This window comes from Acinetobacter sp. ANC 5414, assembly GCF_013004295.1.
In the GTDB taxonomy this organism is placed as follows: domain Bacteria; phylum Pseudomonadota; class Gammaproteobacteria; order Pseudomonadales; family Moraxellaceae; genus Acinetobacter.
In genome coordinates this window covers 1-57671 of record NZ_JABERM010000003.1, presented here as the reverse complement: position 1 = coordinate 57671, position 57671 = coordinate 1, and the positions used below count along the sequence as shown (strand labels likewise).

Here is a 57671-nt window from a genome sequence, read left to right as displayed (position 1 = left end):
CATGATTGGTGGTTTTGGTACAGCGGGACAACCGGCTGAACTGATTGATGGTTTAATCGAGCTTGGTGTAAAAGACCTGGTCATTGTCAACAACAATGCCGGCAATGGCGATTATGGTTTGGCCAAGTTGCTTAAAACCGGTGCAGTGCGCAAGATTATCTGTTCTTTCCCGCGCCAGTCTGATTCTTATGTATTTGATGAGATTTACCGTGCCGGAAAAATTGAACTGGAACTGGTGCCACAAGGCAATCTGGCCTGCCGTATTCAGGCCGCCGGGATGGGCTTAGGTCCAATCTACACCCCTACCGGTTTTGGGACTTTGCTGGCTGAAGGCAAGCCAACCCTGAACTATGAAGGCAAAGATTTTGTGCTGGAAAATCCGATCAAGGCCGATTTTGCCTTGATTAAAGCCCATCAGGGCGACCGTTGGGGCAACCTAGTCTACAACAAGTCGGCACGCAATTTTGGCCCGATTATGGCGATGGCCGCCGATGTGACCATTGCGCAAGTTGCAGAAGTGGTAGAACTGGGTGTACTCGATCCTGAACACATTATTACCCCGGGTATTTTTGTACAGCACGTCGTTGCTGTTGGCACTAAACCTCTTGAGCAATCTGCTTAATTACGTGAGGATTAAAAAATGAGCTATACCAAACTATCCCGCGATCAAATTGCAGAGCGTGTGGCACAAGACATTCCAGACGGTGCTTATGTCAACCTGGGCATTGGTTTGCCGACCAAGATTTCCAATTACCTTCCTTCAGACAAAGATGTGTTTCTACACTCTGAAAATGGCCTGCTGGCGTTTGGTCCACCACCGGCGAAAGGTGAAGAAGATCCTGAGTTAATTAACGCAGGTAAAGAGTTTGTGACTTTATTACAGGGTGGCGCATATTTCCATCATGGCGACTCATTCGCGATGATGCGTGGCGGTCATCTGGATATCGCTGTACTGGGTGCCTTCCAGATTGCCGAAAATGGTGATCTGGCCAACTGGCATACCGGTGCACCGAATGCGATTCCTGCTGTCGGCGGTGCAATGGACCTGGCGGTGGGGGCGAAAAAAGTCTTTATCACCACCGATCATGTGACCAAAAAAGGCGAACCGAAAATTGTCGCGGAACTCAGCTACCCAGCAACGGGCCTGAAATGTGTAGACCGCATTTATACCGACCTGTGCGTGATTGACGTGACTGATGAAGGTATGAAAGTGATTGAGAAAGTCGAAGGTCTGTCATTTGAAGAATTGCAGTCCTTGACTGGTGCCAAACTAATTGATGCCACGACTGATGCGGATCAGGCTTAAGGAAGAATCCAGATGAAAAATGCATATATTATCGATGCCATTCGTACCCCATTCGGTCGTTATGCCGGTGGTCTGGCACCCGTTCGTGCAGATGACCTCGGTGCACTTCCAATCAAAGCCCTGATGCAGCGTAATCCATCGGTTGACTTTGAAAAAGTGGATGATGTGATTTATGGCTGTGCCAACCAGGCCGGTGAAGACAACCGTAATGTCGGCCGTATGTCGGCACTGCTTGCCGGTGTGCCGTATCAGGTCCCTGCAACGACCGTGAACCGTTTATGTGGTTCATCGCTGGATGCTGTGGCGATGGCGGCCCGTGCCATTAAAGCCGGTGAAGCAGACCTGATTATTGCTGGTGGGGTGGAATCCATGAGTCGTGCGCCTCTGGTGATGGGTAAATCCGAAGGCGCTTTTGGCCGCAGCCAGAAACTTGAAGACACCACCATGGGCTGGCGCTTCATCAACCCAAAGCTGAAAGAAATGTATGGTGTGGAAACCATGCCGCAAACCGCGGAAAATGTGGCGGAACAGTTCAACATCAACCGTGCCGATCAAGACCAGTTTGCTCTGGAAAGCCAAAAACGTACCGCAGCAGCACAAGCACGTGGTTTCTTCGACCAAGAAATTATTCCGGTCAGAATTCCACAGCGTAAAGGTGAGCCAGTCGTGGTCGCGACTGATGAACATCCTCGTGCCTCGACCACCCTTGAAGCCCTTACCAAGCTAAAACCGGTGGTGAAAGCCGACGGTACGGTGACTGCGGGGAATGCTTCAGGGATTAACGATGGTGCAGCAGCCCTGCTGATTGCTTCGGATGAGGCGGTAGCACAGTATGGCTTAAAACCACGAGCCAAGGTTATTGGCGCAACCGTAGTTGGTGTTGAACCACGCATCATGGGCTTTGGTCCTGCGCCTGCAATTAAAAAGCTGCTCAAGAAAACTGGTTTAACGCTTGAGCAGATGGATGTGATTGAACTGAATGAAGCCTTTGCCGCACAAGCCTTGGCAGTCACTCGTGACCTCGGCATTGAAGATGGTTCAGAGAAAGTCAATCCGAATGGTGGTGCGATTGCAATTGGTCATCCCCTCGGTGCATCAGGTGCGCGTTTAGTGATGACTGCGCTGAATCAGCTGGAACAAACCGGCGGTCATTACGCGCTGTGTTCAATGTGTATTGGTGTCGGTCAAGGGATTGCACTGATTATTCAGCGAGTTTAAAGCAGATTTAAGGATAGGGATCATGAGCCAGTTATATGCCAGCTTATTTTACCAAAATGAGGTAACTGAAATTTTCAGTGATCGCGCTTTGGTGTCTTACATGATTGAGGCTGAAGTTGCTTTGGCACAAGCACAGGCTCAGGTCGGTGTCATTCCAGAATCTGCAGCAATCGCAATTTCCCAAGTTGCGCAGACTGCGATTGATCAGATTGATTTTGATGTTTTAGCCGTTGCAACAAGTTTAGCGGGCAATATCGCGATTCCTTTTGTTAAGCAATTGACTGCAATTGTGAAACAACGCGATGAAGAGGCTGCGCGTTATGTGCATTGGGGTGCAACCAGTCAGGATATTTTAGATACTGCATGTATTTTGCAATGTCGAGCTGCGCTGCAACAGATTGAGTCTTTAATTCATCAATGTTACCGCACTGCATTGATCAAAGCTGAGCAATATCGCTCACAAGTGATGATTGGACGAACGTGGTTGCAGCAAGGCTTACCAATTACTTTGGGGCATAAATTAGCACGCTGGGCTTCGGCATTTCATCGGGATTTAGAACGCATTGAAGCCATGAAAGAACGTGTTTTTACTGCGCAATTAGGCGGTGCGGTCGGTTCACTGGCTTCCTTACAAATTCAAGGTACTGCTGTGGTTCAGGCATATGCGGCCCAGTTGCAGCTTTCAATACCGACATGCACTTGGCATGGTGAGCGAGACCGTATCGTAGAGATCGCAAGTGCTTTAGCGATTGTGACAGGTGGTTTGGGAAAAATGGCGCGTGACTGGTCTCTGATGATGCAAACTGAAATTGCAGAAGTGTTTGAACCTACAGCTAAAGGTCGTGGTGGTTCATCGACTATGCCGCATAAACGTAATCCTGTAGCTGCGGCGTCCGTTTTGGCAGCGGCCAATCGTGTGCCCGTGTTGATGTCGAGCTTGTACCAAAGCATGGTGCAAGAGCATGAGCGTAGTCTAGGGGCTTGGCATGCAGAGTGGTTGGCATTGCCTGAAATTTTCCAACTCTGTGCAGGTGCCTTGGAGCGGACTTTAGACGTTTTACAAGGGATGCAAGTCAATGCTGAAAATATGCAACGCAATTTAGATTGTACGCAGGGTTTGATCATGGCAGAAGCGGTCATGATGGCTTTGGCGTCGCATATGGGGCGCTTACAGGCACATCATGTGGTGGAAGCAGCATGCAAAACAGCCGTTGAAAAAGGTGTTCACTTAAAAGAGGTCATTACTGAGCTTGATCAGGTCAAAGCCTATTTTAGTGCAGCTCAGATTTCAGAAATTTTTAAACCAGCGTCATATCTCGGCAATATTCAAGACCAGATTGATGCGGTTTTGCAGGAAGCAAAAGGAGAGGCAAAGTGAATATCACGATGACCAATCGTCAAGGCAAGACTTTATCCGTTGCAATCAATGGGCAAGACAATGCACCTGTGATTGTATTTTCAAACTCATTGGGTACAGATAAAGGCATGTGGCAGCCACAAGTTGCTGCCTTCGAACAACAGTTCAAAGTGGTGACTTACGACACGCGTGGTCATGGGCAAAGTGATGTGATTGAGCAGACCACTGTACAAAATCTTGCCGAAGATGTGATTGATATTCTGAACGGTTTAAACATTGAAAAAGCGCATTTCTGCGGGATTTCAATGGGTGGTATGACTGCTTTATGGCTCGGTATTCACCATGCAGATCGTTTTCATAGCATAACTGTGGCGAACTCAGCAGCCAAAATTTGGACTGCTGAAGGTTGGAATGCACGTGCCGATGCCGTGACGGCCAATGGCTTAGCGGATTTGGTTGCGACTACGCATACACGTTGGTTTAGTGAGCAGTTTGATTATCAATACGATGCTTTGGCGCAGTGCACTATTCAGTCTTTAGCCACTACGCCAGTACTAGGTTATGCAGAATCTTGTCGAGCCTTGGCTAAGGCAGATTTGAGCGCAGATATTCAGAAGATTAAGATTCCAACGTTAGTGATTGCAGGCGCATTTGACCCAGTTACGACTTTGGCAGATGGCGTCTTTATGCAACAACAGATTCAAACGAGTGAACTGGTGGTGATTGATGCATCACATCTTTCCAATATTGAGCAACCTGAGCTGTTTAACCAAACTCTCAATCAGTTTATTGGATCGATTCAATAGTTTAAAGATTTTTAAAAGGACTTTCAGCCCAAGGAGGCAGGTATGGCGTCTCAGGAATACGCTACTCAAAAAACGAGTATAGACGCACAAGCACTGATTAATGATGCACCGATTAGCAAATATCAGTGGTTGATTGCGATTGTATGTTTTCTCATTGTTTTTGTTGATGGTATTGATACTGCGGCAATGGGTTTTATTGCTCCAGCCTTGGCACAAGACTGGGGCATAGACCGTTCGCAACTGGGTCCAGTCATGAGTGCAGCCTTAGGCGGCATGATTATTGGTGCACTGGTCTCTGGTCCGACGGCTGATCGTTTTGGACGCAAGATTGTTTTAAGTGTATCGATGCTGATTTTTGGCGGTTTTACTCTTGCATCCGCCTATGCAACTGACCTGAATACCCTGGTGGTCTTGCGCTTCTTAACCGGGATTGGTTTGGGTGCAGCGATGCCAAATGCGACTACGCTATTTTCTGAATATTGCCCACAGCGCTCTCGCTCTTTGCTCGTCACTTGCATGTTCTGTGGTTACAACTTGGGTATGGCAACAGGTGGTTTCATCAGTAGTTGGTTAATTCCGACATTTGGTTGGCACAGCCTATTTTTACTAGGCGGTTGGTCGCCATTGATCTTGATGTTAGTAGTGATTTTCTTCCTACCAGAATCCTATCGTTTCTTAATTGTGAAGGGTCGTGATAAGGCAAAAGTACATCAAATTTTGTCACGTATTGCACCGACTCAAGTAAAGGGTGCAACCGAGTTTCATGTGCCTGAAGAAGAAACTAACGGTGCCGAGAAGAAAGGCGTGTTTGGTATGTTGTTCTCTCAGAAATATGTCAAAGGTACAGTTTTACTGTGGCTGACTTATTTCATGGGTTTGGTCATGATTTATCTGCTTACCAGTTGGTTACCAACCTTAATGCGTGAAACTGGCGCAACCATGGAACGTGCTGCATTTATCGGTGGTTTATTCCAGTTTGGCGGTGTACTCAGTGCATTATTTATTGGTTGGGCAATGGATCGTTTCAATCCAAACCGCATTATTGCAGGCTTTTACTTTGTCGCTGGGATCTTTGCATTTGCTGTAGGGCAAAGCTTAGCCAGCCCGACATTACTTGCCATTTTAGTGCTTTGTGCAGGTGCTGCAATTAATGGTGCGCAGTCGGCTATGCCAGCACTAAGTGCTCGTTTTTACCCAACGCAATGCCGTGCAACAGGTGTGGCGTGGATGTCTGGAATTGGTCGTTTCGGTGCTGTATTTGGTGCATGGATCGGCGCAGTTTTACTTGGTAATGACTGGTCGTTTACTGCCATTTTAAGTCTGCTCTTAATTCCTGCAACGGCAGCAGCAGTCGCTATTTTTGTTAAATCACTGGTTGCACATACGGATGCGACTTAATTGAGGTTTCTGCCATGAATGATGAACAACGTTATGAACAAGGAATCGCCGTACGCACCGAAGTGCTGGGTGAAAAGCATGTGGGTCGTTCACTTGAGAACTTGAATGATTTCAATGCCGATTTTCAAAACTTTATTAGTCGTTTTGCGTGGGGCGAAGTCTGGTCTAGACCAGGCATGCCGCGCCACACCCGTAGCTTAGTCACCATTGCCGTTTTATTGGCATTGGGCCGTGAAGACGAACTGCGTATGCATTTACGTGCTTGTTTTAACAATGGCGTGACCAAGGACGACTTAAAAGAGTTGATTTTGCACTGTTCACTGTATGCAGGTTTACCCGCAGCAAATGCGGCCATGCATATGGCAGAAGAGGTTTTTGCAGATTTGGGCATTGCGCCGCAAAAAATGAGTGAATAGCAGTTAAGCCAAGAATAAACAAACCAAGAGTAATTGAACAAGATTAAGAGGGACGTCAGATGTCGCAACTTATTTTAGGTGCTTATGCACAACGCAATACCAATGATCATCCGCCAGCATACGCACCCGGCTATAAAACCAGTGTGTTACGCTCGCCAAAAAATGCTTTGATTTCAATTGCAGAAACTTTAACTGAAGTGACCTCACCACAGTTCAGTGCGGAGCAGTTTGGGCCTAAAGATAATGATTTGATTTTGAACTATGCCAAAGAAGGTTTACCGATCGGCGAGCGCATTATTGTGCATGGCTATGTCCGTGATCAGTTTGGGCGTCCTGTAAAAAATGCTTTGCTTGAAGTGTGGCAAGCCAATGCTTCAGGTCGTTATCGCCATCCAAATGATCAGTTTATTGGTGCTATGGATCCGAACTTTGGGGGCTGTGGCCGCATGATGACCGATGCTAATGGCTATTTTGTATTCCGTACCATTAAGCCAGGCCCGTACCCTTGGCGTAACCGTATCAATGAATGGCGTCCAGCGCATATCCATTTCTCTTTACTTGCGGATGGTTGGGCGCAGCGCCTCATTTCGCAGTTCTATTTTGAAGGCGATACGCTGATTGATTCATGTCCGATTATTAAAACAATTCCTTCGGAAGAACAACGTCGCGCGCTGATTGCCCTTGAAGACAAGAGCAATTTTATTGAAGCAGACAGTCGTTGTTATCGTTTTGACATCACTTTACGTGGTCGTCGTGCGACTTATTTCGAAAATGATTTGACTTAATTCAGGGAGAACAACATGAACCATTGGAATTTTCAGGAATTGCATGAAACCCCATCTCAAACAGGTGGGCCATACGTACACATTGGTTTGTTGCCACAACAAGCCAACATCGAAGTGTTTGAAAACAACTTCAACAATCAATTAGTTCAAGAAAAAACTTTAGGCGAACGTATTCGCTTGGAAGGTCAAGTGTTTGACGGTTTAGGTTTGCCGTTACGCGATGTACTGATTGAAATCTGGCAGGCCGATGCCAACGGTGTGTATCCAAGTGCGGCCGATATTCAAGGCAAAGCAGTCGATCCAAATTTCCTCGGCTGGGGACGTACAGGGGCTGACTTTGAAACTGGTTTTTGGAGTTTCAATACCATTAAACCTGGTGCTGTTCCGGGACGTAAAGGTACAACTCAAGCCCCACATATTGCACTGATCATCTTTGCTCGCGGGATTAACATTGGCTTGAATACGCGTGTGTATTTTGAAGATGAAGCTGAAGCCAATGCACAAGATCCTGTACTGAAAGGCATTGAGTGGGCACCTCGTCGTCAAACGCTTATTGCAAAACGTGAAGAGCATGATGGTGAAGTGGTGTACCGCTTTGATATTCGTGTACAAGGCGAAGACGAAACGGTCTTCTTAGATATCTAATTGTCGGAATTGGTAAGAGTAGCTATTTCATTACTGCTCTTGTTGAAATGATTAAAGTTTATGCGTGGTGATGGCATGACCCATTTCATCCATCCTACGTATATTTGCTGCTGACGATTGAAGTCAGGCAATAAGTTTGTAAATACAAGGAAATGTAATGATTAAGATTAAAAAAATTGCGATGCAACTTTGCTTAAGCAGTGCTGTTTTAGCGGTAATGCCAGCATTTGCAGCAGAAGCGGTTCAATCAAGTGTGCGACATTATGTGGTGAAAAACCTCAATATTGGTGACTTACCTGTCAAAACCATTGTACCAATTACCGCAAAAACAGCAGAGCAGGCGATTGCTCAAGCACAGGTGATTGCCAGTAATCCAAATGCAGATGTGGCTGAGTTTCGCATCGACTTACTGGAATTTTCTGCCGACACCAAAAAAGTGATTGCATTGGGTCAACAGCTGAATCAAATTTTAAAAGAGAAACCGTTGATCGCGACCATTCGTACCCATAATGAAGGTGGAAAAATGACGGTGTCTGACCAAGACTATGAAAAAATTTATCGTGAATATTTGAAAAAACCATTTATGCAATTGCTGGATATCGAAATGTTCCGCAATGCTGGAAGTGTAGCGAAATTAACCAAGTTGGCGCATGACAAGAAAGTGTTGGTAATCATGTCGAATCATGATTTTGCCAAAACACCTGAGCAACAAGACATTGAAAACCGACTGCTGAAACAAGATCAGATGGGTGCCGACATTCTTAAAATTGCGGTGATGCCAAAGTCAAAACAAGATGTCTTTACCCTCATGAATGCCACGCTGGCTGTGAGTCAAAAAAGTCAAAAACCACTGCTGACCATGTCGATGGGGCAGTTGGGTACGATTTCACGTGTCGCTACTGCCAATATGGGCGGCAGTTTAAGTTTCGGCATGATTGGTGAAGCATCTGCGCCGGGTCAAATTGATGTGACCCAACTCAAACAGTTGTTAAAAACAGTACAACCGACCCCTTAATTGCACTACGTTCTTCATGTTCAAGGATAGAAAAGGATTTTAAATATGAAATCATCAACCTTACGTCTCACCACATTGGTTTTGAGTTTAGCGGCTTCAGGTTTAGCCAGTGCAGAAACTTATATTGTGGATCGCTATCAGGACGATACTGCAAAAGGTTCACTACGTTGGGCGATTGAACAATCTAATACCAATGCGATGCAAGAAAATGAGATTCAAATCCAAGCTGTAGGTAAAGCACCCTATGCGATTAAGCTGAATCAGCCTCTACCGCCGATTAAGTCTTCAGTGAAGATCATTGGGGCGCAATGGGACAAAACGGGCGAGTTTATTGCGATTGATGGTTCAAACTATATTAAAGGCGAGGGGGCTAAAGCATGTCCGGGGGCAAACCCTGAACAGTATGGCACCAATGTCCGTACCACGACTTTACCTGGTCTGGTTCTGCAAGATGTGAATGGTGTGACTTTAAAAGGGCTCGATATTCGTCGTTTCTGTATTGGCGTTTTGGTGAACCGCTCAAGCAATAACTTGATTCAACATAACCGTATCAGTAATAACTACGGTGGTTCGGGCGTGATGCTGACCGGTGATGATGGCAAGGGCAATCCGACCTCAACCACCACCAATAATAATAAAGTTCTGAACAACCTGTTTGTGGATAACGGTGATGGTCTTGAACTTACCCGTGGTGCAGCATTTAACCTTGTGGCCAATAATCTGTTTACTTCAACCAAAGCCAATCCAGAGCCATCTCAGGGTATCGAAATCCTGTGGGGCAATGACAATGCCGTGGTGGGTAACAAATTTGAAAACTACTCTGATGGTTTACAAATCAACTGGGGCAAGCGCAATTATATCGCCTATAACGAACTGACGAACAACTCGATTGGCTTTAACCTTACGGGTGATGGCAACATTTTTGACAGCAACAAAGTTCACGGTAACCGTCTTGGGATTGCCATCCGTTCAGAAAAAGATGCCAATGCACGCACAACTTTGACCAAAAATTTAATTTGGAATAACGCTAAAGATATTAAACGCTGTGAAGCGGGTGGTTCATGTGTACCCAATCAGCGTTTAGGTGCCATTGTTTTTGCTGTGCCAGCTTTAGAACATGCAGGTTTTGTTGGTTCTCGTGGTGGCGGTGTAGTAATTGAAGCGGCGAAACTGCAAAAAACGTGTACACAGCCGAATGAACAAGGCTGTAACGCTATGCCAAACCAGAACATTCAGGTACCGCGTTTGAGTTATAGCAAAGGTCAAGTCATGGCTGAAGTTCAGGCGCAACCGAATCAACGCTACCATGTTGAGTTCTTTGCCAATCGTCAGGCGAATAGCCAAGAAGCAGAGCAGTATTTAGGTACTCAAGTTGTAACGACCAATGCACAAGGTAAAGGTCAAGCAACGTGGAAAGTAGCAAGTGGTGTGGCCAATGTGACAGCCAATGTCACAGACCATTTGGGTGCGACTTCTGAACTGAGCCCAGCTGTTCGAGTGAAATAAAAAAAACTGCATGTAAAGCTCACGTTTTGTGAGCTTTCCTCACAAAAAAGGATGTTTGGTTATGCAACAACAATTATTAAAACCATCGATTGTAAAAACACATATTGTAAAAATTGGCACACTGTCTTTGGCGCTACTCGGTTGCCAATTTGCTTCAGCCAATGAATTTTATTCGGCAGATCGTCAATGGTTATTCGGTGATTGGAATGGTGAACGAAAGCAGCTGGAAGATCAAGGTTATAAATTTACAGCATCGGTTATGAGCCAGGCAGCTACCAATTTGGCTGGTGGTTATAACGATGACAGAAGTTTTGACAATGCCGCACAGTTGACCTTAGGTGCTAATTTTGATTTAAACAAAATTGCAGGTTGGGAAAATACCACCGCAGCAATCATGGTGACCAAGCGAGATGGTAACGCCTTAACGCTTGAACGCATTAAAGATCCACGTGCCAGCACCTTGGGTAACAGCCAGGAAATTTACGGCCGCGGAAAAATCTGGCGTTTAACCCAAGCATGGATCAAAACAGGATTTGACGACAACCGTGTCCAATTTAAGATTGGTCGGATGGGCATGTCCGATGACTTTAACAGCTCACAATGTGAATTTCAGAACTTACTTTTGTGTGGTGGGCAACTTGGAAAATCGATCGGTTCGATTTGGTATAACTGGCCTGTCAGCTTATGGGGAACAAACCTCAAATATCAATTTGCACCGGATTGGTCGCTTGGTGTTGGTGTCTATGAAGTCAACCCAGACAATGTCAAAACAGACTCAGACAGTGATGGCTTTAACCTCGATATGGACAATGTCGAAGGGGCCACGATTCCGGTTGAACTGGCATGGAAGCCTAAACTTGCCACATTTAACGCTTTACCGGGCGAATATAAAGTAGGTGTGCTGTATTCAACGGCCGAAGCCAAAGATTTGCAAAGCGGTGAAATGCAGAATGGCAAATATAGTTTCTGGTTGAATGCTCAACAACAACTGACTCAACACGGAGCTGATTCTAAACGTGGTTTATATATTAGTTTTAATGGGGTCATCAATGACCGAGACACGACCGCTGTAGAAAGCACACAACAGCTGGCACTTTGGTATAAAGGCCCTTTTGACAGTCGCCCCAATGATTCGATTGGCTTGGGTTTAGCTAACTATGTGGTGAATGACCGTGTGACGGATAAGCAAATAGCCACCAACGAAGGCCGTGGTTATTACAGTTATGACGCGCTAGCCAGCGATTATGTCCCAATTCAACATGACGAACTCAATCTTGAGTTGAACTATACCTATCAATGGTCACCTGCGGTGATGCTCAGACCTAACCTGCAATATATCTACCAACCTTCTGGCGTGAAGGAGGTTGATGATGCTTGGGTGGCGGGACTTAGCGTCAAGGTGAATTTTTAATTTAATCGTATGTAAAGTGAAAAGGGTGTTTAAAATTTAGGCAATATGGTTGCCAGATTTAAACACTCTTTTTCGTTGCTGAAGCAATTCAATTGCGAAAGCTCAAAAGTTTAGATGTGATGTGAATGATCCTCAGAATAAAGCAGAAGTGATCATTTAAAACACAGCATTTGGAGTAAAAAGTATGTCCGAAGCGCAATCTCAACCCATATTTAAAATATGGTGTTTTATATTAGGTTTGGCTTTATTGCTAACCGGCCTATTTTATTTAATTGGTGGCGTAAAACTCATCAGTTTAGGCGGCTCTTGGTACTTCTTTATTGCAGGCTTAGTGATCATCGTTTCATCGATTTTCATTTTTAGAAAAAAAGCCCTTGGGGTTGGATTATTCAGTTTAGTCTTTGTAGGCACCGTCATTTGGGCATTGATTGATACTGGCTTGGAATTTTGGCCACTGCATTCACGTTTAATGTTCCCAGCAGGTTTATTTGCTGCCGTGTTATTCACCTTGCCATCTATTCGTAAATATCAGCAACAAATTGCAATGTCTGCACCTGCTTATGTTGTAGGTGGACTGACTGTCCTAGGCATGTTGGGTGGTATGTACGGTATGTTTATTCCACATCCAACAGTGGAGGCTTCTGGTCAGGAATTACCGCTTGTACCAGTGGCGCCAAATAAACAACAGTTCAATTGGGATCACTATGGTGGTAATGCGGGTGGTAGCCGTTTTGCCGCACTTGATCAAATTAACCGTAATAACGTATTCAAGTTAAAAGAAGCTTGGCGCTTTCAAACGGGGGATATCACCACAGGTTCGGGCAATGGTGCAGAAGATCAGATGACCCCATTGCAGGTCGGCAATAAAGTGTTTTTATGTACCCCACATAACAACATGATTGCTCTGGATGCGGATACGGGTAAACAAATATGGAAAGCCGAAGTCAACTCTAAAGCCGATGCTTGGGAGCGATGCCGTGGCGTTGCTTATTTCGATTCAACGCAAGCCTTGGTACAGCCAACGTTGGCAGGTGCAAACGCGGTCACTGCTGTGGCAACCAATACCGCATGTCCACGTCGTGTTTATACCAACACACCTGATGGTCGTTTAATTGCAGTGAATGCCGATACAGGTGAGCGTTGTAAAGACTTCGGTGTCGATGGGACTGTGAATTTGCTTGAAGGCTTAGGTGATGGAACTAAAGCGCCTCGTTTTGAAGTCACTTCAGCACCAACCATTGCAGGTACGTCTATCGTTATTGGTAGCCGTATTGCCGATAATGTTGGTGCAGACATGCCGGGTGGTGTAATTCGTGCATACGATGTTATTACAGGTCAATTGCGTTGGGCGTTCGATCCACGGAATCCAAATCCGAACTATGTACTTAAACCGGGTGAAACCTATAAGCGTAGTTCAGCCAACTCATGGGCTGCAATGTCTTATGACCCACAAATGAATACCGTGTTCTTACCGATGGGAAGTTCTTCGGTCGACCTTTGGGGAGCAAACCGTCAGCCATTGGATCATAAATACAATACTTCGGTATTGGCGCTAGATGCGACTACGGGTAAAGAAAAGTGGGTCTATCAAACAGTACATAATGATTTATGGGATTTTGATTTACCGATGCAACCAAGTTTGGTGGATTTCCCACTGAAAGATGGTTCGACTAAGCCTGCCGTTGTGATTGGCACCAAGTCAGGTCAGTTCTTTGTATTAGACCGTGTTACGGGTAAACCTTTAACTAAAGTGATTGAGCAACCTGTAAAAGCTGCTGATATTCCTGATGAGCAATACAGTGCAACTCAGCCACGTTCAGTTGAAATGCCGCAGATTGGTAATCAAACTTTGACCGAATCGGACATGTGGGGCGCAACGCCATTTGATCAGTTGATGTGTCGTATTAATTTTAAATCGATGCGTTATGATGGACTCTTTACAGCACCAGGTACTGATGTTTCTTTGAGTTTTCCAGGTTCACTGGGCGGTATGAATTGGGGTTCAATTGCATTTGACCCAACCCATCGTTATATGTTTGTGAATGACATGCGTCTAGGACTTTGGATTCAGTTAATTAAGCAAACGCCTGAAGATTTGGCGATTCAAGCGAATGGCGGTGAGAAAGTGAATACAGGTATGGGGGCTGTGCCAATGAAAGGTACGCCATACAAAGTCAACAAAGACCGTTTCTGGTCAGCGTTAAGTATTCCTTGTCAGAAACCACCTTTTGGTACCATGACTGCAATTGATATGAAAACTCGTCAAATTGCATGGCAGGTTCCTTTGGGTACTGTGGAAGATACGGGTCCGATGGGCATCAAAATGGGCTTAAAAGCACCAATTGGTATGCCAACGATTGGTGGACCAATGGCAACACAGGGTGGTTTAGTGTTCTTTGCAGCAACACAGGATTACTACTTACGCGCCTTCAATTCATCCAATGGTGAAGAATTGTGGAAAACACGTTTACCTGTGGGTAGTCAGGGTACGCCAATCAGCTACATTTCACCAAAAACAGGTAAGCAATATGTGGTCATTTCTGCAGGCGGTGCGCGTCAGTCGCCTGATCATGGTGATTATGTGATTGCTTATAGTTTAGAAGACTAAAACGTATTATTGTTGGGAGAGTCCTTCCTTGTGGAGGGGCTTTCCACATTCCTACCAAGATGATAAGAAAAGGATGTCTTGTGAAATTATATAGTCGCAATCCACTTCCCTTTAAATATGCTTTATTAGCCACAGTGATTCTAAAATCGATGGCACTGTATGCTCAAGATACAGCGGCATATCAACTCCCAGTTATTACCGTGCAAGCCGTACGTACTGAAAATGAATTGTTACAGACTCCAGCTTCTATACAGAAAGTACAAGTTGCGCAATCGCAATCCAACACTCATGTAAATGTGTCTGAACTGTTACAAGGTGTAGCGGGTTTACAAATTAATAACCGTGAAAATTACGCGCAAGATTTGCAAATTTCCATGCGTGGCTTTGGGTCTCGTTCTACTTTTGGTGTGCGGGGCATACGCCTCTATGTCGATGGTATTCCTGCCACCATGCCCGATGGTCAGGGACAAAGCTCTAATATTGACTTAGACAGCTTAGACAATATTGAAGTTTTGACAGGCCCATTTTCTTCACTTTATGGTAACTCATCGGGTGGAACCATTTTAACCGAGACCAAAGAAGGACAAGGGAAAGACTCGATTCAATTGGGTTTAAATGCAGGCAGCCACCATAAACAACAAGCCAATCTCCAATTGCAAGGGGGTTCAGACCAAGCCAGTCAGCCCGCCTATGTCATCAGTTCTTCCTATTTTGATACGGATGGTTTCCGTGATCATAGCGCTGCGCGAAAAGTGTTGAATAATGCCAAACTCACTTGGAATTTGGAGGATCGTAGTAAGATTAATTGGCTCATAAACCGCACAAAAATTGAGGCAGATGATCCTCAAGGTTTAAATCGTGCGCAATGGCAAGCCAATCCGAAGCAAGTGAATGATACTAAAAATATTTACGATGTGCGTAAAGAAATTGAACAAACCCAAACAGGGCTGACATGGAACAAACCACTGAATGATCAGCAAGAGTTGTATGGCATGGTCTATTTTGGCAATAGGCAGGTTGTGCAATATCAGTCGATCCCGAGTAGTGCCCAAAAAAATCCACGTCATGCAGGCGGTGTGATCGATTTTGATCGGGATTATTATGGTGCAGACTTCCGTTGGACGGGTAAAGAGCTATTACCGGATACTACATTCATTGCAGGTTTGGCATTTGATCAGATGCGGGAAGATCGTCAGGGGTATGAAAACTTTGATGCGACAGGGCGTTATGGTGTGAAAGGTGATTTACGTCGTGATGAAATCAATACCTTATGGAACCTCGATCCTTACGTCCAAACCTCATGGCAGTTTTTACCACAATGGCATTTAGATGCAGGTTTACGTTATAGCAATGTCAATTATGAGTCTGAAGATCATTACATCACCACAGGCAATGGTGACGACAGTGGTTCAATAGATTATCAAAAGTTACTTCCAACTGTCGCTTTAAGTTGGGAAATTTTACCCGAGCTTTATGCCTATACCAGTTATGGCAAAGGCTTCGAAACACCAACCTTTACCGAGATGGCTTATCCTACAGTAGGGACTTCAGGCATTAACTTTAATTTAAAACCTGCGACCAGTGATACCGTAGAATTTGGATTAAAATCGCAGAATACATTAGGGCTGTTTACTTTTGCTTTATTTCATACTGAAACTAAAAATGACATTGTGCCTGACGATGCCAATGGCGGACGTAGCACATTTCGTAATGCAGAAAAAACCTTACGTGAAGGCTTAGAGTTATCGTGGCAAAAACAGCTCTGGCAAGCACTCAATGTTCAAACTAGTTATAGTTATTTAGATGCGACTTTTGATGCCGATATTCTAGCGACCACAACCAAACCGCTGATTCAGAAGGGTACTTATATTCCAGGTATTGCCAAGAATCAAGCTTTTGTAGGTTTGGCATGGCAACCTGAGCAGGGCTTTCAGGCAGGCTTAGAAGCACGTTATATGGACAAAATCTATGTTGATGATATCAACTCAGATAGTGCACCAAGCTATACCATATTTGCTGCGAATATTGGCTATTTATGGGTAAATCGTGACTGGAAAGTGAACGGCTATGCAAGAGTCGATAATCTATTTGACCGTAACTATGTTGGCTCGGTAATTGTAAATGATAGCAATAATCGCTTCTTTGAGCCCGCAGATCGAAGGAATTTTAATGTTGGGCTATCGATAAAAAAAGTATTCTAAAATATAAAAAATCAGGCAGTGTCACCAGTTAAGCTGGTGGACTGCCGCGACTCTCCTAGACAAAAAACTTCTATTCTTTTTGCATAGGAGGGAACCTTATGACTCGGCAACGATATATCTAGAGTTTAAAATGAAGCGGTTAAGACTATCGCAAGATAGCCCCTGTGTATTCGCCTCCGTAAAAGGGATCGTTAACTCGCTAATTTTATCCACAAGAAATGGGGGACAATTTAAGATCCAGAAGCATTTGAAGCAGCTTCAAAATGAGGTTGTCTCGTGTCTAGGATACTGGGAGCAGTCCAAATATCTGATTTTTATAGGTGGGCAAGGTGAATAATTTCACCCAATTTTTCAGCAGTTGCAATTAATGCAGGGCTCAGTTCTTCAACTCGTTTTTCATTGAGGCGGAATGATGGACCTGCAATACTGACTGTACCAAAGGGTTTGTTTGTATGAGGATTAATTATTGTTTTTGCCATCGCTGTCATGCCTAATTCATATGTATCTGAAATTAAGCCATAACCTCGTTCACGTGAAGCTTCGACCATTTTCGTCAGCTGCTCTAGGCTTTTAGGAGAGTTTGGTCCCAATTGATCAGCTTTTTCAAAGCCTTCACGTTCTACAATTCTTGAAAAATCATCAGTATTAATAATGGACAAATATGCAAGACCACATGCAGAAGCCGGTAAATAGGCAATGCTACCCGAGTCAGGGTCATATTTTAGACCTGATTTAGAGCCTTGAGCTTTTGCAATCCAGATGATTTTTTCATCTTCGATCATGCCTAAACGAACAAGTTCTGCGGATTGTTCTGCAAGTTCATTGAGTAGTGGCTGAAAGGTTTCTGTGATGGAGCGTGAAGATAAATAAGTTAATCCCATAGAAGCTAATTTCAAACTCAGTTTGTAGTGCTGAGTTTGTTCATCCTGATAGAGATACCCCATATCTTTCATGGAGGTTAGCAGTCGATGCATTGCAGATTTTGGAATATCCAGATCTGTTGATAGCTGACTGAGTGCGCATCCATTCACTTCTTTTAATAGTGCTTCAAGAATCTGTAGTGAGCGATCATTGTTACTAAGCATAAAAATCCTGATATATTTTCTGGAACAGTGTTCCAAAATATTAAAAAACAGATTATAGTACATTCAGATTCTATCCTAAAAGGGTTTGGGATAAATCAACAATGACGCATGAGTTTTTATGCGCATTTGAACTGAAAAATCAGAATTAAACTAAACCAGTCGTGCATGGAAAAGGCATTTTATAAACTGGTTCACGCTAAGGGAGAATGTGTATGACCCAACAGGTTGATTTAAGGGAGTTCATTAATGAAAATAAGGTGTCTCCTATACAGAAATTAGTCATATTTCTGTGTTTAATGATTGTAGTTGTAGACGGCATTGATATTTCGATTATGGGTTTTGTTGCACCTGTGATCAAGCAGGAATGGGGTATCAGCACCACTGATCTGGCACCTGTAATGAGTGCTGCATTGGTCGGGTTGGCATTGGGTGCTGTTATTTCTGGTCCGCTTGCAGATAAGTTTGGGCGAAGAAAACTATTAATTATTAATTTAATTGGATTCGGTTTTTTTACTTTATTGGCAGCACTTTCTAGTAATGTTACTGAATTAATGATTTTTAGATTGATCGCCGGTTTGTTCATGGGTGGCGTGATGCCGCAGGCAGTGACATTGGTGACAGATTATTCACCTATGCGAATCAATGGACGTATGGTCACTATTATTTTAAGTGGTTTTACCATAGGTGCAGCGATCGGTGGCTTTTTAGCAGCGTGGGTAATTCCGCATTTTAATTGGCATGCCATGATGATTATTGGCGGTGTGTTGCCATTAATTTTAGCCTTAATTGTTTTCTTTATATTGCCTGAGTCTATCGGTTATAAAGTTTTAAAACAGCATCCTCAAGAAGAAATTAATGCGCTGATTAAACGCATTGCTCCTGATTTTGACATGACAAATAAGGAAATTGTTTTACCAAAACCAAAAACCAATACGATTAATAATCCTGTAAAAACAGTACTCAGTCCATTTTATTTTTTGGGAAGTTTATTATTGTGGTGGAGTTATGCATCTGGATTATTCGTGGTGTATTTGCTCGGTAGCTGGTTACCAATGATGACTAATGAACTGGGTTTTAGTATCAGTGATGCATCTTTGATCACAGCGATATATCAGTTAGGTGGACCAATTGGCTGTGTGGCGTGTGGTTTCCTCATGGATAAAATCAATCCACATATTGGACTAGTAATAGGTTATGTAATTGCAATTTTCTTTATGTTCTTTATTGGAGAAGTTGGAAATAACTTTATGCTGTATAGCATGATGTGCTTCTTTATTGGCATGTGGATGAATGGTGCAAATGCAGGTATGAATGGTATTTCAAGTGCATTTTATCCAGTCTTTGCGCGCGCTACAGGAAATAGCTGGATGCATGGTATTGGTCGACTCGGTGCTGTAGCCAGTGCATTTGTTGGTGCTTACTTCCTTAGTTTAGGTTGGGGAGCAAGCAAAATCTTTTTGGTACTATGTATTCCGCCAATAGGAATTATTATCGCACTTCTGATCATGAAAATGCTGTATTCCCCAAAAAAAATGCAACAACGTGAATTAGACAATGCACAGGCATAATACTATCAAAACTTAAATAATCTACCGAATTTAAAAGGATATTGAAAATGAACATTCAATTGAACGGATCGACTCGTCTCTATTTTGTGGTTGGCCACCCAATTCAACAAGTGAAATCTCCTGAAGGGGTAACACAAGAGTTAGTCAATAAAGGACTAAATGCGATTGTTTCACCTGCAGATGTCCATCCTGAGCATTTTGCTAATTTTATTGCATACAGCAAAAACATGCTAAATACCGATGGGCATATTGTCACTGTGCCGCACAAAATTACTGCTTTGCAATGCTGTGACAAAATGACTGAACGTGCGCAATTTATTGGTGCTGTCAATACAATCCGTCGTTGTGCCGAAGGCTGGGAAGGTGACATGCTGGATGGCACGGGCATGGTACAGGCCATTTTAGAAAAAAATATTCAGCTCAAAGATAAGCGGGTCATTTTGGCGGGTGCAGGTGGTGCGGGTAAAGCTATTGCATTTGAACTGTTACTTGCCGGTGTTGCAGAGCTTGCTATTTTTGATCTGGATGCATCGCGGCAACAGCAATTGGTCGAGCAATTAAGTCAACTGCAAAAAGGTAAAGTCATTGCACATGATAATAATCCAAATGGTTTTGATGTAGTCGTAAATGCTACACCTATGGGTATGAATGGAGATCTATCTGCCGCTTTTCAGCTGGAGCAACTGACTGAAAATATGGCTGTTGCTGATGTCGTAACGAGTCCTGCAGAAACGCCATTTGTGAAACATGCAGCACAGTTAGGTTGTGTGGCTGTAAAAGGGACAGATATGTTTATCAAAGTACGTGATTTGATGGTGAGTTTTTTACTCGAAAATCAGACTGTAGATGGAGATAAACATGATGCCGCATGATTTAGTACAACGAGAATATTCGTTGTCATTTTTGACTATTGCAGATGTGAGTCCTGTAGAAGCAGTCAAAATTGCAGCGGAGTGTGGTTATGCAAAAGTAGGTTTGCGATTGTTGCCTGCAGCACCGAATGAATCTGAATATCCAATTCTAACGGATGCTAAAGTTATTGAAGAGACTCGGGCTGTATTAAAAGATACCGGAGTGGAAGTTGCGGATGTAGAAATTATTCGTATTACACCTGATTTCAATGGTCAAAAATATCTGAATTTTTTGGATGTTGCACAGAAAATTGGTGCGAAACATATCCTCATTGCAGGTAATGATACTGAACAAAATCGTTTAATTGAAAACTATGCCGCTTTTTGTGAGCTGAGCAAAACTTATGGTTTGAGTTGTGATATCGAATTTATGCCATGGACTGCAGTTAAAAACTTAACGCAAGCACAAACAATTGTGGAACAAGCAGGACAACCGAATGCTGCAGTTTTAATTGATTCACTGCACTTTGATCGTTCAGATTCCACACTTGATCAAGTCAAAGCATTACCAGCTTCGCGCATGAATTATGTGCAGTTATGTGACGGTTTTGCAGACTATGACCCAAGTGATGAAGGACTGATTAAGATTGCTCGAAATAATCGTTTAGTTCCTGGTCAGGGAAATATTGATCTTGTGGCATTGATTGCTGCACTCCCGAAAAACATCACGTTAGCCGCAGAAGTTCCAAATTTAGAGCTTGCTAAATTACCCGCTTTAGAGCGTGCACGAATTAATCTGCAAGCCATTAAAGCCTTGGTTGCTTTAGCAAATGCGGAAGCTGTAGCGGGGTAAGAAAATGAATGCGTCAACTCAACACGATTTCACTGTAACAGAGACACCATTTCGTCATCAGCAACAATGTGATGTTTTGGTCATCGGTTCTGGTGCAGGGGGATTATCTACCGCAGTGACTGCATCAGCTCAAGGTTTAGATGTGATTGTCGCTGAAAAAGCAACAGTATTTGGTGGGACAACAGCAGTCTCTGGGGGATGGTTATGGATTCCGAATACTCCACATGCACAAAAAGCAGGACAAGCTGAACCCATTGAAATGCCAAAACAATATCTAAAAAATGTTTTAGGTGATCATTATGATGAACAAAAAATTCATACTTACTTAACTAAAGCACCTGAAATGGTAGATTTTTTTGAAAAATCTACTGATGTTAAATTTAATATTGGTGCTGCTGTCCCTGATTTTATCAATATTGAAGGATCGCGTGTGGGTTGGCGTTCAATCGTAGCTGCACCATTTGATGGGCGTGTATTAGGTGAAAATTTGCACTTGCTCAAACCTGCAATTCCAGAAACGACAGTATGGGGCATGGGTATTGCATCGGGTGTAGATATGAAACACTTTATCAATACATTCAATGTTGTATCTTCATTTGCTTATGCAACAAAACGGGTGATACGGCATTTTATAGATTTGCTATTTTGGCATCGTTCTACACAAATTGTGAATGGTAATGCATTGGTAGCTCGATTGTTAAAATCAGCACTTGATCAGAAAGTTAAGCTTTATGCAAATCATGCTGCGACTCAACTGATTTATGAGCAAGATCGTGTGGTGGGTGCTATTTTCAAAACGCCAGAAGGCTTAGTTAAAATTACGGCCAAACATGGCGTTGTTTTGGCAACAGGTGGTTTTCCTCATGATGATGTACGTAAAAAGCAATTATTTAAGCATGTTGCTTTAGGTACACCACATTTTTCAGCAGCACCAGGAACCAATACTGGAGATGGTCTGAAACTAGCTGAGTCCGTTGGCGCAAGTGTTTGTGATCATTTGCCTTGGGCAGGTGCTTGGGCACCAGTGTCTTTGATACCCCGTTTAGATGGAACCTTAGGACGTTTTCCACATCTAGTTGAACGTGGCAAGCCAGGTTTAATTGCTGTTTTACCTAGTGGTAAGCGTTTTACCAATGAAGGTGATTCTTATCCTGCATTTATTAAAGACTTATTTAAATATACCGAAGAAGGTGCTTTAGCACGTTGTTGGCTGATTTGTGATCATAAGTTTATTCGACGTTATGGCCTAGGTGCTGTTAAACCATTTCCAATTTCCATGCAACCCTGGATTGATAATGGCTATTTAAGACAAGCCAATAGCCTAGATGTTTTGGCACAAAAATGTGGGATTAATGTAACCAATTTTGTAGATACTGTTGCAAATTACAACAGCCATGCAGTGAAGGGGGAAGATCCTGAATTTCATCGAGGCAGTACACCTTATCAAAAAGCTCAGGGTGATGCGATACAACAGCCAAACCCATGTATTGCCCCAATACAGAAAGGGCCTTTTTACGCTGTGCAGATTGTACCTGGGAGTTTAGGGACTTTTGCGGGATTAATAACTGATAACAATGCCTGTGTAGTGGATAGAAATACTCAATTGCCAATTAAAGGTTTATATGCCGTAGGTAATGACATGAACAGCATTATGGGCGGTCAATATCCAAGTGGCGGTATAACCTTAGGACCTGCAATGACCTTTGGCTACATTGCAGCACATCATCTGGCAAAGCAAGCAAATATTGAGTCTCAGTTACAGCATGCTGTTCAAATGAAACATGAAGGATAAAACACATGGATAAAGAAGTTGACTTATTAGTCATTGGTTCAGGTGCTGCAGGTATATCTGCAGCCTTATTTGCAAAATTAAATGGTTTAGATGTTCTGCTTTGTGAAAAAGATGCTCAAGTAGGTGGAACGACAGCAACATCTGGTGGAACAGTATGGGCACCAGGTTCACACCTGAGTGTGAAAGCTGGCGTTCCAGATGATATTGAGCACGCCAGAATTTTTTTAAAGTCTGTTGTCGGTTCACGTGGTGGAGAACACATTCGTGATGCATTTTTAGACTCCAGTCCAAAGATGATTCGAGATTTGGATGAAAAAACTTCTGTGAAGCTAAACGCCTGTTTAGCACATCCTGATTATGTCAAAAATCAACCAGGGGAAGCTTTCGGCGGACGAGCGCTTGCACCTGCAGAGTTTGATGGCAGTGTACTCGGTTCAGATTTTAAATATGTGAAACCACCGCGCCCTGAGTTTATGGGTTTAGGTGGCATGATGGTCAATCGTAATGAATTAAATGCCTTGTTGAACCCATTTTCATCAGGGACTAATTTCATGACAACGATGAAGGTTGTGTTACCTTATTTTTTATCACGTTTACGTTTTCCTCGTGGTACGCGTTTAGTGATGGGAAATGCTTTAGTGGGAAGCCTTTTTTATAACTTAAAGCAAAATCAGGTTCCTGTATGGCTACAATCACCATTACAGGAGCTTATCTATAACAATGGTCAGGTCATTGGCGCAAAAATTCTTCATGAACAGAAAGTCATCACTGTAAAAGCACGTAAAGGTGTTGTGCTGGCAACGGGTGGAGTCGGTTGGAATAAAAAACTGCGCGAAAAATTATTTCCAAAAGGGCTCATTGAAGATTCTCTTTCACCTCAATCAAACACGGGTGATGGTTTGACATTGGCAAATAAGATTGGTGCAAAAATCGATCCTTCTGTAGACAGCAGTGTGCTGTATTTCCCTTGTTCTATTCATACTCATAAAAATGGTTATAAAGCGATTTGGCCACATATTATTTTAGACCGTGCTAAACCTGGTGTTATTGCGGTTAATGCGGATGGAAAGCGATTTGTAAACGAATCAGACTCTTACCATGATTTTTGTATGGCACAAATCAAGTCAAATAAAGGTCAACAAAAAATTGTGTCTTATCTTATCTGTGATCAAAAATCGATTCAAAAATATGGTCTCGGTTTTGTTTTACCTGGTGCTAAAAAACTTGATTATTACTTACGTGAAAACTATTTATTCTCAGCAAATAGCTTGGATGCACTGGCAGAAAAAGTAGGCATTGATGCGTCACAGCTTAAAAAAACGGTAGAGCGTTATAACTCATTTGCAAAACAAGGTGTAGATCCTGACTTTGGCAAAGGCTCAGGCGTGATGAACCGTTTTAATGGTGATCCTGAAGTACAGCCTAATCCTTGTTTGGGCAAAATCGAGCAAGGCTCATTTTATGCATTGCCTGTCATTCCAATGGATTGTGCAAGCAGTGGTGGTTTAGCTGGAGATGAATTCGGACGTGTATTAGACAATAGCAACCAGCCAATTACAGGCTTGTTTGCTTGCGGAAATGACTTGTCTTCTATTTTTAAAGGTACTTATCCAGGTCCAGGAACTACATTAGGTCCAGGAATGGTCTTTGCATGGCGGATTGCACAATTTGCAGCGGGTAAATTGGCCGCAAATTCAACTTCACATTTGAAATCAAATTCTACACAGGAGCATGTTTCAGTATGAAACTTTATCAACTAATTAATATCACTATTAAAATGGGTACAGCAGGCGCAGTTGCAACAGGTATCCAAGAATACTATGCAAGTGCAGAGGCAAAAGCAAAATTATTGGGCGTATGGTTTTCTGATATTGGTCAACTTAACCAAGTTGTAGTGCTGACTAGCTTTGTATCTCAATCAGATTTAGATGCTGAAAAAGTACGCCTGGGAGCACAGGAAAATGTATTTGCCAATAGTGAAAATATCATTAAATACTCGGTAGAAAACTTTACAGGTTTTGACTTCTTGCCTGAAGTTGAATTAGGTGAATTTGGTCCTATTTATGAAATCCGTACTTATGAATTAAAACATGGTGGCGTACCGCATGTTTTAAATGCATGGAACAATGCTGTACCTGAACGTACTCAGTATTCAAAATTGACAGTTGCAATGTATGCTCTGGATGGTACACCACGTATTGTCAGCATTTGGCCATACAAATCATTAAATGAGCGTTCTGAAATTCGTGCTCAGTCTGTATCCGATGGCATTTGGCCACCAAAAGGTGGTCCACAATGGCTAACACATGAAATGCAATCGATGATTGCATTGCCTACAGCTGTTTCACCTTTGAAATAAGTATTAATCATACGCTGATGATTAAGGTGGCTGACGTTTTGGACGTTGGCCATTTTTACTTTTATAAATCCACAAGAAAGTGAGCGAGAAAATGAAACGGGATGTAAACTTTTCTAAAATTATTTTTGGCGGTAATGTCTTTGGCTGGACAGTTGATTTAGAAAAATCGATATCTCTATTGGATTATGCTTTAGAACATAGCATTCATACTGTTGATACGGCGGATATGTATTCAACCTGGGTAGAGGGCCATAAAGGTGGAGAGTCTGAAACGGTGATAGGGGAGTGGTTTAAACGCACACCATCAAATCGAGAGAAAACCACGCTGATTACTAAAGTTGGCGCACCTTTGGGCGATGATAAAAAAGGCTTATCAAAAAAATACATCAGGCAGGCAGTTGAAGCTTCATTAAAGCGTCTAAACACTGATTATATTGATGTTTATTTAAGTCATTATCCTGATCTTGAGACTCCAATTGAAGAAACCTTAAGTGTTTATGCTGACTTACTTAAAGAAGGAAAAGTATTAAAAATAGGAGCATCCAATTATTCTGCTCAACAGCTTGAAGAAGCTTTAGGTGTGAGTCAAACTCAGGGCTTACCAAAGTATGAAATTTTTCAGCCAGGGTATAGCTTGGTTGAGCGTCAGCAGTATGAAACTGAATATCGACCGATTTGCGAAAAAGATCATGTAGAGGTAATTACCTATTTTAGTTTAGCGGCAGGTTTTTTAAGTGGTAAATATCGTGACATTTCACAGTTAGAAGGCTCAGTACGTAAACGGCAGTTAGAAAAATATTTTAGTGAACAAGGTTTGAATATTTTAAAAACTATGGATGGTTTAAAGGATAAATATCAAGCAGAGCTTTCTGAAATTGCCTTGGCATGGACGATCGCACAACCAAGTATTTCCGCACCTATTGCATCTGCAACCTCTACTTCACAGTTAGATGCATTGATTAAAGCCATGAGTCTTAAATTAGAAGTAGAAGATGTGGATTTATTGAGTAAAGTGAGCCAATACTAATAATTAATATTTTACTGATAGTATTAAAATGGATGTAATAAAGGGACGATAAATCGTCCCTTTATATGAAGAATTTTTCTGTAATTAAGCTGTTTTTTGTAAAAACTCTAAATGTTCAATATGAACAGTGCGTTGGGTATTCGCTGCTTGTTCAATACATTCAAGGAGTTGAATGTTTTGAATTGCATCTTTAGGTGATGAAATAGGTTCAGCTTTACCATCAATCACATCAATAAAGTGTGTCAATTGGTTGATGTATACATCTTCTTCTTTGTTCGGTTCGACTTTGTTCTTTATGAGTGGTGTAGCCCAACTTTTAAGCTGATCTTTGGGATAATTCCAATATTCGAGATTTGGAATACTTAAAGCTCCTTCAGAACCGCTGATAAAATAACAGTCTTGATCAGGTGAAACAGCAAAACTGTTTTTGTTTTCTTCGGTATTTTGATCCCACCCCCAAGGTGAAACTGCGGCATCAGAGGCCAATAAGGTACCTAAAGAACCATTTTTAAAACGCACTAAAATTGAAATAGTATCTTCCACTTCTAGACTACGGTTTTTAGTTGATGTCATTGCTTGAACAGATTCAATTTCCCCATTTAAATAGCGCATTAAATCTAAATCGTGCACAAGATTTATTGCTAAAACACCGGCGCCTGCAACACGATGCCATTCAATATCAAAATAGCTATCGGGCTTATATACACTCCATAGCGCATTAAATGTATTAATTTGACCTAAACTGCCTGCATCAATAATTTCTTTAGCTTGTTGAATGATTTTATTGTGGCGGCGGTGATGCCCGACTAAAATCGGTACATTCAACTTTTGTTGTACTTCAATCAGAGAGAGTGCTTCCTCAGTATTGAGTGCCAATGGCTTTTCTAGCAGACAAGTTATGCCGTATTCCATACATTGAATTGCGGTGCTGACATGGAAGCGGTTTGGATTGGCGATTACGACACCGTCCAATTCTGCATTATTAAACAGTTCCTCTAAATCTTTATAATTAGGCACATTAAATTCCTGTGCCAGGACATCTGAAAATGGGTCACAAACAGCAACCAATTCTGCATGTGGATGTTTAACAATGGTTTGTGCATGTTTTTTCCCCATGACACCTGCGCCAATAATGGCAATTTTTTTTGCTTGCATTTAAGCAGCTCCTTGCTTGTGTAGTGATAAATCTAAAGTAGATTGTTTGAGTTGTTTTAAATAATCCAAGCTTTGTCTAATAGCATCTTGCTCAGATGGATGGCGTGGATGTAAATAATCTATTTCAATGGCAAGTAAGTCGTGATAATTCAGCTGGTGAAGTAACTGAAATGTTTTGTCTAAAGGAATACTACCTTGGCCATAAACTACACTTGGCCAAAAGGAAAAAGTTGTGGGATTAACTTGAAATGCTTGAGTATGAGTTGCTTTGGCATAAGGTGCCATTTTCTGAATGGCTGCTTCCCAAGGGTCTTCTAGCATGCGTAGATTATTAGCTGTATCTAAACAAATACCAAAATGATTTGAATCAATCGTTTCGACGACATCCACTATTTCATCCGCATGCAGATCGGAATGGTTTTCCAAAGCTATAATAGGATCATGCTGAATAGCAAAATCAGTGACTTGTGCAAGCAAAGGTATAAGGGCTCTTTTGTATATTTTCTCTGATGTATTTGGACGGGTTTTATGTCCTCCATCACAAATACGTATGACTTTGGCACCTAATGGTTTAGCAATTAGGGCATGTTTTTTAAAACCTTGCATTACAAGGATATTTTGCCCATTTTTAAAGCCTGACGGATGTCCCCATGCCCAAATTAGTTCAATATGATGTTGATCCAGCATATTGTTAAGCTTCTTAATATCATCTGTAAATGGGTTTGGAAGTAAAAAGCTTTTGATGTAAATACCTTCCAAACCAAAGCCAATGGCTTGATTCAACATTTGCACAAGTCCAATTTTACTTTTGGTTCAATTTTAAGACCCAAATAAATTTCACCAAAATGTCTATGATATACGTAGCTGTCTAATACTATTTTTATATCCTAAATTTTTCTTAGGAATTCATTTAAAAATAAAAAAATTTACATCACGGAAATAATTTCAGTAATTAAATAAGATACTAGCAATGAATTTAAAAAAATGGAACATCGTTCCATTTTATTTTTATGAGATTTTTTAGGAAAAGCCGATCAATTTAATTTTCAATAATAGACCTTCTATAAATCAAAAACAGACAACTTTTTTGTGATTATCTATATCGAAAATTTTGAAGGATTCATGCATCATCTATGTAGAGTTTGAGTTTATACACCCGTTTGCTGATGGCAATGGGCGTATGGGGCGTTTATGGCAAACTTTAATTTTAAGTAAGTGGAATCCGATTTTTCTTAATATCCCTGTAGAAAGCTTGATTTATCAAAACTAAAAAGCTTATTACGATGCATTGCAAGCGAGCACAGATTGTTCAGATTCTGCACCTTTTATTGAGTTTGTTTTGCAGATGATTCTAGATGCAATACTCAGTTCTGATGCTAGCGATCAAGTTAGCGATCAAGTTAAACGTCTCATCCAGAATATGGAGCAGACGGAATATAGCTTAACTGAGCTGATGGCTTTATTGGATTTATCCAGCAACGTTTCAAAAAATTATCTTAACCCAGCTTTAGACGCAGGTGTGATTAAACATACCCTTTCTGATAAGCCTAAGAGCTCTAAGTAAAGGTTGGCACTAGTTCCCTAAATTGAAAATTTAGATTGGATCATAATAGGGTCTATAAATATAAAAAATTTAGAATGAACTGTTATAAATCAAAATATTATATTCTTGGTTCAACTGCCACCATCTCCACTTGAATTAACGAGTTAAATGTCCATTTTGGGATAATCTTGACTAACTGCTAATTCCGTAGATATTTTTAGTTGGAGGAAGTTCAATTAAATATTGTTCATTGCTATTTGATTTTAGGTACTTTTGATCCTAGACCAAATAATGAATATGACTTTTACCCAATGTTGGGATTGGCTTCAGTAAATACGAATTATTTAGATAAGATTTTTATCGTTATTAGTACTATTGAGATCAAAAATATAAATAAAAGGATTCCCCAAATAAAATTAATTGATAAAATTAGTTTAAAAAGCAGCCTAAAGATAATTTCAATTAAATCAGTCATAAATTAAATTTTATTCATTGTAAGAATCTGATATATAGATTATTTTCTAGTTATTTACAAGTTTATTTTTAATCGCTCCCCCACATCTTGGATTAGAAATTAATTTGCAAAAGTTGGCTAGAAACCAATAGATGGTCAATACATAATCTTTATTTTAGAGGTTTTCAAAAATTCTAATAAGCAGGCTATAGGTTGCTTTAATCAATATTGCTAATTACTTAATTGGGGAGTGCATTAATAAGTATTACGACATGGTATTGAGAGTATTTTTTCCTTATGTCATTTAAATGTCATTTAGATGTCATTTAGAATTTAGCTATAGAACCTAGAATATAGCTGTCTTAAGCTAGGTTATAAGGTATTCAATTTTTTAATTGTGATTACTTAAAATCAAGAACAGCCAGATCCAATCATCATACTTTCTGAAAAATTAAGTTTTGTTGTAATTCAATTGAGAATCTAAGAAATAAATAATTTTATAGTATTGTGACATCACCTGTCATTTTCTCTTTCTATATTCGTCTTGTTTAGTTGAGGCTATTCAGCTTAATCAAATGCTGAAATGAAAAGTACCCAGGAAAAGGAAATAGATATGATAATACGTTCAGGTCCATTTACTAATAAGCATAAAATTAAGGCTTTAAAGCGTATTTTTAGAGCATTAATACTTGGGAAAATAAACTGGGCTGAATTAAAGAAGTTCTATTCAGCAATGTTGCACTTAGAACTTTATTTAGAAAGGCTAAACACTTTTTAAGCTAAAATTACATTAATATTTTTTTGTGATTTAGTGTAATTTTTTGTTTATTTAATGTGTTATATTTCAAGCATATCGAAACTTTAAAAGTTCAGTATACGTTTTAAATAATTAGAGAAAATTTATGAAACGTGATGATTCTATTCATGAGCGTTTAGCCGACCGATTGGCCAATATTTTAACAAAGTTAAATATGGGGTATCAGTTAAGTATAAAAGAGTTGGCATTGGAGTTTGGGGTAAGTACACGTACTATTTCGAGAGATTTTGATCGCCTCAATACTTATTTGCCGTTGTTGCAAGATGATGAGAATAAAAAATATTACTTAGAGTCAAATTTTTTAGGGAAAATTGCACCGAAAGATATCCGTAACTTTGCACAGCTTTCAGGAATTAGTCATTTGTATCCGTCATTGGATATATCCTTTCTGCGTGAACTTTTAGATAGTCGAGCACATCAGATTTATAGTGCTAAGGGTTACTCTTTTGAAGATGCAAGTCAGTTTAAAGGGTTATTTAAGGTAATTGGAAAAGCAATTCAAGAACATCGGCAAATTGGTTTTGTATATAAAGGAGAGCCTAGACTGGTTCAGCCTTATCGCTTAATTCATCATCATGGCAGCTGGTATTTGGCGGCGGTCAGAAAAGATAAACTGCGTACTTATCGTATTTCGCATATTCAGCTTACACACTCTACGCATGAATATTCTCATTTTATTCCAGATTTAAATATTGTAAAACTCGTGGAAGATGATGAAAGCATTTGGTTTGGGCTGGATAAAAAGGAAATTGTTTTATCTATTGATAGTCAGGTTGCATTTTATTTTAAGCAGAGATCGATATTGCCCGAGCAAGAAATCGTAAAAGAGTTAAATGATGGCGGGTTGCTGGTTTCTTCTAAAATTAATCATAACATGCAGTTATTGCCGTTAATACGATTTTGGATTCCTCATTTAAAAATTGTGAATCCTGTAGGACTTCAAGAGCAAATAGAAGATGGGTTGAGAGAATACTTAGGTATTTGACATATAAATAATTTTTTAAATAAGGGGATTATTAATGAGTGGAAATATTAAAGAAAATATATTATCAACTGGAAAAATCTTAATCAGTGATATTGCTCAAGCAATAAAGAACGAGATTCAGCCATTAGATGAGAAAAGCCAACAGCGGTTAGATCAACTTACAGAAATAAGTCAGGTAAAACCAGACCAAAATGAGGTAGAACTAAATGAATTGGGTAAAGCTAAACTTGCACGGTTTCAGTTAAAAGATGTTGTTTTACCTGCAGCTACTGAAAATGAGATCCGTGAAGCCTTAATTAAAGTTAAATTTCATGAGCTTATTTATCACTCATGGGGGTTTAATGAAATCGATCCTTCTGGTAAAGGCTGTGTTTTAAACTTTTATGGCCCACCAGGAACAGGTAAATCTCGTGGGGCAGAAGCTTTAGCAGGTGAGTTGGGTCTACCTTTTCTAAAAGTAGATTTAGCTGAGCTGGAAAGTAAATTTATGGGTGAAACAGCTAAAAATTTATGTGCTGTATTTAAAGAAGCCCAAGAAAATCATGCTTTATTATTTTTTGATGAAGCAGATACCGTTTTAGGAAAACGATTGTCATCAGTAACCCAAGGAGTAGATGCTGAAATTAACATGACACGCTCAACCATGTTAATTGAAATGGATAATTTCACAGGGGTGTTAGTTTTTGCCAGCAATTTCCCGGAAAACTACGATTCTGCATTTAGACGGCGAATTTCTCACCATATCCATTACCAGCTCCCAGACCTAGAGGCTCGAATTCGCTTATGGGATATGCATCTTGTTCCTAATATTCCTTTGCAATGCGAAAGCCGTGAACAATTATTAAAGAACTTAGCTGAACAAGCTGAAAGTTTTTCTGGCGGCTATATTTTACAAGCTATGCGCTTGGCATTACCAATGGCAGTTAATCCAGTTGAGCCTGAATTGAGCCAGCTTACAGAAGAGCACTTACTTAAGTCTATTGAGTTGGTTAAGCGTGGTATGCGTGAAGTCGGCAGCGACGTACAAGAACGTTTAAGTGATACTAGAGAAATGTTTGGTATTAAAAAGGCTGCGGATGCAGATATACCAAATACACAAGAAATCGTGGTTCATAGTGAATTGCTTGAAACAAAAAAGATCAATATTGAGGGAGTAAATTAATGGGGTTTTTGAGTAGATGTGTCTCGGCAGCTCGCAGTGTTGGTAGAGCTGTTTCTTCAGGGGCGAGAGCAGTAGTTTCTGGTTTTAGCCAAGGTATTAGTGCAATTGCTTCTGCTGGCGGACGTTTCTTTAGAAGTGCAGCTTCAGCCGTAAAACAAATGGCTTCTAAAGTTCATGATTGGAAGGCTTTATTAGGTGCAATGGTCAATGGTGCTAAAAAAGGTGCCTCGATCGGTGCTAAAAAAGGTCCGTGGGGAATGCTTTTTGGTGGTTTGATTGGCGCTGGTATTGGTGGTTTTATTGAATATAACAAACAAGCTAAAGCACATCAGCAAGAAATGCCGCAACCAATTTACGAGGAACCTAATTATTCAAATGAGGTTGATGGAGATATTGAACGTTTAGGTAAAATGATTACTGAGTTTTTGCCTGCACTTCAGCGTAAGTTTTCAAGCAACGCTCCAGTTGAAAGCTTTGAAGAATATTTACGTATAGATGTCTCAATGGCCTTTATACGTGATTTTTTAAATCGCCTTGAAAAAATGGAAAGCACTTCTGAACTTACTACTTCTGACCGTCGCTTTATTGAATTAATTGATAAGCTCGCTTTAGATAAGTCAATGAGTGAAGCTGAGCTTCAAGAATTTGATGGGTTAGTTAAACAACGTTTTGGCAAGAGTTTGCTATTAATTGGATCTCAGCGTTTGTTTGCATTGTGGACAAATGAGGAAGAAACCTGCAAACAAAATGTAAATCAACAGCGTACAGAAATTAGCCGTGCTGAGATTTACTTCAAAGAGTTGGAAAGCCGTGCAAAATATAATTTACCAATGACAGATGAAGAAAAAGCCAAATATGAAGAGCTGAAGGGACATATAACTAAAACTCGAAATGAATATGATAATTCTAAAAAATATTTAAACAATATTCGTTTAATGACGGGAGTCGCAGAAGGTTTATTGCAACAAGCTGAAGCTGATAACGCAGGAAAAACTATCAGAGAGCAAGAGCGTAAACGTGCCGATAAAGCTGGTGCAATTTTAGTAAATATGGAACGTACATTAGATGAAAATGATGTGGCGGCTGAACTTCCTTTATCTGAAGAAGATAAATCTTTCTTAAATCAGTATGTTGATTTACATATGCCAGCAGCAATTAACCGTCAGAAACAACACGCTAAAGAATTCGTGGAAGTAACAGCATGAACAATATATTCACCTTTTTATTACCCCATACAACACTGGACTGGTTTTTCTTTTCTTTATTATTGGGTTGGCTTGCTATCTCTCTAATAGCTGCAAAAAAAGCTAAAAGTAATATTGATGAGCGTATTCATTCTTCACACTTTAAAAATATCAGAGCCAGTGTTACAGAGTTATCAACTGCTTTAAGACACCCTATGTGGGATCATATTGTTGAAAATGCTCCAGGGTTTGCTTTAGTGCTTGGACTTTTAGGTACCTTCTTAGGGATTGGATTGGCAATTGCAGGTGCAGGTCAAATTTTAGCAGATATGAATTCAGGTTCTACAAGCGCAACGGATATGCGTCAAGCAATTGGTAATTTAAGTCCAATGCTTGCAGAAATTGGTTTGAAATTCAAAAGTAGTGCGTGGGGTATTCTAGTTCATATTGCATTGCGTCTCATAATTCCTGCATTTGGAATTGATGAAAAACGCTCGCAGGAAATTTTAAAGCAACTTGAAAAAGATGCAGAACAGGAAGAAGAAGCTGTTAATACGCGTTGGAAGCAAATTGAAGACTTATTACAAAGAGCTTTGTTTACCAATACGGCACAAGCCGGTTCAATAGCTAAAGTCATGGAAACCCAAAGTGGACATCTTGCGATTATTGCTGAAGTGCAGCAAACTTTTGGTGATAATGTTAAAACTTTGGGAACTTCAGTAAAAGAATTTGAGAAGACAGTGGATGCCTTTAGAGGAAGCATGAAAGTAGCTATCCAAGAAATGCAAGAAAGTGTACAAAGCGCTAGTCAAGGTTTGCATGACACTGTTGAATCAATGAAAAAAGAGGTAAGTACCACTTTTACAGAGTTCCGAGATAATGTTTCACAAACACTAGCTAAAGTTGGTGATGATATTTCAACTTCAAGTCTGGCAATTAAATCATCTGTAGATACCTTAAGTGAAAGCATGAGCAGAGAACTGCAAAATGTCACAATGGTTACAGCAAGCTTGACTACACATTCTCGAGAAATGGCAGTAGCTATAAATGAACAAAAATTAACCTTGGAAGAGATGGGGAATAAGGTTCAATCTATTGCTGCAAAAGGAGCAGAGTATGCCTTTAGTTTGGAGGATGTTACTAGCAATATTGGAAAGTTAGCTGGATCGGATGGAATTATTGCGAGCAGTTTAGAAAAAGTAGCTAAGAATACTCATGAGAGTAATCAACATCTTGAAGTTTTAGCGAATAATGTAACTATTGCTGAGAAAAATACATTAAGTAATTCGGTAGCTGAGATATAACTCCATGGCAGATCATGCAAATAATGAATGGATCTCTATTGGAGATTTCATGGCAGGTATTGTTGGTGTATTAGTTCTATTTTTTGTCATTGCAATTTTGATTACAGCAACTTCGCAAGCTGAAGCTGAGGAGAAAAAGCAACAAGGAGCTATTAAAGTAATTCAAGCAATTGAAAAAACTTTAAAAGAAAGTGGAAATTCAAAGGGGATTACATTTTTACCTGAAAAAGGAATTATCCGTTTAGAAGATTCTTCTTTTGCACAGGGTAGTGCTTGTTTGGATGGGGGCTTGCAGAAGGCTTTTAAAGAAAGATTAGCTCCATTAATCCAAAAAAATATGCTTGATAACCGATTGTTGAATGTACAGATCGAAGGACATACTGATGCAGCTCCAGTGAATGGTGTTAAATCAAATATTTCTCAGGTTTGTTCACCATTTGATGATAATTATACTTTATCTGCTGGAAGAGCAAGAGAAGCAAGAAAAGCTCTTTTCTCACAACTTCAATCTTCTGAGTTAATTCAAAGAATTTCTGTAGTTGGTTATGGTCCAGATAGATTGTTAAATAAAGAAAATCCTAATGGGGCTAATAACAGACGAGTTGAGATTAGATTTATTATTCAGGATATGTAAGTGTAGAAAGTATATTTTCATATACATTAAAAATGGGCTTCTATTGAAGCCCATTTTATTTTAGTAATATTTTGAATTAAATTTTTGATAAACCAAAGAGCCCTAAGTAAAAGTATAAGTTAAAAATTCGTATAGCAAAGAGTCAAATTCCTAACACGATCTGGTATGGTTTAAACCCTTTCAATATTGCATCAGCAACTAATTTAATAAAAGCTTCAGTCTTATCATAAGCCATCCATTGATCAAGTGCTTCATAGTAATCTAAGCAATTTTCAACGGTAATTACATAAGGCGGATAGCCTGCTTTTAATAGTTCAAGATTCATCAAAAGCCGTGAAGTACGGCCATTACCATCAATAAAGGATGTATGCCTACGAAGTCTGCATGTACTTTTGCAGCTCGTTCAATTGGGTGTATCAGATCTCTTATCATTCAGCAATGGGTAGTCCGGCGGCGTGTTAGTGGCACCTGAAATGAGCACATTTTTCTGATGGTATCGACCGGCATTGTTATCATCTATATTTTTCAAAATGAGTTGATAAATATTGCGGATTTGTCATTCAGAAAAAGATTCTTCTTTTCTAATGATGTCTTCAACGGAGTAGATTGCATTACGGTGGTTAATTGACTCGAAATGCTCTCTTATTGCCTTTCCACTAACAATCATACTTAAGAATTTTCTTAAGTCATACATAGTGACTTAAGAATTTGATAAAGAAAACTGTATAAAACAAAAATCATAAAATTATAAATATTTGAAAAATAACAATATTAAAAGTTGGCACGGCGGTTGCATTAAAGCTTATGTAGAACATGAGGATTTTGGTATGCAGCAGCTAAATGTAGAACAGCCTCCTTGCTTTATTCATGTTACAGGGACTCAACGTGACAAATATATCGAATTTGAATTTTCGATTGGTGACCCAGAGTTATCTGTAGAAATGATTATGCCAGTGAAGGCTTTTGAGGAATTTTGTGCCCATCATCAAGTACAGCATTTGAGTACTGATGATTTTTCAAAGATCGAATTTGAGCGAATGAAATGGCGTTTTGGACAGCCAGGTATTACTGAATAAAAAGCAGAGCAATTTAAAAGATCAGGGAGATCTCAGATGCAAATTGATATCAAAACATCAGGCGTAAAGCCCATCCGAAATACCTATGCGTATGTTGAAAAAAGATTTGGAGATAAAGTCGCATCTCGTTATCAAGAAGCAAGCTACGATATTCAGGAAGAAATAAATTTCCATTATCGTCCTTTGTGGCAACCAGAGCATGAAATTTTTGATACCGATCGCACGGTTATTCAAATGAAAGATTGGTACGCACTTAAAGACCCTCGCCAATTTTATTATGGTACTTATACCCAAACACGTGCCCGTCAACAGGAAATTATTGAAAGTAACTTTAGCTTTGTAGAAAAGAATAATTTATTTAATACCATTCCAGAGGTGCTTTTGAAAAAAGCAGCTCAGTTACTGATTCCTTTGCGCCATTATGAGTGGGGCGCAAACATGAATAATAGTTTTATCACGGGTTATGCCTATGGTGCGACATTAACCAATGCCACCATGTTTGCCACTATGGATCGTTTAGGTTCTGCTCAATATATTACCCGTATAGGCCTATTACTGGATGGTAATCAGGGCAGTTCTTTGGAAGCTGCTAAACAAGAATGGTTGGAAGGAGCGGGTTGGCAACCTCTACGAAAAAGTCTTGAGGAAATGTTCGTAGTCAAGGATTGGTATGAACTCTTTGTTGCACAAAACCTTGTTTTTGATGGTTATATTTATCCAATGGTAAAAAATATCATTGATCGTGATTTTGTTGCTCAAGGTGCAGCGGCAGTTAGCCTACTTACCGCATTTATGAATGAATGGTTTGAAGAAACTCAGCCTTGGGTAAATTCTGTAATTAAAACCACTGCCGCAGAATCAGACACGAATCGCCAACAGTTAATTGATTGGATTAAAGCATGGCAGCAGCCTGCACGTCTTGCAGTTTCAACATTGCTTAAAGAGCTCCATTTTGATGAAAGCGATATTGAACTTCTTGATGATACTTTCGCAAAACGTTTAACCAAGATTGGATTACAAATACAGGAAGTATCAGCATGAAAGCAAATGTATTTATGGCATTTCAAACCAATGATGAGACTCGTCCTATTATCGAAGCCATTGAGCAAGATAATCCGGAAGCTACCATCGAATATTATCCCGCAATGGTAAAAATTGATGCGCCCGGACAATTAATCATCCGCAAAGAGTCAGTAGAAGAACTGTTAGGTCGACCATGGAACCTTCAGGAAATCCATATCAATTTGATCAGTATCTCAGGAAATATTGAAGAAACGGATGAAAGCTTTACGGTCGGATGGTTTAGATAAAGCATCACAATTAGCAGCAATAAATACGGATATAAATTAAAAATAATGGGAGAAATGGCATGAATGTACATGCAAAGAATACGGCTAATGCAGCACGTAAATTAAGCTTAAAAGATAAATATGGATTGATGACGCGTGGATTAGGTTGGGATACCAGCTACGTGGATATGGATGAAGCTTTTCCCTACGATAAATTCGAAGGCATTAAAATCCATGACTGGGATAAATGGGAAGATCCGTTTCGTCTTACGATGGATGCTTACTGGAAGTATCAGGCGGAAAAAGAACGCAAACTGTATGCCATTATTGATGCATTTTCACAAAATAATGGGCATTTAAACGTTACAGATGCACGTTATATCAATGCGATTAAATTATTTTTAACAGGTGTAACGCCAATTGAATATAACGCCCATCGCGGCTTTGCTATGGCAGGGCGTCAGTTACGTGGTGTAGGATCTCGTGTCGCATGTCAAATGCAGGCAATCGATGAGTTACGTCATTGTCAAACTCAAGTACATACCCTCAGTCATTATAATCGTTACTTCAATGGTTTCCATTCTTGGCCACAAAACTTTGACCGACTTTGGTATTTATCAGTACCGAAATCGTTCGTCAATGATGCAATGTCTGCTGGACCATTTGAATATCTGGTTTCGATTTCATTCTCATTTGAATATGTGCTGACCAATTTATTGTTTATGCCATTTATGTCGGGTGCTGCCTATAACGGCGACATGGCAACCGTGACTTTTGGTTTCTCGGCACAATCAGATGAAGCCCGTCATATGACCCTCGGACTTGAGGCCATCAAATTTATTTTAGAGCAAGATCCAGATAACGTACCGATTGTGCAGAAATGGATTGATAAATGGTTCTGGCGTGGTTATCGCTTGCTGACTTTAGTCGGCATGATGATGGATTACATGTTGCCGAAGAAGATTATGTCCTGGCGTGAAGGTTGGGAAATTTACTTTGAACAAAGTGGTGGTGCGCTCTTCGCTGACCTGGAACGTTACGGTATTCGTATGCCGAAGTATTGGGAAGATTCGGTGAAAGAAAAAGATCATATTACCCATCAAGCGTGGTCTATGTTCTATCAATACTGTTGGGGCACTGGCTTACATGCTTGGGTACCGACCGAAGAAGAGCAGGAATGGTTATCGAAAGAATATCCAAACAGTTTCGACCAACATTATAAACCACGTTTTGACATGTGGAAAAAGCAGGAAGATGAAGGTAAGCGTTGGTACAACACTAGTTTGCCTTGTTTATGTCAAACCTGTCAGATTCCAATGATCTTTACCGAAGTGGATGATCCAACCACAATTCGTCAACGTGAAAGCGTTTATAAAGATGAAAAATATCAATTCTGTTCAGATGGCTGTAAGGACATCTTTGATGATGAGCCAGAGAAATATGTGCAGGCTTGGTTACCCGTCCAGCAAATTCTCAAAGGCAAAGCCGGTGGACCTGGACCTGAAGATATTGTGCGCTGGTCATATTTAGAGCCTGGTGTAGATACCGGTGCCTTTGAAACATCGCCAGATGCACTGAACTGGGCCAAATGGAAAAATCAAAACGGTTCAGTATAAAGCCGCAGTATTTATCTTGATTTATTTAAAGTTACAACAATAATTCGGTGGTGTTTTCAGGAAGAAACACCGCCCAGGAGATTCTTATGTCAGTTATCGCCCTAAAACCTGGTTATCAAGGAAAAGTCCGGGATGCAAAAGACCAGTTTGATGGTCAGCATGTCTTGTTTGTGGAATGGAATGGTCATCTCAGTATCAGTGCACCGATTGCGGTATTGGTTGATCCTGAGCAGAAATTTAAAGACTTTATTGAAAATCAGCTGACACAAAGCGTGTTTGCCAGCCATAACGACTGGGCTGAAATTGATTGGTCTCAAGTTGAATGGATGTTTGAGCGTCAGTCTTTGCAGTTTGATGAACAATCCAGCTTTAACAGCCTCGGGATTGGTCACAAGTCTTATTTACGTTTTCATACCCCTCACTTAAATGGACTTTAAGGAGATCTGGCCATGACTTATGAAGTAACAATCGAGCCCTTAGGACAAACCATCGAAGTTGAAGAAGGTCAGAATATTCTAGATGCGGCTTTACGTGCGGGTATTTGGTTACCGCATGCTTGCTGTCATGGCCTTTGTGCTACCTGCAAAGTTCAGATCGTGGATGGTGAAGTCGATTTAGGTGAAGCATCTCCTTTTGCATTGATGGATATGGAGCGTACTGAAGGTAAGGCGTTGGCATGTTGTGCAATTCCACAGTCTGATCTAACTATTGAAGTGGAAATTGATGAAGATCCGGATGCCAAAGTTATTCCGCTGCGTGACTTTGAAGCCACTGTTGAATCAATTGTTGATTTGACTCCAACGATTAAGGGTATCTTTTTAAGAGTAGAAGAGGGGATGGAGTTCCAAGCAGGACAATATATCAACTTATATATTCCTGGACTACCGGAGCCTCGGGCTTTCTCCATTGCCAGTGCTCCCTCTCAATCAAATCTGATTGAATTGAATATTCGTAAAGTCCCTGGCGGTGTTGGAACGAGTTGGATACATGATGATCTAGAAGTGGGTCAGGTACTTAAATTCTCAGGTCCATTAGGTCGTTTCTTTACCCGCCATTCCGATCCGAATTCTGTCATTTTTATAGCTGGAGGTTCAGGGTTGTCCAGTCCGAAATCGATGATTTTGGAGCTGCTTGAAAATGGCGATTCTCGTCAGATTACCCTATTCCAAGGTGCTAGAAACTCTAGCGAATTGTATTACCAAAAATTGTTCGAAGAACTCACACAAGAATATCCTCAATTTCGCTATTTCCCTGTTTTGTCAGATGAACCTGAAACGAGTGAGTGGCAAGGAGAACGAGGATTTGTGCATGAAGCAGCGATCCGTATTTATGATAATGACTTTAGAAATCATAAAGCCTATTTATGCGGTCCACCTCCAATGATTGAAGCTGCGATTCGTGGATTAATGCGTGGACGTTTATTTGAACGGGACATTCATATCGAAAAATTTCTCAGTGCAGCGGATGCAGCCAATCAAGCTACACGGAGCCCATTATTTAGAAATATTTGAGAGGTGAGAGATGCACCAGATTCGATTAATAAATAGTGAAGAGCAGTTTCATTGTTATACAGGAAATAGCTTGCTTGAAGGAATGCAGCGTCTTGCCCGAAAAGGAATTCCTGTCGGATGCCGTGGCGGAGGCTGTGGGATATGTCGAGTACAGGTATTAAGTGGTGATTATCATTGTAAAAAAATGAGCCATGAGCATGTCAGTGAATGCGAGCAGTCAGAAGGCATTGGTTTGGCTTGCCGCTTGTACCCTAAAAGTGATTTAGAAGTAAAAGTATTGGGATTAAAAAACTGCAAAAAAAATTGCACGTAACTTAAAGGATGAAGTCGAGATGAATAATAAACCAGTATCACGCCCAGGCCATGTAGCGCTAAGAGTGCTCGATTTAGAAGAATCTATTCATCATTATGTCAATGTCATCGGGTTGATTGAAACCGGACGAGATGAACAGGGAAGAGTCTATTTAAAAGCATGGGATGAGCATGACCATCATTGTCTGATCTTGCGTGAAGCGGACTCTCCTGGTATGGATTGTATGGCGTTTAAAGTCGTTAGCGAATCCGAGTTAAAACGCTTGGCCCAAGCCTTAGAAGACTATGGGGTTAGTATTGAATGGATTGCAGCTGGAACCAACTTAGCCACCGGTGAACGTGTACGATTTACTGCACCGACTGGTCATGTTTTTGAGTTATATGCCCATAAAGACGTATATGGCAATGGTATGCCAACGACCAATCCAGGAGTTCAGGCACAAAATCTAAAAGGAATTCACCCAAGTCGTTTCGATCATTGTGCCTTGATGGGCGAAGGCGTGGAACAGAGTTATCATTTATTTAAAGATGTTCTTGGTTTTGATCTGGCAGAACAAGTGCTGGATGGCGAAACAATGATGGCTGTTTTCCTGACATGCAGCAATAAACCGCATGATGTTGCGTTTATCTTCGCACCAGACAAAGGCAAACTTCATCATATGTCGTTCTTTGTTGAATCTTGGGCGCAAGTGCTCACAGCGGCAGACACCATTGCCAATAATGAAGTTTCTCACGAAATAGGGCCCACACGACATGGCATTACCCGTGGAGAAACACTGTACTTCTTTGACCCTTCTGGCAATCGCAATGAAGTGTTTAGTGGCGGCTATATCTGGTATTCGGACCGTCCGACTTTAACCTGGACTGCAGATGAATTACCGCGCGCGATTTTCTTTACTGAACGAAAACTAAGTGAAACTTTCTTTAACGTGATGACCTGATTGTCAAAGACCAGTAATACAAAATTTGTGAGAATGAAAAATGAATATGAGTGTAAATCCAGAAATCGTAAATTCAATTCAAACCGGCAATTTTCTAACCAATTATCATGATACCGGGGAAGGTTTTCCTGTGGTGATGGTGCATGGTTCTGGTCCAGGTGTCACAGCATGGGCAAATTGGCGCTTGGTGATGCCAGAATTGGCAAAAGATCGTCGTGTAATTGCACCTGATATGCTGGGTTTCGGTTATACCGAGCGTCCTGCAGGTGTGGTGTATAGCAAAGAACATTGGGTACAACAGCTCAAAGATTTATTTGATGCACTGAATGTAGAGCAGGCCGATTTGGTTGGCAATTCTTTTGGTGGCAGTATTGCCTTAGCATTTGCGATTGCTTATCCAGAGCGTGTGCGCCGCTTAGTGTTGATGGGTAGCGTCGGCGTACCTTTTGATATTACACCGGGACTAGATAATGTCTGGGGTTATGAACCTTCATTTGAAAGCATGCGTAAGCTGATGGATACCTTTGCACATAGCCGTGAATTGGTGACAGATGAACTTGCTGAACTGCGGTATCAAGCCAGTATCCGTCCAGGATTTCAGGAATCTTTTGCTGCCATGTTCCCGGCACCCCGTCAGCGTTGGGTTGATGCTTTAGTGAGTCCAGAGGAACAGATTCGCCAATTGCCGCATGACACGCTGATTATTCATGGTCGTGAAGATAAAGTGATTCCCCTAGAAACCTCAACCAAATTATTTTCATTGATCCAGCATGCACAATTACATGTGTTTGGTGAATGCGGTCATTGGGCACAAATTGAACATAGTGCTCGTTTTGCCAAATTACTCAGAGATTTCTTCAACGAATAAATCTGGATTCTAAAAGCCTGTAGCAAGGTTGCATACAGGCGAGCAAAAATATTAAGAAGGATTTGAAATGAAAATTAAGACTTTATGCTTAGTTTCAGGGGCACTTGCGTGCATATTTTCCGCAAGTACCTATGCAACTGAAAACGGTTCAGACTCTTTTGCCTTAGGCGCAGAAGGACTTTTAGCGGGTGCGCTTCCTCCACCTGGTTTGTATTTATTGAGCTATTACCAAAATTACACGGCATCTAATTTTGTTGGTTCTGATGGTAATACATTAATTCCAGACTTTGATATTGATGCCAAGGCTGTAGTGCCACGTTTGGTCTGGATGACGGAACAGCAGTTACTTGGCGGGCAATTGGGTTTTTATGCAGCCCAGCCTTTAGTTGATTTGCGTTTAAAAGTGGCGGGGCAACGCGATCATAACAGTGGATTAGGTGATCTTATTTTTGCACCGATGCTCGGTTGGCATCAGGGCAATCATTACTGGGCGGCTGCGGTAGAAACCATTTTTCCTACCGGAGATTATGATCAGAGTGATTTAGCTAATTTAGGCAAAAATTATTATACCTTCAGACCAATTCTTGCTTATACCTTTAGTCAGCCACAAGGTTGGGATGTTTCAACCAAAATGTCATATAGCTTCAACACCGAAAATAAAGACACGAATTATCACTCGGGTGAATATTTTGCTGCTGACTATAGCGTGGGCTATAAGCTCAACCCGAATTTAACCCTTGCTGTGCAGGGCTATGCTTTTAAACAAACCCAATCCGATCAAGTTGAAGATATCGATATCGGTTTCCGTGGTCAAGCTTTGGCTTACGGTCCGGGTATTCACTATCAAAAAGATGGCTGGGCCTTAGAAGCAAAATACTTAAAAGAAACTGAAGTGGAGAACCGCCCCAAAGGTGATGCTACTTGGCTTAAATTTGTTTGGTCATTTTAAGGGAATAAGGAGTGACAATGATGGATATCACTTTATCAAAATGGGCAGATCAGCTCTATCAAGCAGAATTGACCCAGCAAGCCATTTCACCTATTCGTGACCAGTTAGATATGACATCGACTGTGGATACTGCCTATGCAATCCAGAATATCAATACAGAACGTGCACTGAACCAAGACCGTCGTTTAGTCGGTCGTAAAATTGGTTTGACGTCCGTTGCTGTGCAAAAGCAGCTAGGAGTGGATTCACCTGATTTTGGCATGTTGTTTGCCGATATGGCCTATGGCGATGGTGAACAAATTCCAACAGAAAAGCTCATTCAACCCAAAGTTGAAGCAGAAATTGCTTTGGTGATTAAGCACGACCTTACTCAAGCAAAACATAGCTTTGCCGACATCATCAGTGCAACAGATTACGCCTTGGCTGCCATTGAAGTTGTGGATAGCCGGATTGAAAACTGGAAAATTTCTCTGATTGATACCGTAGCGGACAATGCCTCTTCTGCTGCTTTTGTCTTGGGTTCACGCCCGGTCAAACTGGAAAATTTGGATTTAGTGAATTGCAAAATGCGCATGACGCGTGCGGGTCAGCTGGTATCCGAAGGCATCGGTAAAGCATGTTTGGCTAATCCCCTCAATGCAGCAGTTTGGCTGGCAGATGAAATGGTACGTTGTGGTCGTCCATTACTGGCGGGTGACATCATTTTAACTGGCGCACTTGGCCCCATGGTGGTGGTACATGCAGGTGATGAATTTGTGGTGGAAATAGATGGATTTGATCCCGTCACCGCAGTTTTTTCCGCATCAACAGAATAAGGAACAAAAACAATGTCAAAAATTAAATGTGCCATTATTGGTTCCGGCAATATCGGTACTGATCTGATGATTAAAATCATGCGCAATTCCAAATTTCTGGAAATGGGCGCGATGGTGGGTGTAGATCCCAATTCAGATGGCTTGGCCCGTGCTGCACGTTTTGGTTTTGAGACCACTGCAGAAAGTATTGAAGGCTTAATTCAATTACCCAGCTTTAAAGACATCAAAATCGTGTTTGATGCCACTTCAGCAGGGGCACATGCTCATCACAATCAAGTGTTGCAGCAATATGGCATTCAAGTCATTGACCTGACACCTGCAGCCATTGGTCCTTATGTGGTCCCGGTGGTAAATCTGGATGAGCATCTGGATGCCCCGAATATCAATATGGTGACCTGCGGTGGTCAGGCGACGATTCCCATGGTACGTGCCGTGTCCAGAGTGGCAAAAGTGCATTACGCTGAAATCATTGCATCGATTGCGAGCAAGTCTGCCGGTCCAGGCACACGTGCCAATATTGATGAGTTCACCGAAACCACCTCGAAAGCCATTGAAGACGTTGGCGGGGCGGAAAAAGGTAAAGCCATCATTATCATGAATCCGGCCGAGCCGCCATTGATTATGCGTGACACCGTGTATTGCCTGGCTGAAGCCGGTGCCGATCAGGACGCGATCCGTCGATCAGTCAAAGAAATGGCGGATGCGGTGCATGCTTATGTCCCAGGCTATCGTCTAAAACAGGAAGTCCAGTTCGAAGAATTCAATGCAGACCGACCACTGAATATTCCGGGTCTAGGTAAACTGTCAGGCTTAAAAGTCTCTATTTTCCTTGAGGTCGAAGGCGCTGCGCACTATCTACCCGCCTATGCAGGTAATCTGGACATTATGACCAGTGCCGCTTTGGCGGCAGCTGAACGCTTTGCCGAAACCCATTTAAGCAATACACAACAAGAAGAAATTGCGTAAGGAGAATTGAAATGTTTGATCAAGAAAGAAAAATCTATGTGTCAGATGTGACCTTGCGTGATGGAATGCATGCCATTCGCCATCAATATTCACTCGATCAGGTGCGTCAGATTGCCCGTGCTTTGGATGAAGCAGGTGTGGATAGTATTGAAGTTGCGCATGGCGATGGTTTGCAAGGGTCCAGCTTTAACTATGGCTTTGGAGCACATACTGATCTGGAGTGGATTGAAGCCGTTGCTAGCGAAGTCAAACATGCCAAAGTCGCAACTTTGCTACTTCCTGGTATTGGCACGGTACATGATCTGAAAGCCGCTTATGATGCTGGTGCACGTGTGGTACGCGTGGCGACCCACTGTACTGAAGCTGATGTATCCAAACAGCATATTGAATATGCTCGATCACTCGGTATGGATACCGTGGGCTTTCTGATGATGAGTCACATGAATACACCACAAGGTTTGGCCGAGCAGGGCAAGCTGATGGAAAGCTATGGTGCACAGTGTATTTATGTGGTGGATTCTGGCGGTGCCATGAATATGTATGACATCGCAGATCGCTTCAAAGCCATGAAAGATGTGCTCAACCCCGAGACTGAAACCGGTATGCATGCACATCACAATCTCAGTTTAGGTGTGGCAAATAGCATCGTCGCTTTAGAACATGGCTGTAATCGTATTGATGCCAGTTTGACGGGTATGGGCGCAGGCGCAGGTAACGCACCGCTTGAAGTGTTCATTGCAGCGGTTGAACGTATGGGCTTAAACCATGGCTGTGATGTTAAACGTTTGATTGATGCCGCTGAAGATATTGTGCGTCCATTACAGGAACGTCCGGTACGTGTGGATCGTGAAACCTTGGCTTTAGGTTATGCAGGGGTGTATTCAAGCTTCCTGCGTCATACCGAAACTGCCGCAGAAAAATATGGTTTGTCTGCCTTCGATATTTTAGTTGAGCTGGGCAAGCGTCGTATGGTCGGTGGACAAGAAGACATGATTGTCGATGTAGCGTTAAACATGCTGAAATCTAAACAAGTCGGTCTTTAAGTTGCGGAAAGGGATTCAAACTTTTGAGTCCCTTTTGCTAGCGGAGAGACTTGAAGTAGTCTATTGAATTATTAAATTTTAATTACTTATAAATAGAAATAAACATATAACTTTTAAAAAATGGATGGGTGAAATGAAACTTGCTAGATTCAGTCTTGATAATGAAATTTCATTTGGCTTAATAAAAGATCAAGGCCTGATTGATTTTAGTAACATTAATATACCGTATAAGAGTTTGCAAGAAATCATTGAAAGTGGAAAAGAAGCTTTAGAAATTATTGATCAACTTTGTGTTGAAAATCAGTACATTATGATTTGTCACAGGTTACCTTATTAGCACCTATTCCTCGTCCAGGTAAATTTTTAGCAATAGGAATGAACTATAAGAAACATGAAGAAGAAGCTAATAGATTAGGAGTAGAAAAGCGATCTCATCAAACATGGTTTAATAAACAAATTACCTGTGTGAATGATCCATTTGGCACGATTGATCCTGGTGTTACTCAAAAGTTAGATTATGAGGTTGAATTAGGCGTAGTCATTGGAAAAAAATCAAAAAACTTAACCGTAGAAAATGTCCGTGATTCCATTTTTGGTTACTTAGTTGTCAATGATGTTTCTGCTAGAGATTGGCAGTTCCATACACCAACCTTCACTATGGGAAAATCTTTTGACACTCATGGTCCAATTGGCCCGTGGATTGTAACTCGAGATGAAATTAAAGATCCTCAAAAATTAGATTTACGATGCTATGTAAATGGAGAACTTCGACAATCTAATAATACATCTCAAATGATCCATAGTATTAATGATCAACTAATCTACTTATCAACAGCATTTACTTTAGAACCGGGGGATATTATTGCAACAGGAACTCCTGAAGGAGTGGGAGTTGCTATGGAGCCTCAGGTATTTTTACAAGACGGTGATATTGTCAGATGTGAAATTGAAGATATAGGTATAATTGAAAATAGAGTTTCAGTATAAAAAAAGGCTTTCCTGTGATGCCAGCCTGCTGAAATTACTGTATATCTTCCTTCAGTAGGCTTTTAAAAAACTAATAATGCTGGGATGGGAGTAAATTGGGGGGAAAGCCATCGTACAATTATCTATTTATTTTCAACATGGAGGCTATTTCGAAGTAGCCTCATTAAGTATTTTTTTATGTTTATAACCGATCTGAGCTCGACTAATACCGAGTAAACGGGCTGTAGCACACAAATTTCCTTCACAACGTTCAATAGCGGCTTTTACTACCAGATTTTCTAACTCTTCTAATGGTACTTTTTTATCGAGGAGATCAGCAACAAATTCTTCCATTGGCTGTTTAACAGCATCGGAAATTTTACCTGCTCGATCTAAAATAGTTATATTTTCATCCAGTAAGGTTGTATAAGAAGGAGGGAAGAGCATAGAAGCATCAATGAAACTATCTTGAGAGGTTAAAATAATTCCTCTCTCAATTACATTCTCTAATTCTCTAATATTTCCAGGCCAATCATGAGACTGTAGAGCATGTTTGGCTTTATCTGTTAAACCTTTTATACGCAAGCCTTCTCTAGCGGAAAATTTATCAATAAAGCGTTTTGCTAAAGATAAAATATCATCCTTTCTTTCTCTTAATGGTGGAATAGAGACTGGAAAAACATTCAATCGATAATATAAATCTTTTCGAAAAGTACCTTGAGTTACAGCTTCAGCTAAATCTACATTAGTCGCTGCAATGACTCTAACATTTACTTTACGTGTTTCAGTACCACCTAGACGATCAATTTCACCTGACTGTAGTGCTCTCAGCAAGCGGGTTTGGGCTTTAAGACTCAATTCTCCCACTTCATCTAAAAATAAAGTGCCACCATCTGCACGCTCAAATCGTCCTTCTCTTGAAGTCTGTGCTCCTGTATAAGCACCTCTTTCTATACCAAATAATTCAGATTCAATTAAGTCATTGGGCAGAGCACCACAATTTACCGCTACAAATGGATTGTTTGCTCGAGGGCTAGCGTTATGAATAGCATTTGCAAATACATCTTTTCCTACTCCTGTTTCTCCTAGTAAAAGTACGGTCACAGTACTTGAAGATGCTTTTTTTGCTAGCGACCAAGCTTCTTGAAAACTTGGGGAATCTCCGATCACATCAACCGGTAAAATATGTTGGGGTAAGGATTTTCGTAAGTCATCGACCTGATCTTGTAAGGTAAGTAGATGTTCGACAATAGAGTCTGATTGATAATATTTGAGCTCTTCAACATCATCCCATTCTTCAATTGGCTTGCCAATAAAACGAGGTCCTAATGGGGTGATTTCTACTTGTTTATGCAGAATGAAACGATTCATGATGCCACTCACATACCCAGTAGCATGACCTAATTCATTCCAAGCTATAGGGTAGTGAGATGGACCAAATAAGCCTTGATGAATTTGGTGTTCAAGAGAGTTACGCCAAATAGCATCGATATAATATTTTCCATTTTTAATATCGATTTCTACATCTTGTAACTCGACTTTTACCATGCCTTCTAATGCATGTAATAAAGGACCTTTATGTAAAAGTTCTAAATCTGATAAATCCCGATAACTGGCCTTTACAATCTCTGCATCACGCAATCCAGCTGCATAACCAATTCGGATTAAGATCCCTCGAGTACGTTCTATCCCAAGAGTATTGATTAGTTCTTTTCTCAAAGCGGTTAATGCTGATGAATGCATTAACATCATGCGCTCTTCATCTAACCAAATCTGTCCTGTTTCAAAAGAGAATCTTAATCTCGATGAAATTTCAGAAATGCCTGGTGAACTCTTGTCCCAATCCTTGAGACGTATGTTTTGAGTCATTTGGGGTTCCTAATTTAGACTTTTTGTCGATATTCTTTGTAGCTAATAGCATACGGTGGAAAGCATATAAGTCAATTGCACAAACATTAATACAAAAAAGGTTTTTTAAATTTCTAAAACAAATTGATAAGGTTTAAATCCTTCTAATACACCATCAACAACCAATTGAATGAAAGACTTGGTTTTACCATATGCCATCCACTGATCAAGAGCTTCATGGTAAGCCAAGTAATTTTCTATAGTAATTACACAAGGCGGATAGCCAGCTTTTAGTAATTCAAGATTCATCAGAAGTCGTGATGTACATCCATTACCATCAATAAAAGGATGTATGCCTACGAAGTCTGCATGTACTTTTGCAGCTCGTTCAATTGGATGCATTAGATCTGCTTGTGTATTATACCAATCTACTAATTGAGCCATTTTATCATTCAGTAATGTGTAATCTGGCGGCGTGTTAGTAGTACCTGAAATGAGTACATTTTGCTGGCGATAGCGTCCAGCATTGTCATCATCGATATTTTTTAAAATCAATTGATGGATATTGCAAATTTGCCACTCAGAAAAAGGCTCTTCTTTTTTGATGATATCTTCAACGTAGTAGATCGCATCTCTATGATTAATTACCTCGAAGTGATCTTTTAATTTTTTACCACCTACAGCGATGCCTTCTAAAACGACTTTGGTTTCTAGCAGTCTTAGTGCATTACCTTCGATTGCATTAGAATGGTATGTCCAATGCAGAATAAGATATTCTTGTAAATTTTTAGACATAAGGTCAGAAAGAGGTCGCTTCTGATCAAGCTTATTTTTTAACCCATCAATAACTTTGAACAATGCAATTTCCTGCGTATATTTAAAATAAAGATAAAGCAAAGCAGAATTTAAAAGAATAACTGATTAGTTATCTCACTGTTTCAGGATAGAAAAAACCAGCATGCTTGTAGTAGGTATTACTCACTAAGCTATGAAATATTAATATTTTAGAGTTTAATCAACTGTGCTTTGTTTTTACATCAATTAGGAATGGCATGAAATATCAACCGCCTTATACGATCACCTCTAAAATTATTCACTTGATTGCACAAATTAGTGAATCAATAGGGCGTTTGACTGCATTAACCCAAATCCAAGATAGCCTTAAATTGCGAAAAGCCAATCGTATCCGAACGATTCAAGGGTCTTTAGCGATTGAAGGGAATACCTTGAGTACAGAGCAAATCACAGCGATTCTGAATGGCAAGACCATTATCGCCCCACCTAAAGAAGTTCAAGAGGTACGTAACGCCCTAAAGGCATATGAAGAAATTCAAAATTGGAATTCTGATCAAGAATCTCATTTGCTGAAAGCACATCAAATATTGATGACAGGACTGATTGATGAGGTTGGACAGTATCGCCATGGCGGTGTTGGTGTGATGTCAGGGGATCGAGTCGTGCATATGGCTCCGCCTGCAAATCAAGTGCATCGCTTAATGGGGGAGTTGTTACACTGGTTAGCAGAAGGCAACGAGCACCCTCTGATTAAAAGTTCAGTTTTTCATTATGAGTTTGAGTTCATACACCCATTTGCTGATGGCAATGGGCGTATGGGGCGTTTATGGCAAACTTTAATCTTAAGCCAGTGGAATCCAATTTTTCTCAATATCCCTGTAGAAAGCTTGATTTATCAAAACCAAAAAGCTTATTACGATGCATTGCAAGCGAGCACAGAGCGTTCAGATTCTGCACCTTTTATTGAGTTTATTTTGCAGATGATTCTAGATGCAATACTTAGTTCCGATGCCAGCGATCAAGATACCGCTCAAGCTAGCGTACAAGTTAGCGATCAAGTTAAACGTCTGATCCAGAATATGGAGCTGAAGGAATATAGCCTAACTGAGCTGATGGCTCTATTAGACTTGTCCCACCGAGCAACATTCCAAAAAAATTATTTAACTCCAGCATTAGAAGCAGGTGTGGTTGAACGTACCCTTCCTGATAAGCCTAAGAGTCCTAAGCAAAAATACAAATTAAAAATTGAATCATAATGAGGTTGAGGTGATTATTAATATCATAATGAGTTAATTGGAATGTTATAACGTTGCATTTATTTTAAGTATAATGTTCTGCTATAATGCCGTACGCCATTTCAAATCCTGAAATTGGATTTGAACAAGATATTAAAGTGATTCAATGCACTAAATCTAATTTGGGTCAAAATTGGGTCAATGAATATTTATATTGGTAAAATTGTGTTTAAAATGAATTGGTTGGGTTTTGAGTTCAATTGACGCCACCAAAATTCAATTCAGAGAAGTTCGACTGAATGTAAAAAATCCTTTAAAATCAATGTTTAAAGGCTTTTTTTATTGCCTGTAATGTCAACATACCCTAATAATTTTTTCATTTTAAATCCCTCTTTAAGTGTTCATAAAATAAAAAATAAATTACATTTGGTCTAAATCTCAATTAGTTTTCGGAGCGGTACCTGTATACAAGATTTTTATGAGGTTTTATGGTTTAAAATGAACTGGATATAACGCTGAATTATAGGCACGATTCTTTATTCTTAATGTGCGCAAAATAGAATTTTCCTTGCCATCTAAACAGCGAGCGGATAAAAGAGATTGGAAGCACCTATTTACATTCAAAAGTATTTTCGTGATTTTTTAAAACTACATTAAAGCAAGGCTTGCACTTTATTTCGGAAAGCTCATTTTGTTCCTTAACTCGGTTAATTTAGATTCAATTATAAACGATCTAAAACTAAAAATTAGACCTTTATTTTATTTAAATATTTGATTTTAAATATATTTATTTTAATTATATTTTTAACAGGAAATAAAAAGCCCAATATTTAATTGGGCCTATTCTTTACTCTTCGATTTCTATGGGATCTCCATCCTCTGGGCGAATATGAGGTGTTCCATCATCTGCGGGATCAACACTTGAACCATCTTTAGTAATAGTGTTGTACATTTCATCCTCTTTCTTATCATTGATAAATTCTTCATCTTCAAGATCTAAAGGCTCATTATCATCATCGAAATCTAAAGGCTTTTCTTCATCTTTCATGGCGATCCATCACTTGTTCAACCAAGAGAATATTATGCTCAAACATTTGATAGAGTTATTCAATAGTCAACAATGATCATTTGTGTAACTAGCACTTTAGAATCCCGGTAATGTTTGCATGGAAGTTGATAGGAAACACGGCTTTTGTATTTCAATCGCTCATTAAACACTACGAAAACCCATAAATTTCATCACTAACACATACGTTTAGATCAATAAAAATACAATTATGAAATAGGTTTATTTTATTTCTGGGGTAAATATAAAAAGGTGTCTTATTGCTTAATTAAACCCATATATGAGACACGTTACAGTCCTGCAAAATAACGTAGACCTATTCTTAACGAAGAGGTGAAGTGATGAATATTGCAAAAAACACGATCTGCCTTTGGTACGATAACGACGCTGAGGGCGCTGCGCGATTTTATGCCGAGACATTTCCAGATTCATCGATTGGTGCAGTGCACCTGGAAATTATCCATCGGGGAAGGAGGGGGATGTATTGACTGTCGAATTCACCGTGCTAGGCGTTGCATGCGTCGGGCTTAATGGTGGGCCTGCGTTCAAGCACAACGAAGCGTTCTCGTTTCAGGTTGCGACCAAAGACTAGAATGAAACGGACCGCTACTGGAATGCGATCGTTAACAATGGCGGTCAGGAGAGCGAGTGCGGTTGGTGCAAGGACAAGTGGGGTATTTCTTGGCAGATTACGCCGATTGCCCTAACGCAAGCATACACCAGTCCTAACCGTGTAGCTGCCAAACGTGCATTCGATGCGATGATGACAATGAAAAAAATCGACATTTCCGTGATTGAGGCGGCATTTCGCGGTTGAGGTGTGGGTAGTCTAACCATTTGTTTAAATTGACGTTGCTTTGCGGCGCGGCTTAACCTTACTTAATTACTATCTTTAGATGAAGTTAAACGATCACCCACTTCTACAACCAACACATCCCATCGCTTTCCGATCGCCCCATAGTTTTTAAATTAATAGATTGTGATTTGAATTTAATTGACGCCACCTGCAGAAATCCATTGGAATATAAAAAATCCTTTAAATTTAATGTTTGAAGGATTTTTTAGGCCCTTATATAACTGAGCTTAATCGAGTACATAAGTTTGTATCCTGTATCTCATCTGGAATTAGACAGTTAACTGTCCATTTTTTCGGGATTCTCTCGATTATTAAATTGTTCTGGTATTGAGTTAACTATCATCTAAATCCTTAGCTAGACAGCTTTTTTAGCTTTGTAATCTATTATGTCCTAATAATTTTTGTTTGTTATGAAATCTGTGCATTGTGGTACATCCTGTTGAAGTAAGAATAAAACATGATTAAAAAGTATAGCTAGGCTTAATTCTATTTTTAACTCTCTAGTAAGACGAACAGCGGCAACAAAAAACTGGATAGGTAATCACTGTCAGGAAAAGTACATCGGTAAGGTCAGAAGAACGATCAGCGATAAATTTGACTGACCTCGAAGGCCACTCTACCTCCATTTATTTTCTCATCTAAGGGAAAAAGGCGCTGAAAGGCGATCGGGCCTGATCCAGTTTATTTCAAGTGTTTTCACTTATGATTCAAGGAGAACGTGCCATGAATTTCCCCAAAGTGTTGCTTATTGCTGGATGGGTTGCACTGTCTGCATCTGCCGCTTTAGCAGCTGACCAGCCCATGGCGGGTAAAAGTAGCTCAGCGGGAGCTTCCCCTGCAGCCAATAAGAATGCCATCGCCAGTGCAATGAGTGCAGCACCGAAAAAAGTAGGAGCAGCAGCCACTATCGTGGCTATAGGTGCTGATGGCAAGATGCATACCTTGCGCAAAGGCACTAATGGTTTTACTTGTATGCCCGACAATCCAACGACCCCAGGTCCTGACCCGATGTGTATGGACAAGGCAGCCCTAGAGTGGGCAGATGCCTGGATGAGTCATAAACCGCCTACGGTGGGTAACGTGGGCTTCATGTATATGCTGGCAGGGGGAACCGATGCCAGCAATGTTGATCCTTATGCCAAGAAACCCACTGCTGGCAACCATTGGATCAAGACTGGGCCTCATGTCATGATCGTTGGTGCTGAACCCCGCTTCTACGACATGTACCCTAAGAATGTCCAGCCGGACACTGCTATTCCCTACATAATGTGGCCTGGAACGCCGTACCAGCACTTAATGATCCCGGTCAAGTAGTAAAAATACCTATAGGGTAATGCGTGGATGGTTAAACCATTAAATTCAGGAGTTGAATTTACTAATTTTCCTGCTAATAAGAAAATTAGCCATATAAGCTGTGGTTAATTCCTTATTATAATTATTGAAGTATAGATAGAATTCATAATTTAGAAGCTCATCGAAAGATGGGCTTTTTATTGTTGATAGTTTTACATCGCTGGGATGGAAAAGGTCAATATTTAGAGATATACGTTAGGCTAGTGAACTATTAACGCGACAGTATTTTATTGAATGGATGAATTGTGTGGTATGTTTTACATACTATTACAAGAGTTAACCTTCCTATTATATGTGGACTTTTATCAAAAGCTTTAATATCGTTGATACTTATTTGATTTTATCCAGTTTATTAGTAATGTTTGTGGGGATAAGTTTTTGCACTTTAACTTCTGTTTAGGAGAGTGTAAAAAATATCGGAAGCTCGATCATTGATCGGGCTTTTTATTTGCTCTAAATTATTAATTTAGTTTGTCTGATAATTTGATTTAATTAATATTATTGTAATTTTTGGTATGTTTCGCCACTGTAAATTACTGGATTAGTATACAAAATAACCTACAGAAACTAGCTGTAGTTTCTGCACCTCCCAAGGTGTTCTTAGTTTTATATCCATGCTTTACCAAGCATGGATTTTTTTTGTCTGGAGAAAATATTTCCAATTTCCTAAAACTAATAATTTGCATTCAGATAGATGAATATGGTTTTTATGCTGTAACAATAGAGTCCGAAAGAGCGGTAAGTGTGAAAAAAAGAGTAGTCAAATGGGTAAGAATCACTGAGTTTCAACCCTCCTGAAAATATAAAATAAGTTTCTATTTATAAAGAAACTATTACATATCTAATTATAAAATTTACAATTTTTACTGAAGGCCTTTTTATAATGTCTAGGAAAAATAACAGAGACATAAAAATGCCTAAACTTCATAAATTAAAAGAGGTAAGTGCTACAAGTAGTTGTGGCACAGAAATTATCGTAGAGCGGATTTATGAAAGAGTTTTAAATGACGCGAGTAACGACGAAACATGGAGACCCTTGCCTAAGCGCTGACAGACAAAGTCATTGATTTAAGCTATGACGAAACATTTACTCATCCTCGAACGGGGATAGTCTTTAAAGTATTAAAGAGGAATATGCTTAAGCTATAAGAAGGATGAACTTGAGTTCTTTCCCAAGCTACGTCTTGGATAGCGGGATGAATAGTTTAAATGAAAAGTTCATGTGAAAATGGGCTTTTTTGTACTGAAGATAAATAAATACTTAACAAATATTTTCTAAATTTTAAGAAAGATCTATGCAATATATACAGTTGATGATGTATGCCCTATTTAATCGTATTTGAAATGTCACCATTGCTTAGAGTGGTATGGAAGTAAGAGTATTGTTAAATCAAAGCCCTGGTTTATGGCAGCTTAATTAGAACAAATCAGATGTTGAATTTGGAAGATATGCCTGTATTCTGGTTGTATAATGATTAAGCGAATAAGGTGGCTCCGAAAAACTACCAACCTGATCGTTTTATGTATCTTTCTAGGTTATTTTTGGAGATGTAAGATGAAATTATCAGAACAAGTAAAACAAGCATTTTTCGATTACATAGACCAAAATTATAAAGTACCCAATTATTTATTAATAAGTCCCGATAGTTATAAAACATTACTTGAGGAACGCAGTAATTTTATTACAACAACTCCCATGGATACGGGTATTGTGGATATGAAATTTCTAGGATGTGAAATTGGGGTCGCCCCAAACGATGGACCTTCCTTTGAGTGGAAAAAGAAATAAATTAATTCTTCTTACGGGAGTTTTTTAATATTTAATTATTCTCGTAATATTTATATCCTGTTGCAATTAATTATTGCTTATATTTTTCCTTGTTTGTGTAAAAAAAGAACAATTAGAGGCGGGGAATGAGGCCACGAGTACAATAGAAATGTTTGTGACTTTGTCTTCAACTTTAATGCTTATACTTGTCATATATGGCTTGGGACAAATGGCCAATTAACGTAAAAATTTAATAAAGCCACCTTCGTGTGGTTTTTTTTTGATGTGTAAATTTATTGTTTTATTAAATTTGCAGGCCATTAGAATTAAGATGAATACAAAAATCAACTTTCAAGAATAATAAATAGATTTGATTATTAAATAGTCATTCAATATTACTAGCTTTCATTGCTGCAAAAAAAGGGGGAAGTGTTAGAGATGCATATAGGAGAGGATGCTTGGAAATGAATAATGAGTAGATTTAGACCAATCTGGTCATCAGATAAAATGGGAGCTTTGACACTTGTATTTTTTAGATGACTGGAGTGAACTAAATAGCTTGAGGAAAATATGAAACAGGCAATTACTTATTACAGTTTCCTATAGAATGCATTGTTGAGATCATTTCGTTTAAACTGAGCAAGGTCGAAATAAAAACTATTAATGAAATGATCGTTGTAGACACAATAATATTAGAAGTTAAATCTGTAATAAAAATCAGTTTTAAAACTCAATTTAAGTAGAAGTTCTTATAAATATGATTAAAAAATGGGTGAAAATACGATTTATTGAGTAAATTAGCTGAAAAAATAAACACTCATGATAAATATATCATTTTAGGGGTTGCGCGCATTTAGAAACTGTATAGAATACGCTGCATCCCGACGAGATAGACGGAAACGAACGAAGCGCGAAGCGTTAAGTTGTTGAGTTTATGGCGTTGAGTGACTTGT

At 40.2% G+C, this 57671-nt stretch carries 51 protein-coding genes and 3 pseudogenes (1 of these 54 running past the window's edge); 46 read left to right on the top strand and 8 right to left on the bottom strand.

The window, feature by feature from the left end; translation table 11 throughout:
- The 14 genes from HLH18_RS03090 to HLH18_RS03025 all read left to right on the top strand — a co-directional run.
- Positions 1-622, top strand: partial view of a 3-oxoacid CoA-transferase subunit A gene (locus tag HLH18_RS03090; RefSeq protein WP_171545747.1) — the 3' portion only. It extends 65 nt beyond the left edge of the window; only the last 622 of its 687 coding nucleotides appear in the window; the start codon falls outside the window, past its left edge; its stop codon occupies positions 620-622.
- An 18-nt stretch (positions 623-640) separates the two neighbouring features.
- Entirely contained in the window at positions 641-1306 is a 666-nt protein-coding gene (locus HLH18_RS03085; RefSeq protein ID WP_171545746.1) for a 3-oxoacid CoA-transferase subunit B, read from the top strand.
- Between the two features lie 12 nt (positions 1307-1318).
- Complete coding sequence (gene pcaF / locus HLH18_RS03080) at positions 1319-2524, top strand: 3-oxoadipyl-CoA thiolase (protein WP_171545745.1); 1206 nt, start codon at positions 1319-1321, stop codon at positions 2522-2524.
- Between the two features lie 22 nt (positions 2525-2546).
- A complete protein-coding gene (pcaB, locus tag HLH18_RS03075) occupies positions 2547-3902 on the top strand; it encodes a 3-carboxy-cis,cis-muconate cycloisomerase (RefSeq protein WP_171545744.1) in 1356 nt (451 codons plus the stop codon).
- Positions 3903-3910: 8 nt separating this feature from the next.
- Positions 3911-4687: a 3-oxoadipate enol-lactonase gene (pcaD, locus tag HLH18_RS03070; protein ID WP_171545802.1), complete on the top strand. Its 777-nt coding sequence runs from the start codon at positions 3911-3913 to the stop codon at positions 4685-4687.
- 42 nt (positions 4688-4729) lie between these two features.
- Positions 4730-6085 (top strand): 4-hydroxybenzoate transporter PcaK, encoded by a 1356-nt coding sequence (gene pcaK / locus HLH18_RS03065; protein ID WP_171545743.1) that lies wholly within the window; start codon positions 4730-4732, stop codon positions 6083-6085.
- A gap of 14 nt (positions 6086-6099) precedes the next feature.
- The gene (gene pcaC, locus HLH18_RS03060) at positions 6100-6501 is read left to right on the top strand and encodes a 4-carboxymuconolactone decarboxylase (RefSeq protein ID WP_171545742.1); all 402 of its coding nucleotides are present in this window, start codon (positions 6100-6102) and stop codon (positions 6499-6501) included.
- Between the two features lie 59 nt (positions 6502-6560).
- Complete coding sequence (gene pcaH, locus HLH18_RS03055) at positions 6561-7286, top strand: protocatechuate 3,4-dioxygenase subunit beta (RefSeq protein WP_171545741.1); 726 nt, start codon at positions 6561-6563, stop codon at positions 7284-7286.
- A gap of 15 nt (positions 7287-7301) precedes the next feature.
- On the top strand, positions 7302-7931 hold the full coding sequence (gene pcaG, locus HLH18_RS03050; protein WP_171545740.1) for a protocatechuate 3,4-dioxygenase subunit alpha: 630 nt from the start codon (positions 7302-7304) through the stop codon (positions 7929-7931).
- Between the two features lie 157 nt (positions 7932-8088).
- Positions 8089-8946 (top strand): type I 3-dehydroquinate dehydratase, encoded by an 858-nt coding sequence (gene aroD, locus HLH18_RS03045; RefSeq protein WP_171545739.1) that lies wholly within the window; start codon positions 8089-8091, stop codon positions 8944-8946.
- Positions 8947-8991: 45 nt separating this feature from the next.
- Entirely contained in the window at positions 8992-10452 is a 1461-nt protein-coding gene (locus HLH18_RS03040) for a NosD domain-containing protein (RefSeq protein ID WP_171545738.1), read from the top strand.
- Positions 10453-10513: 61 nt separating this feature from the next.
- Complete coding sequence (locus tag HLH18_RS03035) at positions 10514-11863, top strand: carbohydrate porin (protein WP_171545737.1); 1350 nt, start codon at positions 10514-10516, stop codon at positions 11861-11863.
- A 184-nt stretch (positions 11864-12047) separates the two neighbouring features.
- The gene (locus tag HLH18_RS03030) at positions 12048-14471 is read left to right on the top strand and encodes a glucose/quinate/shikimate family membrane-bound PQQ-dependent dehydrogenase (protein WP_171545736.1); all 2424 of its coding nucleotides are present in this window, start codon (positions 12048-12050) and stop codon (positions 14469-14471) included.
- Between the two features lie 149 nt (positions 14472-14620).
- Positions 14621-16672, top strand: a complete 2052-nt coding sequence (locus tag HLH18_RS03025) for a TonB-dependent receptor domain-containing protein (RefSeq protein ID WP_250852366.1) — start codon at positions 14621-14623, stop codon at positions 16670-16672.
- Positions 16673-16986: 314 nt separating this feature from the next.
- On the opposite strand, the gene HLH18_RS03020 is transcribed toward HLH18_RS03025, so the two are convergent.
- A complete protein-coding gene (locus tag HLH18_RS03020) occupies positions 16987-17757 on the bottom strand; it encodes an IclR family transcriptional regulator (RefSeq protein WP_171545734.1) in 771 nt (256 codons plus the stop codon).
- 212 nt (positions 17758-17969) lie between these two features.
- Here HLH18_RS03020 and HLH18_RS03015 point away from each other — a divergent pair, with 212 nt between their 5' ends.
- The 7 genes from HLH18_RS03015 to HLH18_RS02985 all read left to right on the top strand — a co-directional run bounded on the left by HLH18_RS03015 (position 17970) and on the right by HLH18_RS02985 (position 26207).
- A complete protein-coding gene (locus HLH18_RS03015; RefSeq protein ID WP_171545733.1) occupies positions 17970-19325 on the top strand; it encodes an MFS transporter in 1356 nt (451 codons plus the stop codon).
- A 47-nt stretch (positions 19326-19372) separates the two neighbouring features.
- Entirely contained in the window at positions 19373-20197 is an 825-nt protein-coding gene (locus HLH18_RS03010; RefSeq protein ID WP_171545732.1) for a shikimate dehydrogenase family protein, read from the top strand.
- Entirely contained in the window at positions 20184-21029 is an 846-nt protein-coding gene (locus tag HLH18_RS03005; RefSeq protein ID WP_171545731.1) for a sugar phosphate isomerase/epimerase family protein, read from the top strand. Before HLH18_RS03010 ends, HLH18_RS03005 begins: the two co-directional genes overlap by 14 nt.
- Before the next feature lie 4 nt (positions 21030-21033).
- Entirely contained in the window at positions 21034-22821 is a 1788-nt protein-coding gene (locus HLH18_RS03000; RefSeq protein WP_171545730.1) for an FAD-dependent oxidoreductase, read from the top strand.
- 5 nt (positions 22822-22826) lie between these two features.
- Complete coding sequence (locus tag HLH18_RS02995; RefSeq protein WP_171545729.1) at positions 22827-24566, top strand: FAD-dependent oxidoreductase; 1740 nt, start codon at positions 22827-22829, stop codon at positions 24564-24566.
- Entirely contained in the window at positions 24563-25180 is a 618-nt protein-coding gene (locus HLH18_RS02990; RefSeq protein WP_171545728.1) for an NIPSNAP family protein, read from the top strand. The genes HLH18_RS02995 and HLH18_RS02990 overlap by 4 nt, the downstream gene beginning before the upstream one ends.
- Positions 25181-25271: 91 nt before the next feature.
- Complete coding sequence (locus tag HLH18_RS02985; protein WP_171545727.1) at positions 25272-26207, top strand: aldo/keto reductase; 936 nt, start codon at positions 25272-25274, stop codon at positions 26205-26207.
- An 84-nt stretch (positions 26208-26291) separates the two neighbouring features.
- Here HLH18_RS02985 and HLH18_RS02980 read toward each other — a convergent pair whose 3' ends face one another.
- Entirely contained in the window at positions 26292-27362 is a 1071-nt protein-coding gene (locus HLH18_RS02980) for a Gfo/Idh/MocA family protein (RefSeq protein ID WP_171545726.1), read from the bottom strand.
- Positions 27363-28148, bottom strand: coding sequence for a sugar phosphate isomerase/epimerase family protein (locus tag HLH18_RS02975; protein WP_250852362.1), 786 nt, complete (start codon positions 28146-28148; stop codon positions 27363-27365). It abuts the gene before it with no gap.
- A gap of 325 nt (positions 28149-28473) precedes the next feature.
- Between HLH18_RS02975 and HLH18_RS02970 the strand changes: the two are divergent.
- The 6 genes and pseudogenes from HLH18_RS02970 to HLH18_RS02945 form a co-directional block, all read left to right on the top strand.
- A pseudogene (locus HLH18_RS02970) lies at positions 28474-28926 on the top strand (Fic family protein); the annotation flags it as partial.
- A gap of 1335 nt (positions 28927-30261) precedes the next feature.
- The gene (locus tag HLH18_RS02965; protein ID WP_171545725.1) at positions 30262-31161 is read left to right on the top strand and encodes a helix-turn-helix transcriptional regulator; all 900 of its coding nucleotides are present in this window, start codon (positions 30262-30264) and stop codon (positions 31159-31161) included.
- A gap of 34 nt (positions 31162-31195) precedes the next feature.
- A complete protein-coding gene (locus HLH18_RS02960) occupies positions 31196-32323 on the top strand; it encodes an ATP-binding protein (RefSeq protein WP_171545724.1) in 1128 nt (375 codons plus the stop codon).
- On the top strand, positions 32323-33528 hold the full coding sequence (locus tag HLH18_RS02955) for a hypothetical protein (protein WP_171545723.1): 1206 nt from the start codon (positions 32323-32325) through the stop codon (positions 33526-33528). Before HLH18_RS02960 ends, HLH18_RS02955 begins: the two co-directional genes overlap by 1 nt.
- On the top strand, positions 33525-34811 hold the full coding sequence (locus HLH18_RS02950; RefSeq protein WP_171545722.1) for a hypothetical protein: 1287 nt from the start codon (positions 33525-33527) through the stop codon (positions 34809-34811). Before HLH18_RS02955 ends, HLH18_RS02950 begins: the two co-directional genes overlap by 4 nt.
- Before the next feature lie 4 nt (positions 34812-34815).
- On the top strand, positions 34816-35445 hold the full coding sequence (locus HLH18_RS02945) for an OmpA/MotB family protein (RefSeq protein ID WP_171545721.1): 630 nt from the start codon (positions 34816-34818) through the stop codon (positions 35443-35445).
- Between the two features lie 142 nt (positions 35446-35587).
- Here the strand turns inward: HLH18_RS02945 and HLH18_RS02940 are convergent.
- A pseudogene (locus HLH18_RS02940) lies at positions 35588-36106 on the bottom strand (Fic family protein); the annotation flags it as partial.
- A 166-nt stretch (positions 36107-36272) separates the two neighbouring features.
- Between HLH18_RS02940 and HLH18_RS02935 the strand changes: the two are divergent.
- From HLH18_RS02935 to HLH18_RS02870, 15 genes are all read left to right on the top strand, one after another.
- Positions 36273-36521, top strand: coding sequence for a phenol hydroxylase subunit (locus HLH18_RS02935; RefSeq protein ID WP_171545720.1), 249 nt, complete (start codon positions 36273-36275; stop codon positions 36519-36521).
- A 36-nt stretch (positions 36522-36557) separates the two neighbouring features.
- On the top strand, positions 36558-37562 hold the full coding sequence (locus tag HLH18_RS02930; RefSeq protein WP_171545719.1) for an aromatic/alkene monooxygenase hydroxylase subunit beta: 1005 nt from the start codon (positions 36558-36560) through the stop codon (positions 37560-37562).
- Positions 37559-37831 carry an MmoB/DmpM family protein gene (locus HLH18_RS02925; RefSeq protein WP_171545718.1) on the top strand — a complete coding sequence of 91 codons (273 nt, stop codon included), beginning with the start codon at positions 37559-37561 and terminating at the stop codon, positions 37829-37831. Before HLH18_RS02930 ends, HLH18_RS02925 begins: the two co-directional genes overlap by 4 nt.
- Positions 37832-37890: 59 nt before the next feature.
- Positions 37891-39426, top strand: coding sequence for an aromatic/alkene/methane monooxygenase hydroxylase/oxygenase subunit alpha (locus HLH18_RS02920; RefSeq protein ID WP_171545717.1), 1536 nt, complete (start codon positions 37891-37893; stop codon positions 39424-39426).
- 86 nt (positions 39427-39512) lie between these two features.
- Positions 39513-39863: a phenol hydroxylase subunit P4 gene (locus HLH18_RS02915; RefSeq protein ID WP_171545716.1), complete on the top strand. Its 351-nt coding sequence runs from the start codon at positions 39513-39515 to the stop codon at positions 39861-39863.
- Positions 39864-39875: 12 nt separating this feature from the next.
- Complete coding sequence (locus HLH18_RS02910; RefSeq protein ID WP_171545715.1) at positions 39876-40937, top strand: NADH:ubiquinone reductase (Na(+)-transporting) subunit F; 1062 nt, start codon at positions 39876-39878, stop codon at positions 40935-40937.
- Between the two features lie 10 nt (positions 40938-40947).
- Positions 40948-41250, top strand: a complete 303-nt coding sequence (locus HLH18_RS02905; RefSeq protein WP_171545714.1) for a 2Fe-2S iron-sulfur cluster-binding protein — start codon at positions 40948-40950, stop codon at positions 41248-41250.
- Between the two features lie 19 nt (positions 41251-41269).
- Positions 41270-42190, top strand: coding sequence for a catechol 2,3-dioxygenase (locus tag HLH18_RS02900; RefSeq protein ID WP_171545713.1), 921 nt, complete (start codon positions 41270-41272; stop codon positions 42188-42190).
- A 40-nt stretch (positions 42191-42230) separates the two neighbouring features.
- Positions 42231-43058, top strand: coding sequence for an alpha/beta fold hydrolase (locus tag HLH18_RS02895; RefSeq protein ID WP_171545712.1), 828 nt, complete (start codon positions 42231-42233; stop codon positions 43056-43058).
- A gap of 67 nt (positions 43059-43125) precedes the next feature.
- Positions 43126-44007: a SphA family protein gene (locus HLH18_RS02890; protein ID WP_171545711.1), complete on the top strand. Its 882-nt coding sequence runs from the start codon at positions 43126-43128 to the stop codon at positions 44005-44007.
- A gap of 20 nt (positions 44008-44027) precedes the next feature.
- Positions 44028-44822 (top strand): fumarylacetoacetate hydrolase family protein, encoded by a 795-nt coding sequence (locus HLH18_RS02885; RefSeq protein ID WP_214647246.1) that lies wholly within the window; start codon positions 44028-44030, stop codon positions 44820-44822.
- Positions 44823-44834: 12 nt separating this feature from the next.
- Entirely contained in the window at positions 44835-45788 is a 954-nt protein-coding gene (locus tag HLH18_RS02880; RefSeq protein WP_171545709.1) for an acetaldehyde dehydrogenase (acetylating), read from the top strand.
- 11 nt (positions 45789-45799) lie between these two features.
- Positions 45800-46831, top strand: coding sequence for a 4-hydroxy-2-oxovalerate aldolase (gene dmpG / locus HLH18_RS02875; protein WP_171545708.1), 1032 nt, complete (start codon positions 45800-45802; stop codon positions 46829-46831).
- A gap of 133 nt (positions 46832-46964) precedes the next feature.
- Positions 46965-47168, top strand: a complete 204-nt coding sequence (locus HLH18_RS15815; RefSeq protein WP_214647245.1) for a DUF2437 domain-containing protein — start codon at positions 46965-46967, stop codon at positions 47166-47168.
- Positions 47147-47818, top strand: a complete 672-nt coding sequence (locus HLH18_RS02870) for a fumarylacetoacetate hydrolase family protein (protein WP_214647244.1) — start codon at positions 47147-47149, stop codon at positions 47816-47818. The genes HLH18_RS15815 and HLH18_RS02870 overlap by 22 nt, the downstream gene beginning before the upstream one ends.
- A gap of 144 nt (positions 47819-47962) precedes the next feature.
- Here HLH18_RS02870 and HLH18_RS02865 read toward each other — a convergent pair whose 3' ends face one another.
- Together HLH18_RS02865 and HLH18_RS02860 are read right to left on the bottom strand one after the other, a co-directional pair.
- A complete protein-coding gene (locus HLH18_RS02865) occupies positions 47963-49666 on the bottom strand; it encodes a sigma 54-interacting transcriptional regulator (RefSeq protein ID WP_171545707.1) in 1704 nt (567 codons plus the stop codon).
- A 105-nt stretch (positions 49667-49771) separates the two neighbouring features.
- The gene (locus HLH18_RS02860; protein ID WP_171545706.1) at positions 49772-50503 is read right to left on the bottom strand and encodes a Fic family protein; all 732 of its coding nucleotides are present in this window, start codon (positions 50501-50503) and stop codon (positions 49772-49774) included.
- 194 nt (positions 50504-50697) lie between these two features.
- On the opposite strand from HLH18_RS02860, the gene HLH18_RS02855 reads away from it, so the two are divergent.
- The gene (locus HLH18_RS02855; protein ID WP_171545705.1) at positions 50698-51696 is read left to right on the top strand and encodes a Fic family protein; all 999 of its coding nucleotides are present in this window, start codon (positions 50698-50700) and stop codon (positions 51694-51696) included.
- Between the two features lie 826 nt (positions 51697-52522).
- Here HLH18_RS02855 and HLH18_RS02850 read toward each other — a convergent pair.
- Positions 52523-52723 carry a hypothetical protein gene (locus tag HLH18_RS02850; RefSeq protein WP_171545704.1) on the bottom strand — a complete coding sequence of 67 codons (201 nt, stop codon included), beginning with the start codon at positions 52721-52723 and terminating at the stop codon, positions 52523-52525.
- Between the two features lie 359 nt (positions 52724-53082).
- Here HLH18_RS02850 and HLH18_RS02845 point away from each other — a divergent pair.
- Positions 53083-53558: pseudogene (locus tag HLH18_RS02845) on the top strand (VOC family protein).
- Between the two features lie 746 nt (positions 53559-54304).
- On the opposite strand, the gene HLH18_RS15940 reads toward HLH18_RS02845, so the two are convergent.
- The gene (locus HLH18_RS15940; RefSeq protein WP_250852361.1) at positions 54305-54529 is read right to left on the bottom strand and encodes a hypothetical protein; all 225 of its coding nucleotides are present in this window, start codon (positions 54527-54529) and stop codon (positions 54305-54307) included.
- A 1-nt stretch (position 54530) separates the two neighbouring features.
- On the opposite strand from HLH18_RS15940, the gene HLH18_RS15935 reads away from it, so the two are divergent.
- Both HLH18_RS15935 and HLH18_RS02835 read left to right on the top strand, forming a co-directional pair.
- On the top strand, positions 54531-54911 hold the full coding sequence (locus HLH18_RS15935; RefSeq protein WP_250852360.1) for a hypothetical protein: 381 nt from the start codon (positions 54531-54533) through the stop codon (positions 54909-54911).
- A 1594-nt stretch (positions 54912-56505) separates the two neighbouring features.
- Complete coding sequence (locus HLH18_RS02835) at positions 56506-56739, top strand: hypothetical protein (RefSeq protein WP_171545702.1); 234 nt, start codon at positions 56506-56508, stop codon at positions 56737-56739.
- The last annotated feature ends 932 nt before the right edge of the window (positions 56740-57671 follow it).

Excerpts from the sequence above, each read along its gene's own strand:
- HLH18_RS03085 (WP_171545746.1), top strand. The coding sequence starts at position 641 with ATGAGCTATACCAAACTATCCCGCGATCAAATTGCAGAGCGTGTGGCA.
- pcaF (WP_171545745.1), top strand. The coding sequence starts at position 1,319 with ATGAAAAATGCATATATTATCGATGCCATTCGTACCCCATTCGGTCGT.
- pcaB (WP_171545744.1), top strand. The coding sequence starts at position 2,547 with ATGAGCCAGTTATATGCCAGCTTATTTTACCAAAATGAGGTAACTGAA.
- pcaD (WP_171545802.1), top strand. The coding sequence starts at position 3,911 with ATGACCAATCGTCAAGGCAAGACTTTATCCGTTGCAATCAATGGGCAA.
- pcaK (WP_171545743.1), top strand. The coding sequence starts at position 4,730 with ATGGCGTCTCAGGAATACGCTACTCAAAAAACGAGTATAGACGCACAA.
- pcaC (WP_171545742.1), top strand. The coding sequence starts at position 6,100 with ATGAATGATGAACAACGTTATGAACAAGGAATCGCCGTACGCACCGAA.
- pcaH (WP_171545741.1), top strand. The coding sequence starts at position 6,561 with ATGTCGCAACTTATTTTAGGTGCTTATGCACAACGCAATACCAATGAT.
- pcaG (WP_171545740.1), top strand. The coding sequence starts at position 7,302 with ATGAACCATTGGAATTTTCAGGAATTGCATGAAACCCCATCTCAAACA.
- aroD (WP_171545739.1), top strand. The coding sequence starts at position 8,089 with ATGATTAAGATTAAAAAAATTGCGATGCAACTTTGCTTAAGCAGTGCT.
- HLH18_RS03040 (WP_171545738.1), top strand. The coding sequence starts at position 8,992 with ATGAAATCATCAACCTTACGTCTCACCACATTGGTTTTGAGTTTAGCG.
- HLH18_RS03035 (WP_171545737.1), top strand. The coding sequence starts at position 10,514 with ATGCAACAACAATTATTAAAACCATCGATTGTAAAAACACATATTGTA.
- HLH18_RS03030 (WP_171545736.1), top strand. The coding sequence starts at position 12,048 with ATGTCCGAAGCGCAATCTCAACCCATATTTAAAATATGGTGTTTTATA.
- HLH18_RS03025 (WP_250852366.1), top strand. The coding sequence starts at position 14,621 with ATGGCACTGTATGCTCAAGATACAGCGGCATATCAACTCCCAGTTATT.
- HLH18_RS03020 (WP_171545734.1), bottom strand. The coding sequence starts at position 17,757 with ATGCTTAGTAACAATGATCGCTCACTACAGATTCTTGAAGCACTATTA.
- HLH18_RS03015 (WP_171545733.1), top strand. The coding sequence starts at position 17,970 with ATGACCCAACAGGTTGATTTAAGGGAGTTCATTAATGAAAATAAGGTG.
- HLH18_RS03010 (WP_171545732.1), top strand. The coding sequence starts at position 19,373 with ATGAACATTCAATTGAACGGATCGACTCGTCTCTATTTTGTGGTTGGC.
- HLH18_RS03005 (WP_171545731.1), top strand. The coding sequence starts at position 20,184 with ATGATGCCGCATGATTTAGTACAACGAGAATATTCGTTGTCATTTTTG.
- HLH18_RS03000 (WP_171545730.1), top strand. The coding sequence starts at position 21,034 with ATGAATGCGTCAACTCAACACGATTTCACTGTAACAGAGACACCATTT.
- HLH18_RS02995 (WP_171545729.1), top strand. The coding sequence starts at position 22,827 with ATGGATAAAGAAGTTGACTTATTAGTCATTGGTTCAGGTGCTGCAGGT.
- HLH18_RS02990 (WP_171545728.1), top strand. The coding sequence starts at position 24,563 with ATGAAACTTTATCAACTAATTAATATCACTATTAAAATGGGTACAGCA.
- HLH18_RS02985 (WP_171545727.1), top strand. The coding sequence starts at position 25,272 with ATGAAACGGGATGTAAACTTTTCTAAAATTATTTTTGGCGGTAATGTC.
- HLH18_RS02980 (WP_171545726.1), bottom strand. The coding sequence starts at position 27,362 with ATGCAAGCAAAAAAAATTGCCATTATTGGCGCAGGTGTCATGGGGAAA.
- HLH18_RS02975 (WP_250852362.1), bottom strand. The coding sequence starts at position 28,148 with ATGTTGAATCAAGCCATTGGCTTTGGTTTGGAAGGTATTTACATCAAA.
- HLH18_RS02965 (WP_171545725.1), top strand. The coding sequence starts at position 30,262 with ATGAAACGTGATGATTCTATTCATGAGCGTTTAGCCGACCGATTGGCC.
- HLH18_RS02960 (WP_171545724.1), top strand. The coding sequence starts at position 31,196 with ATGAGTGGAAATATTAAAGAAAATATATTATCAACTGGAAAAATCTTA.
- HLH18_RS02955 (WP_171545723.1), top strand. The coding sequence starts at position 32,323 with ATGGGGTTTTTGAGTAGATGTGTCTCGGCAGCTCGCAGTGTTGGTAGA.
- HLH18_RS02950 (WP_171545722.1), top strand. The coding sequence starts at position 33,525 with ATGAACAATATATTCACCTTTTTATTACCCCATACAACACTGGACTGG.
- HLH18_RS02945 (WP_171545721.1), top strand. The coding sequence starts at position 34,816 with ATGGCAGATCATGCAAATAATGAATGGATCTCTATTGGAGATTTCATG.
- HLH18_RS02935 (WP_171545720.1), top strand. The coding sequence starts at position 36,273 with ATGCAGCAGCTAAATGTAGAACAGCCTCCTTGCTTTATTCATGTTACA.
- HLH18_RS02930 (WP_171545719.1), top strand. The coding sequence starts at position 36,558 with ATGCAAATTGATATCAAAACATCAGGCGTAAAGCCCATCCGAAATACC.
- HLH18_RS02925 (WP_171545718.1), top strand. The coding sequence starts at position 37,559 with ATGAAAGCAAATGTATTTATGGCATTTCAAACCAATGATGAGACTCGT.
- HLH18_RS02920 (WP_171545717.1), top strand. The coding sequence starts at position 37,891 with ATGAATGTACATGCAAAGAATACGGCTAATGCAGCACGTAAATTAAGC.
- HLH18_RS02915 (WP_171545716.1), top strand. The coding sequence starts at position 39,513 with ATGTCAGTTATCGCCCTAAAACCTGGTTATCAAGGAAAAGTCCGGGAT.
- HLH18_RS02910 (WP_171545715.1), top strand. The coding sequence starts at position 39,876 with ATGACTTATGAAGTAACAATCGAGCCCTTAGGACAAACCATCGAAGTT.
- HLH18_RS02905 (WP_171545714.1), top strand. The coding sequence starts at position 40,948 with ATGCACCAGATTCGATTAATAAATAGTGAAGAGCAGTTTCATTGTTAT.
- HLH18_RS02900 (WP_171545713.1), top strand. The coding sequence starts at position 41,270 with ATGAATAATAAACCAGTATCACGCCCAGGCCATGTAGCGCTAAGAGTG.
- HLH18_RS02895 (WP_171545712.1), top strand. The coding sequence starts at position 42,231 with ATGAATATGAGTGTAAATCCAGAAATCGTAAATTCAATTCAAACCGGC.
- HLH18_RS02890 (WP_171545711.1), top strand. The coding sequence starts at position 43,126 with ATGAAAATTAAGACTTTATGCTTAGTTTCAGGGGCACTTGCGTGCATA.
- HLH18_RS02885 (WP_214647246.1), top strand. The coding sequence starts at position 44,028 with ATGGATATCACTTTATCAAAATGGGCAGATCAGCTCTATCAAGCAGAA.
- HLH18_RS02880 (WP_171545709.1), top strand. The coding sequence starts at position 44,835 with ATGTCAAAAATTAAATGTGCCATTATTGGTTCCGGCAATATCGGTACT.
- dmpG (WP_171545708.1), top strand. The coding sequence starts at position 45,800 with ATGTTTGATCAAGAAAGAAAAATCTATGTGTCAGATGTGACCTTGCGT.
- HLH18_RS15815 (WP_214647245.1), top strand. The coding sequence starts at position 46,965 with ATGAAACTTGCTAGATTCAGTCTTGATAATGAAATTTCATTTGGCTTA.
- HLH18_RS02865 (WP_171545707.1), bottom strand. The coding sequence starts at position 49,666 with ATGACTCAAAACATACGTCTCAAGGATTGGGACAAGAGTTCACCAGGC.
- HLH18_RS02855 (WP_171545705.1), top strand. The coding sequence starts at position 50,698 with ATGAAATATCAACCGCCTTATACGATCACCTCTAAAATTATTCACTTG.
- HLH18_RS02850 (WP_171545704.1), bottom strand. The coding sequence starts at position 52,723 with ATGAAAGATGAAGAAAAGCCTTTAGATTTCGATGATGATAATGAGCCT.
- HLH18_RS15935 (WP_250852360.1), top strand. The coding sequence starts at position 54,531 with ATGCATACCTTGCGCAAAGGCACTAATGGTTTTACTTGTATGCCCGAC.
- HLH18_RS02835 (WP_171545702.1), top strand. The coding sequence starts at position 56,506 with ATGAAATTATCAGAACAAGTAAAACAAGCATTTTTCGATTACATAGAC.